This is a genomic window from Bacillus horti (assembly GCF_030813115.1).
Classification (GTDB): domain Bacteria; phylum Bacillota; class Bacilli; order Caldalkalibacillales; family JCM-10596; genus Bacillus_CH; species Bacillus_CH horti.
Window position 1 is genome coordinate 57,672 of sequence record NZ_JAUSTY010000015.1, and the last position, 57,671, is coordinate 115,342.

The following is a 57,671-nucleotide window of genomic DNA, read 5'->3' on the forward strand; positions in this document are numbered from 1 at the left end:
AGAAGATAGCTGTTTTACCACTATTCAGTTTTCATGGATAGTGGTATTTTTGTTGGATTCGATAGTCATTTCATTATTTTTTCTTCACTTTTTATTAACCAAATTAGGCGAACGGTAATATAGTGTAGGGAATCCTTAATTTGAGGTGAGGGTATGGCTGTAATCAAGTCGAACATTAATGAGAGAAGAATGTTAGCCCGTTTAATGAGAGCCGAAGCGGAGGGTGAAGGAGAGCTCGGTATGCTTCTGGTTGGTAATGTTGGTGTAAATCGGGTCAGAGTGGGCTGCTTAGACTTCACCGATATTAATTCTATAGAACGGATGGTATTTCAACGTCCAGGTGGCTTTGAGGCAACGATTAAGCCATACTTTTATCAGCGGGCAAGGGAAAGTGAGCTAAGGCTAGCTGAAAGAGCAATTAATGGAGAAAGAAGTCGTCCAGCTGAATTTGCCCTGTGGTTTTTTAGACCTGATGGTCCATGCCCCGAACAGTGGTACGGTCAATGGAATTCTGGAAGATATAAGAGCCATTGCTTTTTCATTCCTACGGAATCGGATTGTCCGGATGTTTACAATGTATATTAAGTCGAAATCAGCAGGTATGGCAAGTCGAAAGTAAGGGCAGAGAAAGAAGAAAGTACGTTGTAAAGCAAGACGTTATTCCTAAACTAGAAATAGAATTCAGGAGGTTATAATGAATCAGCCTTATTTTAATCCATTTGTTGAACAGGAAGGTTTTTATCAAGGAGGAGAGCGAGTGAATGCTCCTCAATTCCCGCAGCAGTTACAGGTACCAACTCAAGCAGGAGCAGCCATTCCTATGCAAGGGGGATATCCATCAGGACAATTCCCTGGCTTTGGAGGAGGTACTCAAGGAAGACCACCTGTTCTTCCTCTAGAGCAGTCGTATATTGAGAACATTCTTCGTTTAAACCTAGGCAGACTAGCAACGGTTTATACAACCTATGAGTACAATTCAGAGTGGAACGCAAAAATTTATAGAGGGATTATCGATGAAGCTGGAAGAGACCACGTTATCATTAGAGACCCTGAAACAGGAAGAACATTTCTGTTACTAATGGTAAATCTAGACTATGTTGAATTTGATGAGCCTATTAATTATGTAAGTCCACAGCTTCCAGGTTTTGTTCAATCTCCCCGCTAGTAGAAGAGAGAATAAAACTTCCCTGTCCATACTATAATCCACAGTGATTTAGTATGGCAGGGAATAAAATATAGGGACAAGCCACATAGAATTTGTCCTTAATATTAGGATTGATCTTTCTGTTTATGCTCCCGGTTTAGGGTCTGAAGCTCATCAAATATTTGCTTGATCTGGAGCTTAGCGTCTGGATTATCTGCCATCCAATGCTTAGCTAGATCAGGCATTGTTTTACTTATATGAGAGTAGAGACTAAATAGCTTGACCTTACGTAAGACTTCTGTAGAAGAATCACCTGTTAACAGCTCGGCATACTTTTGCACAAATCGTTCAAATTCCTGCTCAAATTCATCCATATTATCACCCTTTCAATGACAACCTCTGATATAAGTGTAATATAAGCTGACTTCCTATTTCAATCCACAGAATCAATCTGATTGGGACTCTAGTGTAATCGTTACGAGTATAGGAAGGTATTGTTATAGAAGCTATCCTATGTATACAGAAAAATGAACAGGTCAAGGATAGGAATGGAGGTGAACTGAATGAAGCTAGGCTGTCATGTTAGTATAAAAGAGGGGTTTTTAGCGGCAGCTAAGCGCGCTTTGTCTTTCGGAGCAAAGTCTTTTCAATATTTCCCCAAAAACCCACGAAGCTTAAGTGTCAAGAACATAAATGATAGTGATGCGTTAGCCTGTGCTCATTTCTGTAAGCAGCATAATCTTGTTTCTTTCGCTCACACTCCTTATCCAACTAAGCTATGTCCAACCACTAATACGTCGAGGGAACTTATTCAGAGTTCTCTTTTAAATGATTTAGAAATAGCTGAACATTGTGGTTCAGTTGGTGTCATTGTGCATTTTGGACAATCCAAGGAAAGAGATAGACTTGCTGGATATAAGCAAATGATCAATCTGCTTAATGAAGTGTTAGAGCAGTGGAAGGGAGAGGCTTTACTATTAATTGAAAATAACGCTGGACAAGGGAGCAGAATGGGTATTACGCTGGAAGAAATGGTACAGATCCGTACCTTAACTAGCTATCCAGAAAAGATAGGCTTTTGCCTTGATACCTGTCATGCTTTTGCTAGTGGACTGTGGAATGGTCAAACAAAAGAGCCACTGATCACAGATGCTAAAAAATTAAATTATCTTGAAAACTTAAAGGTCATTCACTTAAATGACTCTGTATACCCTTTCCGATCCTATAGAGATCGACATGCCTGCCTAGGCGATGGAAAGATAGAGCTAAACGGATTTATTGATCTTCTTTCCTGTTCAGAGCTACAAAACACGCCTTTCGTCCTTGAGACTCCTTATACCTCTACATATACCTATAAGGATCAAATAGAGTACATAACGGGTTTAGTTGAGAACTAAATCTTCAAAGCGTTGATATGGTTCGTTATAGCAAAAAAAATTCTTGAACGGTCATAAATAAGGCTCTATTTCGAATAATTATATAATTGGCGTATAAAAGGCGTTCTGCCAATGTAGTATTTGTTTGGATATTGAGAAAGAAAGGGATGATCAAAGGTGACAAATAAATGGGAGAATAAGAGAGAAGAGAATAAGTTTTTTACAGTTGATCAAGCGAATGAGCTAACACCCCTCTTTCAACAAGAAATTATCTTACTCCAAGAGCTTAAAAATAAATATGACATCAAGACGGCCCAGCTTTATGACTTTAAAAGAGTTAAGGCAAAAACGGGTAATGGTATAGAGGAGCATAAAGACACATTCTTTATCTTAGAAACAGAGATCGAATTTATTCAGATTGAAATGCAAAGCATCGTCTACAATATCGAGTCTAAAGGTGCGATACTAAAGGATATTGATATGGGTCTGATTGACTTTCCGACCATTATTGATGGAAGTGAGATGGAGCTTTGCTGGAAATACGGTGAAGATAAAATTAAATACTATCATGGTAAAAATGAGGGTTACTATCACAGAAAACCTCTTGAAGATGATATTCAACCTGAAAAGGAATAAGGTATTCTACTAAGGGCCTAGGCTAGTTTTAGCGTTTAATAACTGTAAGAAGCATGTTTTCAAATCGCTGCTGATCTTCATTAGAGAATGCCCTAGGTCCTTTTACTCTTCCTCCTCCACGTCTATGCTTCGCTGAAAGATACCTTCTCAACATAAGCTCATCAAGATTGTCCTGAGTGTATTCAAAGCCAGTGTGATGAATAGCGTAGCTCTTTTTAGCTAATACCATTGCTGCTAATCCATAGTCTTGTGTGATAACTACGTCCCCAGCTTTAATATGATTAACAATATAAAGATCTGTAGACTGCTCGGAAGCATCTACCATAACATGCTCAACATTTACTTGTGTAGCAGTAGAGGGACTATAGTGGGCATAGCTGTAGACTAACACAACGTGTACATCTTCCTTTTTAGCGATTGTAATGATGTTTTTTTTCACAGGACATGCGTCAGCATCTACGTAGATCTTCACCAAATTATCCTCCTTCCTTTAACTCCTTTGAGTACAATACCATTCTTATTATAATCTATTCTATTGACAAAAGTCTGTTTGAAATGAGGCAGCTACTGAATTTTCATTGCGTAAGCTAATGGTTTCAAGTAATATTAGAGTGTTCCTCATGTAGGGGTTATGAAAAAATGGTGTGAGTTTAGTAAAAAGAGGGAATAATGTAGGAATCATTGATCTACATGGAGGTTATCTGTGATGCCCAAAATTCTTTCAGTTGCTACTCAGAATCCAACTTACGAATACGAGCAGGAAGAAACGTTAGCTTTAGCCAAAGAGCTATTTCAAGATGCTTTTGAAGATTTAGATCGACTTTTGAAGGTTTTTCATAATGGTCAAATAGAGCGAAGGTATTTATCTGTTCCATTAGAGTGGTTTTCAGGTTCAGAGAAGGGCATGAAGGATAAGAATGATCGATACGTCAAGTTAGCGACCGATTTAGGGGTCGCATGTATTGAGGATTGCTTACAAAGTACGGAGTATTTGAAGGAAAAAATCCAATATGATGAGATAGACGCCATTTTTTTTATTTCTAGCTCTGGACTCTCAACGCCAAGTATTGAGGCAAGAATTATGAACCGACTCTCTTTTCAGCCTCAAACTAAGAGAATCCCTATGTGGGGCTTAGGCTGTGCTGGAGGAGCATCAGGTCTTGCTAGAGCATACGACTATTGTCTTGCCTATCCTAACGCTAAGGTGCTTGTGCTTTGTGTTGAGTTATGTAGCTTAACATTTCTACATAATGATTTTAGTAAAAGTAACCTGATTGGAAGCTCATTATTTGCTGACGGGGTTGGCTGTGTTTTATTGGTAGGAGATAAGGTTCAAACTGAGGCCCTACAGAATAAGGATAAGCTCCCGCACATTTTAGGAACCCAATCTAATCTGATGCCTAACTCAGAGGACGTCATGGGCTGGAATGTTGTCGATGAAGGGATGCAGGTGGTTTTCTCAAAGGATATCCCGAGTATCGTTTCTACATGGCTAAAGCCGGTTGTGGATGAGTTTTTGTTAAAGTATAAGCTCTCTCCTTCAGCTATAAAGCACTTTATTGCCCATCCTGGAGGGAAGAAGGTGCTAGAAGCGTATAAAAAAGCCCTTTATTTTGATGATGAAATGATCTATGATTCCTTGGAGGTTTTAAAGCATTTCGGTAATATGTCGGCAGCTACAGTGTTATTCGTTTTAGATCGATTTATGAAAAAGGATATCCAGCAGACCGAAAAGGGCTTAATCACCGCACTTGGACCAGGATTTAGCTCAGAGCTACTTCTAGTCGAGTGGAAGGGTAGGGAGCAAGCTATATGATCTTTTGGATAATCATTGCTCTTATTGTTCTGCAGCGGCTTATGGAGCTTAGAATTGCCAAGGGTAATGAGGTATGGATTAAAGAGCAGGGAGGCTATGAGGTTGGTCAAAAGCACTATCCTTTTATCGTTGCTCTGCATGTTCTATTCTTCATTAGCTTAATCATTGAAGCGAGTATATCGTCCTTTTCATTAGGCTCAGGCTGGCCGCTTTTACTGGTTATTTTCATTGTGACACAGGCTCTTAGAGTATGGAGCATCGTTTCCTTAGGAAGGTTTTGGAACACAAAGATTATGATATTACCCCAAGCCCATGTTCAAAGGAGAGGACCATATCGCTGGCTTAAGCATCCGAACTATGTGATCGTGGCGATTGAGCTCCTAGTGATTCCGTTACTATTTGGAGCTTTTGTAACGGCTGTTGTGTTCACTATACTTAACGCTATATTAATAGGGCTAGTTCGCATTCCTGCAGAGGAAAAGGCGCTTAGAGAAGCTACTGATTATAGTGAGGTTTTTACAAAATAAGCTCTGTAAAATGTATATTTGTTAAGGAAGGAGAACGTTAAATGGGAAGAAATAGGGGAGGATTTAAGGAGTTCGGATTAAAAGAAAACATTCTAAAGGCTGTTGACGATTTATACTTTGAGACGCCTACTCCAATTCAGCAGGAAACGATTCCGCTTGCTCTAGAGGGCAAGGATGTGATTGGACAAGCTCAAACAGGAACGGGAAAAACGGCGGCTTTTGTACTTCCAATGCTACAAAAGATTAACACTGATCTAAAGGATGTCCAGGGGTTAATTCTCACTCCCACAAGAGAGCTTGCGATTCAGATTACGTCCGATATTGAAGAGCTAGCTAAGTATATGGATATCCATGCGGTTTGCTTACATGGTGGTAGAGATATCCAAGCACAGATGAATAAGCTTGCAGGAAAGGTACACATTGTTGTAGGTACACCTGGACGAGTACTGGATCATTTACATAGAGAGACGATTCATTTTGGAAGAACACGGGTCCTAGTATTAGATGAAGCAGATAAAATGCTTGAAATGGGCTTTCAGGAGGATGTTGAAACAATCATTGCAACTACTCCGAGGAAGAAGCAAACGTTACTCTTTTCAGCGACGATGCCTGATCGAGTAAAGCAGCTAGCCCATCGTTTTATGCATCAGCCGCCACATATTCGCATCGGATTAAAGCAGCTTACATCAGAGAAGATTAAACAGGTTTACTATGTTGTGAACCAGAGTGATAAGACGGAGGAGCTAGTTAAGCTTGTTCAGAATCTAAGCCCGTATTTGTGTATTATTTTTGTGAACACACAAAAGAAAGTGGATTTTATTACGGACCAATTACTACAAGAGGGCTTAGATGCAAAGGCTTTGCATGGTGGACTTTCACAGAACAAGCGCGAGCGCTTAATGAATGAATTTAGACAGATAAAGTTTCAATACTTAGTTTGTACAGATATTGCAGCTAGAGGATTGGACGTTGAAGGAGTAACTCATGTCATCAATTATGATCTTCCTTCTGACGCTGAAAGCTATGTTCACCGAGTTGGTCGTACAGGACGAGCTGGTGAGGAGGGCTTAGCCATATCCTTTGTCTCACCAAGGCAAAAGCCTATGATGAGGAAAATTGAATCAGTTATCAAGCAAAGCATTGAAGAAGGTATCTTATCACAGAGCACTAAATCGGGGACAAAGCCTATAACAAATGTGACTCAGAATAGGAAACCTTCAGTCAAAACGATAGCAAAATCTACAGAAAAAGGTGCTCAAAGCTCAGCATCTTCCTCCTCCACAAAGGAGCGGAAAGAGAGCTCAGGTGTATCCAATAAGAAAGTGAAACCAGGATACAAGAAAAAGCTAGCAGCAGCCAAGCAAAGAGAAGAGCAGAAAGAGAAGAGAAAAAAAATACAGAAAAAGATTAATCAACAGCTGAAGAATAATAGAAGAAAAGGTTAGTTATCTGGTAAGAATCGGTCTTTATGCCGATTCTTTTCGTTTTTTGTTGTGATATAATGTCTACTATGGGCCTAATGATGGTTTTTTGTTTAAAATCTACCAATTCTGATAGAAGGAATCAGTAGATAAAGAGAATGAAGTCGAAAAAAATGTAAGATATTTTTGGCTAAACACACATTTTTGTGAAACTAAAGGGGTCAGGATTTCGTTATTATAGTAGGAGGTGGATTAGATTAAGGTGAGAAACATAGCCAGTGCAATATATATAGAGAGGAGCATGGTGGGTGGAAGACGACCTAAAGGCACAGGAGCAGATTAAGGCAAAAGACCAAACAGTTCTTAGAGCCGTACATATTGAAAGAGAATTTGTAACAGGGAATACGACCTTAAAAGCCTTAAAGGGAGTTGACCTTTCTATAGATGCTGGACAATTAGTTGCTTTAAAAGGGAGATCGGGATCTGGTAAAACAACGCTCTTAAATATTATGGGCGGATTAGATCAGCCAACGAGCGGGCAGATGTTTTTTCAGCAGCAGGAGATCAGTGCTCTTCCCGAACGAGAAAGAACGCTACTAAGGCGAGCTCAATACGGTTTTATTTTTCAATCCTTTGCTCTTATGCCTCTGCTTTCAGCAGAGGAAAATGTAGAGCTGAGCCTAAGAATGGCTGGCGTTGAGCGTCGTTTTTGGTCCGATCGAGTGGCAGAGTGCTTGGATTTTGTTGGTTTGACGGGGAGAAAGAAGCACCGTCCCTTTGAACTGAGTGGTGGAGAGCAGCAGCGTGTGGCAATTGCTAGAGCTATAGCCCATAAACCAACTCTTATTCTAGCGGATGAACCGACAGCAGAATTAGATACTAGAATGGGATTTCAAGTCATGCAGTTATTTAGAGAGTTGGTAGAATCAGAAGGAATAACCATATGTATGACCACCCATGACCCAGCAATTATGGAGGTGGTAGATCGTGTATATGCCATGGTCGACGGAAAGCTCATCGAAGAAGCAGTCAAAAAAGAAGAGTAATACGATAAAAGGGCTTACAGGAGCAATGTTCCTCTCCCTAATGTTATCAGGATGTTCTTTGTTTCCAGTAGAAGAAGTGGATGAAATTGTTCCTATTGTTGCCCCGCCGACGTCTACTCAAAAACCAGAGTATGAGGTTAAGAGAGAGACGATGGAAATTAGTGTACGTGGAAATGGTCGTCTAATGGCTGCAAGGGAGGAAGCTCTGTATTTCTCCGAATCAACTCTACCTATATCAGAGATTAACGTAGAGGTTGGTCAAGAGGTTAATGCGGGTGACGTCCTAGTCCGGTTAGATACACGAGACTTAGAGTATCAAATCCAAAATAGCGAATTTGATATGAAGCTTGCTGAGCTGCAAATGATAGAAATGCTTAGAGCCGAAGAAGCAAATGATAACAGTATAGAGCTAGAAAGAGCTACCATGGAGTTTGAAAAGCAGAAGCTAGCTCATCAGCAGCTTTTAGAGCAGGTTCAAGGTTCTACCATTGTAGCTCCATTCTCTGGAGAAGTCATTGCTGTAAGGAAAAAGGTTGGAGACCCTGTGGAGGCTTTTCAGCCAGTTATTGTTTTAGCAGACTCTGGAGATTTAAAGGTTACTATTTCTTCCTTTAGCCGGAATGACTTAGCTGAAATTGCCATTGGCATGCCGGCAACAGTTAGAATCTCTGGAACGAATGAAGATTTAATTGGGGAAATTATTTCTCTACCTCAGGAAGAGGATGAGGATGAGGAAAATAACGTTAATCGAGAAACGTACGTTACCATTGGAGTTGACCAGCTCCCAGAAGGTCTAAGGAGAGGGATGTCTTTAGATGCTAGAGTGGTGACATTAAGAAAGGAAAATGTATTAACTATTCAAGGTGGTGCCTTAAGAACGTATAACAATAGACATTACGTTCAGGTAAGAGATGAAAATGGAAGACGTGACGTAGACATTGAGATTGGCCTGCAAACCCCAACTCAGATAGAGGTAATATCTGGATTGGAAGAAGGTCAAATCGTGATAGGGAGATAGTAAGCCATGCAAATTTTAAAACTTCTGTATCGTAAGATGTGGAACAACAAATGGCTTACTCTCAGCTTACTAACTGGATTAATCATTTCTGTTGCTTTATCTACGAGTATACCCATCTATACAGATGGTGCACTAAAAAGACTTTTAGATAGAGAAATAAGAGATGAAACAACTGGTCTTTCCGCCGGGGCCATAGTAAGCCGTTATCAAGCTGTTTCAGGTGCTCCGACGAATCTTGAGCAATATGAAGCAGTCAATGAATTTTATCGCGAGGAAATTAAGGATTATTTTAATTTAGGTATTCGAGAAAGTGTCCAAATGGCTGGTTTGCGACCTAGCCAATTACAGCCAGTAGATACGGAACGGATTAATCCGAATATACGGAGACAGGTTTCCTTAGATTCGTATACAAACTTTGCCGATCATATAACTATGGTAGATGGGGAAGTGTTTAGTTCAACCGTCAATGGTGGAGTGATTGAAGCGATCATTACACAGCAAGGCTTGTATGATCTTGAAATGAGGGTGGGAGATGAATTCCTTATCCAAAATCATGGGGGATCGGCACAGCCTTTAACTGTTAGAATTGTTGGAGCTTACGAGCCAAATCTCGAACAGACAAATTACTGGTATATGGGCTTAAGTACATTAAACACAGCCCTTATTGTTCACGAAGATGTTATTCAGGATTACGTTCTGAGGGAGCGTCAAATTCCATTAGGTCATGCCTCCTGGTATCTTGACTTTAATGTTGCTGAGCTAACGATGAGTAAAGCCTCTGATGCCATGAATAAATTAGAGAGCCTAGAAGTACGAAGCAACCAGCTTCTACCTTACACACAGGTCGTAGTCACGTTCTCTAATTTGTTAAAGGAATATCGTAATCAGGGTACACAGCTACAGCTGCTTTTATTTACATTAGCTGCTCCAATTATTGTTTTAGTTCTTTATTATGTTGTTATGACATCGAAACAAGCTTTGGATCGCCAAAAAGGTGAGATTGCCTTATTGCGGAGTCGTGGTGGAAGTGCAAATCAAATTTTTTGGATCTACTTACTTGAAGGATTATTGCTTGGCGGAATAGCCATGCTTATTGGACCGTTCTTAGGCCTAACAATGGCTAGAGTGATTGGTGCATCAGACGGGTTTCTGCTATTTGTGAACAGACAGCCATTAGAATTAAACTTAACTTTGACAATCTACATATATGGTCTAATTGCTGTGTTTATTGCTTTACTAGCAACAATCATTCCTGCCTTATCTGCCGCACGTAGCTCAATAGTAAGCTTCAAGCAGCAGTCGGCCCGTTCGACTAAAAAGCCCATTTGGCAACGCTTTTTCTTAGACTTTGCTTTATTGGGAGTTGCCGGGTATGGCTGGTACATGTTTAATGAAAGGCAAATTACTCTGGTTAGTACGGGCTTAAGCTCAGATCAATTAGCTGTTCATCCACTATTGTTTTTTGTACCTTCCATTTTCCTATTTGCTTGTGGGATGATCCTAATACGTGTATTTCCTTTATTGATGGCCCTATTTTCCAAAGTAGGGAAGAGATTTGGAAGTGTTCCTTTGCATATTACTCTTATGCAGGTATCACGTTCCTCAACTCAATACAATGCGATCATGCTTCTATTGATATTAACGATTGGGCTAGGGATTTATAGCTCTTCTGCTGCAAGAACAATAGATGCAAATAATAAGGATCAGATGCTCTATCAGTATGGAACAGACGTTGTAATGCAGGGAATTTGGGAGCAGCACATTGAGCGCCCTACTACGCCACCAACCGGCCCACCATCTCCACCTGGACCCGGAGGACCGCCTGGAGGTGGGGGAGGTAATCCCGGAGGATCTGGTGGTGGTGAACAGAATGTGAATGCAACGTATGTTGAACCTCCCTTTCAAATCTTTAATGAACTTCCTGGAGTCAAACATGCTGCTCGAGTTTACACACAAAGAGGAGCTGCTTCTGTAGGAAGTAAAAATTTAGGGAATTCCATGATTATGGGTATTGATGTGCAGGATTTTGCCGAGGTGGGGTGGTTTAAACGAACAACGCTTCCAGCTCATCAAAATGTTTACCTAAACGCTTTGGGGCAGGAAGAGTCAGCGGTCATTGTATCTCAGCAAGCGGCAGAGAGGCATGGTTTATCTCCAGGAGATAGTGTAAGGCTGACGATTAATCGGACATCCGTAGATTTTGTTATCGTAGCGGTGATTCCCTATTGGCCTAGCTTATACCCGCAGGAAATGCCGTTTTTCATTGGAAATCTGAATTACTTCCAAGATATGGCGCCATTGGCTCCCTATGAGGTTTGGATGAGCGTAGAAGAAGGAACAAGAACGTCTGACCTTATTGAAATTCTTGCTGAGAATAACATTTATCTTGCGTATGCTGAGGATGTCAACAACGAGATTATTATTCAAGGACAGCATCCAAGCAATGCGGGTCTCTCAGGTATATTAAGCTTAGGATTTTTGGTTGCTTCAGCCGTATCATTGGCCGGCTTTGTTCTTTATTGGTTCTTCGCTTTACAGAATCGTATTGTGCAATTTGGGGTTTTACGAGCCATGGGTATTTCTAAAAAGCAATTACTTTCCATGCTATTCGCCGAACAGATCATGACAGCTGGATTCGCCGTTGTGATTGGGGTCGCTTTTGGGCAAATCACTAGTAAGCTGTTTTTACCGTTTCTTCAAATCGGTCAGGATGTGTCTAGGCAAGCTCCTCCATTCCAGGTTGTTGTTGAACAGAGTGACTTAAATCGTCTATACGTCGTGATTTTATGTATGATTTTAATTGGCTTAGGCTTACTCGTCTTCAGAATTAGTCAGCTGAAGGTTCATCAGGCTGTAAAACTCGGAGAGGAGAGGTAAACATGATTCAATGTGAAAGCTTAGTGAAAATCTACAAGGTTGCTGATTTAGAGGTTGTAGCGTTACAGGGCTTAAACTTCAACGTTGAACAAGGTGAGATGATGGCGATCATAGGGAATAGTGGAAGTGGTAAATCTACTCTTCTAAATATCCTTGGAGGACTAGATCAGCCTTCAGCCGGTCAGGTACGAGTTGGAGAATGGGACCTGCTAAAAATGTCTGAGAAGGATTTAGTTGAATATAAGCGTAAAACAGTAGGCTTCGTATGGCAAAACAACGCTAGAAACCTGATCCCATATTTAACAGCTCTAGAAAACGTAGAAATTCCGATGATGCTTTATGGCAAATCGGATCGCAAAAAAGCAATGGAGTTATTGGAAGCGGTAGGCTTAAAGGATCGTATGCATAATAAGCTGCATCAGCTTTCAGGAGGGGAGCAGCAGCGTGTAGCGATATCAATCGCTCTCGTAAATGAGCCTCAAATTCTTTTGGCTGATGAGCCTACTGGATCAGTTGATACGAAAACAGCAGATACGATTTTAGATATATTCCGTAGGTTTAATAAAGAGTTTGGTTTAACGGTCGTTATTGTTACCCATGATCCTTCTTTAGCGAAAAAAGTTGATCGAGTCATAGCGATACGTGATGGAATGACGGTTTCTGAGTTTTTACGGAGGAAGGAAGCTGGAGATTTCGATCAAAATCCAGATGAGAGTCATGAGGAATATGTAGTTCTAGATAAGGTTGGGAGATTACAGGTTCCGAGAGACTATCTCGAACAACTAAAGGTTGGTAATCGCGTTAAAATGGAGTTTGATGGTGAAAAAATTACGATACGTGCTCCAAAAGAATAATGCTTTCTATGTATTTCTGCATAGATTCATGATAGAAATGTTAAGTAAAACGTTGAAAAGGGGAGAGTAGCTTGAAAAAGACAAAAAGGTTAATTAGTTTAGTTTTAGTGGCCACTTTTATGCTAACTTTGCTAGCAGGTTGTTTTTCAAATGAAAGTGATGCCGATGCAGGACCACAGGTTCTTCGGATTTTAGGAGGATGGGGAGAAGATAACTATATAAGACAGCAGTGGACCGATCATTTTGAGATCGCTAATCCTAATATTGAAATTGATTTTACTCCTTTGTATGAGCCTCATAACCCAAATCAAGGGGAAGAGGTGGAGCAAGAGGATCCACGTGAAAGAATTAAGCGTCTCCTAACAGAAGGAACTCCACCAGATGTTATCATGCTAGACTCGGATATTTCCATGCTTTCTTATCTAGTTGATGAAGGTCTTGTACAGCCTTTGGACACTTTTATGGATAATAGTGATTTTGATGTAAATAGCCTGGTTCCAGCTATTAGGGAAGGGATTCGTGCAGCAGGGGATGGAACAAGTCTTTATGCTTTAGCTCCAATGTTTCAATCAACAGCCCTGTTCTACAATAAAGATTTATTTCAGCAGTACAATGTACCATTCCCGACGGATAATATGACCTGGCCACAAATTATTGATCTTGCGAAGCAGTTTCCTTTAGGGGATAGCGAAGATCAAGTGTATGGACTTTGGAGTAACTATGGTGACGCTAGTATTTATGAGTTTATAACCAGTTATGCTGCACCACTAGGGCTTTCTCTTATTGATGATACTGGTGAAAATGTAGTAGTGAACACACCAGATTGGGAGCAGGCTTTATCTGAGTATACAGGTATGTATATAGATGGTGTTATGTCACGGCCACCACAGTCTGAAAGTGGCGAGTGGAACGACGATATGATGAATTATTATGAGGCCTTTTATCGTGGAAAAGCAGCCATGTCTATCTCTCAAAGCTATGAGCTATCTAACTTGTCTAACAGAAGAATGTATGACACAGAAGCAGAGCATTTTGATTGGGATGTGGTAACCGTTCCTACACATGCATCAGCTCCTGGGGTTGGTGGCGGAGTTAGCTTTAATGGATTAATGGCCATTAACAGAAATTCTTCGAATGCTAACTTGGCTTGGAGTTTTATTGAATTTAACAATAGTGAATCAATGCTAAAGATTAGATCACGTAATGATTATAGTTTTGTTTCTGTTGCGGAATACAATCAGAACTCCACGGATGGACCAGCAAATATTGAAGCGTTTTTCGCTTTAACACCAGCTCCGGATACGTATCAGTCTATGATGAGATCAAATTCCGAAAGAGTTTGGCAGGTATTTAACGTTGCTGATCAAGAGATGAGAGCTGTGATTAACGGTGATAAGACAGTACAAGAAGCTATAGAGGAAATACAAACAAAAGGTCAGGAAGCCCTTGACTCAGAAGAACCACTAGAACCACCAACGATAGGCTTTTAAACTTTCACATAAGGGAGGCTTGCCAACAAATGACTAACTACAAAGAAAAAGCAGTTGCTGCCCTTTTAGTTACAACTATGCTGGGAAGTGCTACGGCACTTCCAGCACCAGCATGGGCCAACACAACTGCTTCAGCAGATCTTAAAGCAGCTAAAGAAGCTTTCGATTTAAGGGATCTAGGAAAGGAAATCAAGTTTCTTGGAGAAAATACGATCTCTCTGAAAAATGTTCAATTGATTCCAACTAAAGGTGGACAGGTTCTTTATACAACGTTTGAAGTCAAAAATAAGTCTGCTCAAGCGTTAGATTTTTACCCGTATTGGATTCAAATGCAGTCTACAAATAATGCTAGATTCCCTGTTAGTTTTGTCGACGAGGGACAAGGAAATAAGGTTTTGCCTTCTAGCTCTAAGACCTTTTCATACTACACTTTAGTCCCTAATCAAATTACAGCAGAAGATTTAGTCGTTCGTTTGATCAAGTGGGATTTTACTACGGCTAACTATCAAAGGCAGATATATACCTTTAAATTGCCAGAAAAATTTGTTCTCTCTCCGATTGAGAAGGGCAAACGACATGCCGTTGATGTAGATGGTGTTAAGGTTGGGATGGCTTTAACTAGCTCACAGATGGTTACGGGAAGTAGCAGTAAGCAAGTAAGGCTTAGAGTGTCTCAAATCAACCAAGGTCTAAGACCTGTACAAGTCCCTAATTATGAATATGTACTTAGAAGTGGGGATGGATATACCTACCCTGTAACATACACACCAACGGATGAACCGCAGAATTTATTACCAAAGCTTGAGAAAAGTATTAACTTAACAGCGGAGCTTCCCGTAGATGCAGATATTGAATCCTTTGAACTAATTGTTTCTGAGCCTAAAGAGGAGCTAACCTATGAATTTTCTGTACCTCTAGCTAGCTTTGACTTAGGTCTTGCTGATCAGGATCAATCTGAAAGCACTGGTAAAGGAGAAACTCATGCATTAGAGGTTGATGGTGAGCCTATTGGAACAACGATAACGGATGTACTCTTAATTAATGATGGAAATAACAGAGATCAAAGCAAGATCGTTCGAGTGAGCTTAAATTTTGAGAATCAAGGGGTAAAAGCTGTAGATTTACCAGCCTACCGCTACTCAATGACAGGTAGCAATGGATATACCTATCCAGTTACTGCGAGAGGAAATGGTGCTGATACAGAGCTTCGTCCTAAATTCAAGAAGAGCATCGATCTCATCGTAGAGCTTCCAGCAGATGAGCAAATTGAAGATTTTGAGCTTGTTATCTCTGAGCCACAGGAAGAAGGCAGCTCACAGCAATCCTTCCCGTTAGCTAGCTTTGAACTAGATGTGGAACAGCTATATCTGAATTTCACTGAAATTGGAAGGACAACAAACGTTAAGATTGATGGCTATGAGTACGAGCTAAGCATGGAGAATATCCATGCGTATCCAGCAGCTTCATCATTTGATAATATCCTGTCTTATGAAATTAAGCTAAAGAATCCTAATAACTATACAGTACCGTTCCCTCAGCTAGGAGGACGATTAAACTTTATTGGTCAACAAACGGTTCCAGCAAAAGCGTTAGAGCCTACAGAATCCTCTTTATATGCTAACCAAGAGGTTAGTGTGCATATGTGGGGTAAAGTGCCTGATGACGTAAATATTCGTCAGCTCATTATCCATTTACAGGATATGCAAACTACTGAGGAAGGGCAGACTATTGATTCTGGAGATCTTGCTGTATTTAACGTTTTAAGTCGAAATATTCGTCTGCCTCAGGTTGCACATAATGATGCTCATCAGTCAAGCTACATTGGTCGCGAAAGTACAATGAAGCTGCATAGTACTGGACGTTATAGTGTATCTGGCTCAAATATCATTACAACATCGTTCCTAGTTGAAAATAAAGATAACCGTCCAATTAAGGTTCCTTCCTTCCAAGGTTACTTTGAAACTAGAGACGGAGATATCTTCCCAGCTTATCTGAAGAATAAAGATCAGCTAATTAGTCCACGTGGCTCAGCTATTGTAACCTATTGGACAGAGCTGTCTACGGATATGGAGCTTAGAGATCTAAGCTTAGTGCTTGGTCAGCCGCTTCAGGAAGATAGTGAGATCATGACAAATGCTGTCAGCTTCAAGGTGACAAGGGATAACCAAGGAATTCCTAATCCTGGTGCTCCAACTTACCATAGTGATGGAACCTTTAGTCATAGATTGGGTGGAGTGAGTATTACGATTGGTAGAATGATGCCTAATTATGAACAAGGCAATATACAATATCAGTTTAGTAAATCTCGTACTTCCGTAATAGATGACGGTTCAGAGAAGTCTCTGACATTTGAAGTTGTTAAGAGTAATGGCGATGTGGTGCATACTCAGACGCTTAATGTTGAAGCAGATGGTAATTCAAAGAGTGGAACAGAGTATATTAATTTCTCTCCTGATGATGTTCAGTATATTAGAGTATATGAGAATTTTGAAAATGGTCGAAGACAAATCGCAAACTTTTCTATGTATCAATAATTTTTGTGAATGAATTAAGAAATTTATAGCTTTGAAAGCCTCTTTCTCAAAAAGAAAGGGGCTTTTTTTCGAGAAATTTTATAGTTTTTATAGAGTTCTAAGCTAGATATAGGGCAAGGTTCGAAAAAGTTGCGCTACTTATCAAAAGTTTTTCTATCAGCTAAACGGTAATAAAACGGGCATTTTACCGAATAGTAATTATATGCTAGAATGTAAAAATGATTGTTGATTAACTCAGCATCATAAGTATCAAAGGGAGGGAAACATGAAAAAGTATATCAGTATAGCTTTTGCTATCACCTTAGCACTGTGTGTATTTGCCACAGAGGGGAAGGCACTTACTGAAGAAATCCATGGTTCAAGTGTACAGCTAGATCAGGAGCAAGTACCCTTGAAGGATCCTTTGTATATGAAGGATGGAAGAATCTTTGTACCTCTAAGATTACTATCAGAGGCCTTAGATATCGAAGTTAATTGGCATAAGAACACACAGCAGGTAGAAGTGAAGACAGCGTTTAACGATCAAATATGGTTTAATGTAGGGAGTAAGCTCGTAGCTATGAATGGTACAGAATATCTAATGGATACGCAACCATTTATGGAGGACGGGAGAGTATATCTACCCCTAAAGCATATCTCTGAAATCCTACATACTAGATTAATGTGGGAGGGCACAACAAAAACAGCACATTTAACAACAGTTGCACCATATATCGTTGAAAAAGGAGACTCTTTAGAGTCTATCAGTAAAGAATTTTCTCTTTCAGTTGGAGAATTAAAGAGAGTGAATGATACAGACGATGGATTTTTAGCCGTCGGTCAAGAGCTCCGTGTACTGGCTCCTGAGTATCTAAGCACACCACTGTCTGCTGAGGATGTCAATTTACTAGCCAAAATTATTTTTATTGAGGCTGGATATGAAGCGTATGAAGGCCAGATTGCTGTAGGTAATGTCATTATGAATCGAGTAGCACATTCTAGCTTTCCAGACACGATTCGTGACGTTATTTATCATCCTGGACAATTTCCACCTGCTCATAACGGAACCTTTGAACAAACGGTTCCAAGTGATACGGCCGTTAATGCGGCTAGAGAAGTATTGGGTGGAAAGGAATATGCCAGAGGTGCTTTATACTTCTTCAACCCCAATGTAACTAGACATTCTTTCTTTACAAGTAAGGAAGTTATAGCTACCTTTGGGAACCATCGATTTGTCAGATAGGCAAGCATTGGTTAAATAAGGATGTCCCAAAAGAGAATCAGAGGATAATTAGTTTATGTACAGAAGGCGCCTTCTACTCCAAAGTTGAGTAGAGGGCGTCTTTCCACATTTTAATGTAGGATTAGTTTTAACGGTCAAAATTGTACCTTAGGTGGAAGAATTTAAACTCTTTCAATTCTAACGGTCAAAATTGCATCTTAGAGCCTAATTAATGTATCAAAACATATGAATTTTCATTGTAAGGGTAGCTTATGACCGTTAGAGATTTAATTAGCCCAAAAATGGTTCTAAGAGTCAAATATGTCCGTTACAGATGGGGATTTGTTTAACAGTTCATTTCTTAAATTATATAATAAGCTAACAATATGATATAATGAACTATTAGAGATGCAATAAACAGTGCGAAGGCACAGAGAGTGTAAGTTGCGTAAAATATATACATTCGGGCTAGGAAATGAGTGTTCTATGTTCGGAATGTATGCATACATGCTAGGAAATGAGTGTTCTATGTTCGGGAGGAGATTACTATGAATGAGCAAAAATCAGTCATGCTAGTTGATGGTATGGCCTTATTGTTTCGCGGTTTTTTTGCCAATTCTCACCATGGCTACATAAGAAAAACATCTGCTGGCTTACCTACAAATGCTGTTTTTGGCTTTGTTAAATATTTTTGGGATGCCATTGTTACGTTTCAGCCTACTCATGTTATTTGCTGTTGGGATATGGGAAGCAGAACGTTTAGGAATGAGCTTTTTACAGAATATAAAGCGAACCGGGGAGCTCCACCTGAGGAACTCATTCCCCAATTTGATTTGGTGAAAGAGGTCGTTTCAAGCTTTGATGTGCCTAATGTTGGTTTAGTTGGATATGAAGCAGATGATTGTATCGGGACCTTAGCCAAGCTGCACAGTAGAGAGTCGAAGGTGCAAATCTTAACTGGAGATCATGATAGCTTGCAGCTACTAGATGATAATATCGAGGTTATCATTATGAAAAAAGGCGCATCCAATTATGCGGTGTATACTAGTGATTTGCTGCTAGAGGAAAAAGGAATTACACCAGCACAAATGATAGATGTAAAAGGCTTAATGGGTGATACAAGTGATAATTATCCTGGTGTCAAAGGAATAGGAGAGAAGACAGCCATTAAACTTATTCAAGAATATGGTTCTATTAATGGCATCTTAGAGAATCTGGACAAGCTGAAGCCTAGTGTTCAGAAGAAGATTAACGAGGATATCGACATGCTGCACCTGTCTAGGAAGCTAGCAGAGATTCGTTGTGATGTCCCTGTTTCCTGCGTCCTTGAGGATTGTGTGTGGAGCATGAATCCAGCCAAGGTCATAGATCAGTTTGAGGTTTTAGAGTTTAATAGTTTAAAGAAATTGATTAGCTAAGCAACAAATAGGAAATCAGTTAATTATAGATTTAATCTAATAGCATCACGAGCTAATTGATCAGCCACTTGATTTTCTTTACTCGGGATCCATTTAATAAAAAACAGATCAAAATGCGATATCAGCTCTAAAGCTTCTTCTAGATAGGGCTGATATTTTTTATTTTTAACGAAGCGTTTTTCAACTGCTTGCTCGACCAGCTGTGAATCAGTATGAAAAGAAACGATAGCCCATTTCCTTTCTTCTCCATGCTTTAGCGCGATCAATAAAGCTTCGAATTCTGCCTCATGGTTAGTAAGAAGACCAAGTGGTCTTGAAATATGCTCTACATTTCCCCCACCATGATTGATGTATATTCCTGCTCCTGATTGTCCTGGATCCCCGGCACTTGCTCCATCTATATAAACTTTTATCATCATATGACTCCTTTCATCTTTTTTGCAAGAACCACGAAAAGAATCTCGCAATGTGATAGAAACAGCTAAGCTAGATGAACTAACCTATAAATTCAGATCATAAAATGAACGAGTAGCTCGATAGTACAATAAGCCTAAATTAAGTCTGACTATCGATAATCATTCTTATTTTCGGACTTTATTTTAACATAAAAGATCGATAAGTTCAGCAAGTAAGAGAGGTTAATCTTACCCTTAAAAATATTTCCTAAAAATCAAAAGTTAAAAAAATATAAAAAATATTGCTGAATTTAGTATTAAATTGTAAAAATAGAGTGAATTGTAGCCGATATCTATTATAAATAGATTAAAAACACGCAAAATGTAAAAAAATCTGACAAATAATTTTGTTTTTTCTATTGAAAATTGTCGAAAAAATATGATATATTATGTTCAACAATTTAAGGACTATTTAAGGAAAATAACCGTAATGATTTCAGGACATCTAGGACTGGAGCATGATTTTATGAAAAAATGGACACGTTATGAGTCAAGGTTTGAGCAATTTATAACAAAATACTCAGAGGAGCTTGTAAGGTGGAGAAGGGATTTTCACCAACATCCAGAGCTTGGCTGGATGGAGTATAGGACAACATTTAAAATTGCGCAAATTTTAGAAAAGTTAAGTTATGATGTGATCATCGGGAGAGAGGTATTATCTAGTTCTTTCCGATTAGGACTCCCTGATCGTCAGCAATCTTATGCGGCTGTTGTAAGAGCTAAAGAGGAAGGAGTTCCAGAAGAGTATTTAGAGCAAATGGTGGATGGTCATACTGGACTTGTTGCCAAGCTTGATACAGGAAAAGAAGGACCTCATATCGCTTTAAGGTTCGATATCGATGCCCTACCAATTCAAGAGTTTGAGGATGCCAAGCATGACCCATACAGATTGAAGTTTCATTCTAAGCATCCAGGAGTCATGCACGCATGCGGTCATGATGGACACATGACAATTGGTCTAGGACTAGCTCATTTTATCCATGAATGCAGAGAAGAGCTAACAGGGACCTTTACCCTGCTTTTCCAGCCTGCAGAGGAAGGAAGCAGGGGAGCAAAAGCTATGGTTGAGAAAGGCTGGCTAGAAGGTGTTGATTATTTTTTAGCGGGACATATTGGGTTTTCAGTATTTGAGCTTGGTGAGGTAGCTGCAAGTACTTCCAACTTTTTAGCTACAACAAAGCTTAACGTTGAGTTCAAAGGAAAGTCTGCTCATGCTGGACAGGAGCCACAAAATGGGAGAAATGCATTACAAGCTGGTGCAGCAGCAGCCTTACAGATCCACAGTATACCCCGACACGGTGAAGGCATTACTCGGGTTAACGTGGGGAAAATGAATGCAGGAGAGGGAAGAAATATAATTCCAGAATATAGTTTATTGGAACTAGAAACACGTGGTCAAACTACTGATTTGAATCAATATATGGTTAAAGAGGTTAAACGTATCATCACAGCAGCAGCAATGGCTTATGATGTACAAGCCGGAGTTGAGATTGTGGGGGAAGGGATTAGCAGTTCATGTGATCAGGAGCTTACATATCTAATACAAAAGTTGTGGCAAGGAAGCTCAAGGATCAAACAAATTAAAGAATCAGCAGAATTAGGAGCGTCTGAGGATGTCTGTTATATGCTTCAGAGGGTCAAGGAGCAAGGCGGTCAAGCAACATATATGTTATTCGGTAGTCCGTTAGAGGCTGGACATCATCACCCACTTTTTGATTACAGAGAGGAGGTACTAGAAGTAGCGATTGAAGCGTTCTCTAGAATCGTCTATCATCTATCAACAGGTGACGAACAAGGTAATGATCACAATAAAGGTTAGGGGGAAGATCAACTTGGACAAGGTGTATCAATATATTGAAGAGAACAAGGACATGTACATTAAGTGGTTGCAGGAGCTTTGTAGACAGCCTAGTGTAGCTGCACAAAATCGAGGGATGAAAGAAACGGCAGACATGGTTCAAAAGATGATTAGTGAGCATACCCACGCAAAGGTTGAATTGCTGGAAACGTCAGGTTATCCTGTCGTTTACGGAGAAATAAATACTGGCAAGGAAAAGACCTTGTCCTTTTATAACCATTATGATGTTCAGCCAGAGGATCCGTTAGATTTATGGAATAGTGATCCATTTGGAGCGGAAATCAGAGACGGTAAGATTTATGCCAGAGGAGTGGCCGATAATAAAGGAAATCTGGTGGCTAGATTGGCTGCTGTACACGCGTATTTAAACGTATATGGTGAGATGCCGATAAACGTCAAATTTATTTTCGAAGGCGAAGAGGAAATTGGAAGTGTTCATTTAGACGAGTTTAAAGAAAAGTATCCTGAAAAGCTTAAAGCAGACGGATGTATATGGGAGTTCGGCTACAAAAATCCTGATGGTCGACTGCAGGTTAGCTTGGGCGTTAAGGGAATGCAGTACGTAGAGCTGCGCTGCAAGGGAGCAAACATTGATTTACATTCGGCTAACGCTGCTGTGATTGAGAACCCTGCTTGGCGGCTGGTTTGGGCTCTACAAACATTAAAGAACGATAAAGAAGAGATCCTTATTGAAGGGTTTTATGACCGTGTTTTAAAGCCTGATGAAGCAGAGTTAGAGCTTCTAGAGGAAATGATTTATGAAGAAGAAGCGACACTAAAGCGTCTTGATTTAGATAACTTTCTACTGAATCTTACAGGAGTTCCATTAAAGGAAAAGCTCATTTTCCAACCTACTTGTACCATTTGTGGGATTGAATCAGGATATACAGGGGAGGGAGCGAAAACAGTATTACCTTCAGAGGCTAGGGTAAAGCTTGATTTTCGTCTAGTTCCCAACCAAGATCCTGCTGAAATTAGCAAGCTATTGCGCAACCATTTAGATAAGCATGGGTTTGAGGACATAGAAATCATTACATTTACAGGTGAGCATCCGGCAAAGACAGATATACATGACCCTCTAGTACAGACTGTTCTTCAGAACGTAGAAAAAGTATACGGTAGACCACCAACGATCAATCGCATGTCACCAGGAACTGGTCCTATGTATATCCTTTGCCAGGAGCTTGGCATACCTGCAGTTTCATTGGGAGTTGGAAATGATAGCTCTCAAAATCATGCTCCTAATGAAAATATTAAAGTAGAGGATTACATCCAAGGAATTAAAATGATGGCTACGATTGTCCATGAGTTTGCTCATACTGGGAAAGACTGAGAGGGGGCTAAGTGATGAACGAGACCAAACAAGAGAGTCAGCTGCTTGCTGACGCAAAAAACATCCATCAAGAGTTAATTGCCTGGAGAAGGCATTTGCATCAGCATCCAGAGCTAGGCTTTGAAGAGAATGATACCTCTTTGTTTGTTCAAGAGAGGCTTCGTCAATTGGGGATTGAGTTTCAAAGCGGAATTGGGAGAACCGGTGTTGTTGGGTTGATCAAAGGGGATGAGCCTGGTCCAACTGTAGCGTTGCGTGCTGATATGGATGCTTTGCCGATCCAGGACGCAAAGAACGTTCCTTACGCTTCAAAGATAGAGGGAAAAGCTCATTTATGTGGTCATGATGCACATACGACGATCCTACTAGGGGCTGCGACTCTTTTAACAAAGAATAAACCTAAGAAAGGTCAAGTTAAGCTTATCTTTCAGCCAGCAGAGGAAGGTTTTGGTGGAGCAAATGAGATGATTAAGGATGGAGTTCTAAAAAATCCAGATGTAGAAATCATCTCTGGCTTACATGTTCATCACACAGCAGAAACAGGCTTTACTACCGTATGTCCTGGTCTAAGTAGTGCTGCAACGGATATGTTCAATTTAACGATTCATGGTAAGGGAGGGCATGCAGCTCATCCACACCTATCTGTTGATTCAATCGCTGTTACCTCTGAGGTCGTCTCGGCGTTACAGCAAATTGTGAGTAGACAGGTTGATCCTATCGCCCCCTTAGTCATAACTATAGGAAAAATTGAAGGTGGATATGCTCGGAATGTAATAGCCCCGAGTGTGCGTTTAGAGGGAACAGTTCGAACTTTGGATTTGCAGCTCCGATCTGAAATAGAAGAGAAGATGAACAGAGTTGTGAAGGGAATATGTGATGCGTTTGGTGCAACACATGAGCTGGAATATGAATATGGATATCCTTCCGTCATTAATGATGAGACTCTTATTCCGATATTACAGGAAGCATCTGATACTATTCTGGGAACAGGTAAGCTTTCACTTGCTAAGCCCTCGATGGGTGGAGAGGATTTCTCCTATTATGCTCAGCAGGTACCAGGTATTTTCTTTCGACTAGGTATTCGAAATGAATCGAAAGGAACGACTTTTCCGTTACATCATCCGATGTTTGATATTGATGAGGATGCGCTACCACTAGGCTCCGCTATGCTTACACAATTTGCCTTATCTGCACTTCGGAGATTAGAAAATAGCTAGATGTACATCGTATCGTAGTGTCTCTTCATACCACATCATCTAAATTCTATACACTATGATCAATTAATCATCTGTCATTTTCTTTCTTAATACATGCAAGACACAAAAAAGGGGGAGTATTTGTGAGACGATTTTGGAAGCTAGGGTTCATTAGTATGTTAGCGATATTGTTTATACTGGCTGGTTGTGGTGGTGGAAGTACAGACAGTTCATCTTCTTCAGAAGGTGGCAGTGACTCTTCAACTGGTGGAAGTGAAGCAGGCACAGACACTGAAGAGAATAGAACTTTAACTGTTGCTATGGGTACAGATATGGTATCTTTCGATATCCACGATCACAATAATACATCAACAGAAGCCATTCATATTAATGTTTTTAACTATCTTTTTAAAGGGGACGAAAACAAGGTCCTTAGTGGAGATTTAGTAGAGTACTATGACTTGGTTGACAATACAACTTGGGAATTTCGCTTAAAGCCTGATGTTACGTTCCATAACGGTGATCCGTTAACAGCTGAGGATGTTAAGTTTACTCTTGAAAGGGTAGCTACAGACAGCTCATTAAGGGAGTATCCAAACTATAGGCAAATTTTAGAGGTTAATGTTATAGATGAATTAAATTTCCAAATTATAACGGATGGACCTCAGCCAGCTTTACTTAACCGTTTATCTCGGATCGGTTCAGGTATCCTACCTAAAAATTATATCGAAGAGAACGGATGGGATCATTTCTTATCAAATCCAATCGGTTCTGGTCCATACAAATTTGTAGAGTGGATGCGAGATGATCGCGTAGTCTTCGAAGCACATGAAGATTACTGGGAGGGAGACAATCAGGAATGGGATAGACTTGTCTTCCGTGTTATCCCTGAGGCATCAACTAGGGTTGCGGAGCTTTTAACAGGTGGAGTAGATATTGCCATGAACGTACCTCCTAATGAGTGGGATCGTATTAATGGAAATGATGGAACAAACGTAATTGTTGGTGACGCTAACCGTGTTATCATGCTTACTATAAGACAGACAGAAGGTCTACCTACTTCTGATCCACGTGTCGTTGAGGCGATTGATCTTGCTATTAACAATGAAGCGATTACTGAACATATTTTAGGAGGAGCTGGGACTCCAACACGTACTCGTGTTACTCCTGGTAACTTTGGTGCTAACGAATCATTATTTAATACGTACTTGTATGATCTTGAAAGAGCGAAGGAGCTTATGGCAGAAGCAGGTTACGCGGATGGTTTCGATATTACCTTCCAATCTCCACATGGGCGTTACCTACAAGATCGTGAAGTGGCTGAAATTATCGTGAGTATGCTATCAGAGATTAATATTAATGCAAGCCTAGAGTTTATGGAATGGAGTAACTTTGTTGAAATGCGTAACTCCAAAACGAATAAAGAAATTTACATGATTGGCTTTGGTAACTCTATGTTTGATGCTGATTTAGCCGTTGACCTATACCAGTCTGATCGTGCAGCTGGAGAGACGGATTACAATGATTCAGAAGTGGACGAGCTTATTGCAGCAGCTAGAGTTAACATGGATCCAATAGAGCGTGCTGAGCAATATGAACGCATTCAAGAAATTATTGCTGAGGGTAGACCACACATCTATCTACACCAAGAAAAGAGTAACTATGGCGTAGGCGATAGAATTGACTTTACTCCTCGTATTGATGAGATGTTAATCGTTGATGATATTACACGAAAGTAAGAATTCTGAAACGAAAGTAAATAAGATTAAAGATTCTATCTCAGTAGAGAAGTTTCAGTAAGCAAAACTATGAAAGACTACCTTTAGGCTAAGGAGAGTAAATCCTTCTTAGCCTTCTATACTTTTTTTGACGAGGTGAAAACATGACGAAATACATCATAAGAAGACTTCTGCAAATTATCCCTGTGTTATTTATTATTTCTTTTTTTGTTTTTGCCTTGGTCCATTTAGCAGGTGATCCAGTTTCTTTGATGCTGCCAGAGGATGCAACAGAAGAGGATCGTGCAGCGTTGCGGGCAGCCTTGAATTTAGACAGACCTTTCCTTGTTCAGTATGGAACGTACGTGGGGAATATGCTGGTTGGGGATTTTGGAAATTCATTTAGATATAATCAGCCTGCCCTGCCTATCGTATTAGAAAGACTGCCGGCAACGCTTGAATTAGCTATTGCCTCTATGATTGTTGCTACGATCCTAGCTATTCCTCTAGGGATATGGTCGGCTACCAAGCAAAATTCGTATGTTGATTTACTAGCTACAGGTGGGTCTGTTTTAGGAAAAGCAATGCCTAACTTTTGGCTTGGGATCATGTTAATTTTGCTACTAGCAGTGACCTATCAGATTTTTCCGGTATCTGGTCGAGGAACAATTAATCATTTAGTGTTACCTGCTATTACTTTAGGAACGGGTATTGCTGCTGAAATGACTAGACTGATTCGCTCTAGCATGATTGAAATTTTACATCAGGATTATGTTCGTACGGCAAGGAGCAAAGGGTTAAGAGAATCTCTTGTTGTCTACCGACACGCATTCAGAAACTCACTTATTCCAGTTGTTACGATTATGGCTTTACAGACTTCTACGTTAGTTGGTGGAACACTGATTACAGAGACAGTCTTTTCTTGGCCAGGGCTTGGTCAGCTATTAGTACAGGCTGTAAATGCTAGAGATATGGCTATTGTGCAAGCAGCGGTGTTTGTTATAGCATTTATGGTTATTGCTATTAATCTATTATCAGACATTATTTATCGATTCTTAGATCCAAGAATTAATTATAATTAAGGGGGAGCAGCCATGTCAGCTAATACTCACAATCATCTTGCCGCCGAAACGGTAGAGCCGGTTCTCCCTAAACAACCAAGTACTTTGACGCGTTGGACTCGGCTTTTGTTAAAAAGTAAAACTGGAACAGCAGGCTTATTCATTGTTATGATCACTATTTTTATTGCTTTGTTTGCACCTCTTCTTGCTCCATATGACCCTGCTTTACCAAATACGGCTAACATGCTAAAGCCTCCTGTTTGGATGGAGGGGGGAAGTTCAGAGTATATTCTAGGTACAGATAATCTTGGACGAGATATTTTAAGTAGAATCCTTTATGGTTCACGAGTGTCCCTTTTAGTTGGGGTTGCGGCTGTTATTGTTGCTGGGGCCATCGGGCTTGTGGTTGGCCTAGTGGCAGGATACTATGGGAAGTTCTTAGATAATGTATTAATGAGATTGGTCGATGCATTCCTTGCTGTACCCAATATCTTGTTGATTCTTGTTGTCATTGGAGTATTTGGGGCGAGTCTATTGAACCTTATCATCATCATAGGTTTTACAAATTGGGTGAACTACGCAAGGGTCGTTCGTGGTGAGGTGCTGAGTGTAAAAGAGCGTGAGTACGTAAAAGCATCTAAGTCTATTGGGACAAAAAATATTGTCATAATTGTCAAGCATATTCTGCCAAATGTATTTTCTTCCTTTGTTGTCATTGCTACTTTAAGTGTAGCAAGTACGATTATCTTAGAGGCCTCTTTGAGCTTCTTAGGGTTAGGAATTCAGCCTCCACACGTATCTTGGGGTGGAATGCTCAGTTCGGGTAGGAATTATTTAGCAACTAGCTGGTGGGTAGCAACCTTTCCAGGTGTAGCGATTACAATTACTGTGTTAGGTATTATCTTTTTAGGTGATTGGCTTAGAGACATATTAGATCCTAGATCTCAAGGACGTCGATAGGAGGGAATAGCAGATGAATGATCAGGCATTATTAGATATCCAAGAGCTTAAAACGTATTTTTATACTGAAAGTGGCGTTGTTCCTTCCGTTGACGGTGTAACCTTTCAGTTGAAGAGAGGAGAAACTGTTGGAATTGTTGGTGAATCAGGTAGTGGTAAAAGTGTGACTTCCCTCTCTATTATGGGGTTAGTCGGACAGCCTGGAAAAGTAACGGGTGGAAAGATCGTATTTGAAGGAAAAGATCTCAGAACAGCAAGCAAAAGAGAAATGAGACATATTCGCGGAAATGATATTGCTATGATTTTCCAGGAGCCGCTCACGTCGCTAAACCCAGTTTTTACCGTTGGTTATCAGGTGGCAGAGGTCATCCGTCTTCATCAGAATGCTTCCAAAGAGGAGGCCAAAGTAAAAGCAATCGAGCTACTGAAAATGGTAGGGATACCTAGACCTGAAAAAGTGTATTCCTCCTATCCACACTCTTTAAGTGGAGGAATGCGACAACGTGTGATGATCGCAATGGCTCTGTCTTGTAACCCAAAGCTGTTGATTGCAGATGAGCCGACTACGGCATTAGATGTAACGATACAGGCTCAAATTCTACATTTGATGAGAGAGCTTATTCGTGAAAATGATACGTCTATCATCCTAATTACTCATGATTTAGGGGTTATCGCGGAAATGGTTGATCGAGTCATCGTTATGTATGCGGGACAGGTTGTGGAGCAGACAGATGTGTTTACGTTATTTGAAGAGCCGAAGCATCCTTATACAAAAGGACTTCTAAATAGTACTCCTAGAATTCACGATTTAAAGGATGAGCTTGAGTCAATTGTAGGTACAGTACCTAACCCAAGAAGTATGCCAAAAGGCTGTCGCTTTCATCCGCGCTGCCCATACGCCATGGATAAATGTGTTGAGGAAGCGCCAGTGCTAGAGGATTTAAAACCAGGACATCAGGTGCGTTGTTGGTTGCATGAGGACGGGGAGGTGACGCTCTAATGGAAGAACAATATATTCTTGAAATAAAGGGATTAAAGAAATACTTTGAGCTATCTGAAGGCTTTCTAAAGAAGAAAAAGCAATATTTACGTGCTGTAGATGGTATTGACCTAAAGGTGAAGGCTGGAGAAACTCTTGGAATCGTTGGAGAATCTGGCTGCGGTAAATCGACTACAGGAAATGTGATTTTACGTTTGCTTGAGCCGACAGAAGGAGAAGTTTTCTTTGAAGGTGAAGATATAACTAAGCTCTCGGAAAGTGAGATGCGTAAAAAGAGAAAGGATATTCAGATGATCTTTCAGGATCCCTTCTCATCTCTGAATCCAAGGATGAGAGTCTTCGATATTATCGCAGAACCGCTTAGAACACATAAGGTTGCACGAGGTAAGGAGCTACGCAAGCAGGTTTATGATTTGCTAGAGGTTGTTGGCTTGGATGAATCTTATGCGAATCGGTTCCCACATGAATTTAGTGGGGGGCAGCGTCAAAGGATAGGAATTGCTAGAGCACTAGCCTTAAAGCCAAAGATGATCGTCTGTGATGAGCCTGTTTCAGCGTTAGACGTATCGATTCAATCCCAAATTTTAAATCTGTTAAAAAAGCTTCAAAAGGAATTTAATCTAACGTATTTTTTCATTGCACATGGTTTACCAGCTGTAAAGCATATCAGTGATCGTGTTGCTGTTATGTATCTAGGTAAAGTTGTAGAGCTGGCCAGAAAGGATCAATTGTTTAGCAAGCCGTTGCACCCCTATACAGAGGGGTTGTTATCTGCTGTACCTATCTTAGATCCTAAGCTTAGGGATAAGAAAGAGCAAATCATTTTAGAAGGAGATATGCCTAGCCCTGCTAATCCTCCTTCAGGCTGTCGCTTCCATACTCGTTGTCCTTATGCAAAGGATAGATGTAAGGAAGAGATACCTGAATTAATAGATCATGGTGATGGACATATGGTAGCCTGTCATTACCCGTTAGAAGAAGGTACTGGTGTTATTATTAATAACTAAGCTCTAAATTTAGACTATAGGTTTAAGGAGTCATTATTAATATTTTAATAGTAAATGGCTAGAGAGAGGTGTTTGAATAAATGAAGCTAAAGCAGTATTTTACAGAAAAACAAGAAGAAATGCTTTCGTTAATAGAGAAGTTAGTAAACATAGATAGCGGCTCTTATGATAAGCAAGGCATTGATCAAGTCGGAGCTATTCTTCAGAAGGAGTACGAGCAGATAGGATTTCATGTAACGGTTCACGAGAGCGATCAGTATGGCAACACTTTATCGATTAAGCATAAGGATGCCGGGGAAACGAATATTATTATTGTAGCTCATATGGATACGGTATTTCCGGATGGAACAGCGAAGCAAAGGCCTTTTTCTAGAGATGAGAAAAGAGCGTATGGACCAGGAGTTATAGATATGAAAGCAAGTCAGGTTCAGGTGCTTTATATCATGAAGGGATTAATTGAAATGGGTAGCGATGCTTACAAAAATGTCCAAATTGTCTTGAATAGTGATGAGGAGATAGGATCTGTCTCCTCTAGACCAATTATTGAAAAACTGGCCGCAGATAAAAAATATGCACTGATTGTAGAGCCTGGTAGAGCGGATCATTCCATCGTTTCTCAACGGAAAGGAGGAGGGCGATTTACTCTAACGGTACATGGAAAAGCTGCACATTCTGGTATCGAACCAGAAAAGGGACGTAGTGCAGTTGAAGAGCTGGCACATAAGATCATTAAGATCCATGCTCTTACCAATTATGAGGAGGGCTTGACCTTAAACGCTGGATTAATAGAAGGAGGAACATCAGTCAACACTGTTGCTCCTTTCGCTACGGCTCACATTGATGTACGTGTAGTAACTCAAGAGCAGGCTGAATATGTGACAAAAGCTGTTGAGGAAATATGCTCAAAGCCTGATGTGGAAGGAACTAGAGTAGAATTGACAGGTAGTGTAGGCCGCCCACCTATGTTTCTAAATGAACAAAGCGAAAGTCTACTCAAGGTCATTAAGCAAGCAGCCCTAGAGTATGGTGTAACTTTAAAGGATACTAAAACTGGTGGCGGATCAGATGGGAACTTCACATCCGCCCTAGGAGTTGCTACAATAGATGGGTTAGGACCTGTAGGCGGAAGTGCCCATAGTGAGCATGAGTATTTAGAACTAGAAACTTTAGTGGAGCGTTCCTTGGTACTAGCAGAGACCATTAAAAAGCTTTCTTAAGGAGAATGCTTAATGAAGTTAGTCGTAGGAATAGTGGGACCAGAGGATTCTGTTAAACGAATGATTAACATTGGTAGTAAATATTATGCTAATCAACTGGAGTTTACACCAATCATTTATGGTGTGGTTAATGAAATTGAGACATTAATTCCAGAATATCAAGCTCAGGATATTGATTTTTGGCTTTTTTCTGGAATGGTTCCATACACATATGCTGTAGACAAATCTTTGGTGGAGAAGGAGGAGGCTTTTTATCCTCCTTTAGCTGGCTCTAGTCTTTATAGAACCTTTATTAAGGTGATTCTGAATCATGAACAGCGCTGGAATCGACTAAGCTTCGATACTTTAGATCATGATGATGTTGAAAATGCGTTAGAGGATGCTGGCTTGGATGTCCAATTCAACACTCTTCCCTTCGATAGCTATGTAGAGGAAGAGGAAGTCTACCAATATCATAAAGAGTTATATTTTTCTGGGCAGGTGGATCTGTGTCTGACTTGTATTAATCGAGTACATGAAAGATTAATAGAGGATCAAATACCTGCTTATCGCCTTGTCCCAACTCAAAATATTATCAAAAGGACTTTTCCTGATATATTGAATCAGGCTAAATCTATTGCTTATCAGCGTTCACAGGTTAGTGTTATAGCGATCGAGGTAGATAGTAAGGAATGGATTTCTTTAAGAAGGAAACAGACCTATGAAATGAAAAGAAGAGAGCAGAAGCTTGAGCAATTTCTCATTGATTTCTCAGAAAAAACGAGAGGTTCATCTGTAAGGATTGGGGATGGCTTGTACTTTATTTTTGCTACATGGGGAGAATTAGAGGAAGTCGAACAAAATCAGGAGCTTCAATCCCTACCTTCGCGGTTGCAGGAGCTGACTAAATTCCATATTCATGTTGGTATAGGAAACGGGTATACTGTTCACGAGGCAGAAGCAAACGCTAGAAAGGCTCTTCAATTTGCCCAAGAAAAGAAGGAGCCCTGTGTGATGAAGGTACTTCAGGATGGGACAGTAATGGGACCATTAAATCTAGATCAAAATATTATGTACTCTACCCGTCATACGCTAGCCTCTATCCAGAAAAAAACACTCGAAAATAAGGATGATGCAACGATAAGCTTTAGCACCATATCGAAAATCTATGCTCTTTCTCAGCATTACAAAAAAGATCAGGTGACTGCTCAAGAGCTTTCGCACTGGCTACATGTTACAGATCGAAGTGCCAGGAGGATATTAAAGGAGCTGCATACGCTAAAGCTAGTCATAGAAGTGGGAGAGGAACAGCCGGGAGTTAGAGGTCGCCCACGAAAGGTGTATCATTTCAAATGGACGGATACAGACCAAGTACAGATCAATAATTGATTCAACTAAAAAAGCAAACCCTCTAAGTGGATGTAGATATCCTAAAGAGGGTTTTGTTAGTATTTGTGAATATTGATAGTCGAGTTGTTTATTTATTTTTCTGTTTAATAAAATGTTAAAATAGAAACAGTTACAATTAGATATATAGAATGTAAAAAATAGACTGAGGGATTGTGTAAAGGGAGAAAGTGATATGCGCATTAGAGAAATTGAAATAAGGGACAATACTAGGATTAAAGAAATTATCCAAGAATCTTTGGAATCAGTTGGATTAAACATAGAAGGAACGGCTTATTATGATCCTCATTTAGGAGAACTCTATCATTTTTATCATCGTCATCCTCATTCTATGTATTGGGTTATTGTAGATAAAGAGAATAGAGTACAGGGAGGAGTAGGAATCGCAGAATTTAATGCAGCTAAAAGGATCTGTGAGCTACAAAAGCTATATCTCTCTTCAGAAGCCCAAGGTAAGGGATATTCTAGGCTTTTAATGGACAAAGCATTACACTTTGCGGAGAAGCACTATGATTATTGCTATTTGGAAACTAGGCATGAGCTAGTGGCTGCCAGTGCCCTGTATGTTAAATATGGATTTATGCTTTTAACAGAACCGATTGAAGGATCAGAGCATTCAGCTATGGATGCGTGGTATTTAAAGAAATTGAAGTCACACTATCAAAACAAATTAACGAGATGAGAAGATAGAGGATGAAACGAATTTTAGCGATAAGCGATATACATGGAAAATTTGAAGAATTTATGGACCTACTCGAAATAGTAGAGTATTCTGCAAAACAAGATCAGTTGATCCTCCTAGGAGATTACACAGACCGAGGAGCTGATAGCAAAGAAGTGGTTGAACATGTAATGGATCTGGTTAAAAATGGTGCCATTGCCCTACGAGGTAATCATGACCAGATGCTTTTGGATTGGCTTGAAACTGGAGAGGCAGACCGTTTTATAAGGAACGGAGGTCTAATGACTGTTAAGAGCTATTGTGGATCAAATTATGAGCAGGAGCAGCTTGAAGAGGCCAGAAATATGATTTTAAAGAAGTTTGCCGTTCATGTTGACTTCATGAGCAAGTTACCCTATTATCATGAAACGGAGAAGTATATTTTTGTTCACGCAGGGATAAACCCTGCCTATGCGGATTGGAAGGAAACTCCCGAGCATGAGATGATCTGGATTAGAGAGGTATTTTTTAATTATCCAACGAATGTAAGCAAAAAAATTGTGTTTGGACATACGTCGACGATACATTTACATGAGTCTAAAGAGGTTTGGTTTGCGCAAGACAAAATTGGCATAGATGGGGGCTGTGTGTATGGCCATCAGCTGAATTGCCTGGAAATCAGTGAGCTAGGCTACAAGACATATGCTGTCTCATCTAAGATAACCGGTTGATTTGCTGGGATAAATTTGTATGGCGAAGTATGATATGATGGGCAACAGAGGAAGTGTCATAATGACAGTACAAGCAAAGTTCAAAAGAGTACCAGACTTTCATATACGTGCTACTTTGTTTGAAGTGACATATGAAGCACAAGGCTTAATCGTAAAAGGATATCTTTGTATTCCACAGGGAACTGGTCCCTTTCCTGTATTAATTTATTGTCGTGGTGGCATTAAAAGTGTGGGTATGACGAGACTAGCTTGGGTCAGTAAGTTTGTGGATCAAGGGTGCGCAGTGTTTGCTCCTTTTTATCGAGGTAACCGAGGCGGACAAGGTCGGGAGGATTTTGCCGGAGAGGATCGCTTTGATGTCATCGATGCACTCCCGTGGATTAAGGATCATCCTTTACTAGAGGCTGATCGAATTCATCTATTCGGCTTTTCTAGAGGGTCACTCATGGCTCTTTTTACAGCTATGGCAGATCCAACGATTTGTTCCGTGGTGGTGTGGGGAGGAGTATCAGATTTGGCTCTGACCTATGAGGAACGGGTCGACCTACGCCGAATGCTCAAAAGGGTTTTAGGAGGTACGCCTTTAAGAAAGCCAGAGGAGTACCGCATACGATCCCCCATTTATGATGTACAGCGCTTAAAGTGTCCAGTGCTTATTATTCATGGAACAGAGGATATACAGGTAGGAGTGGAGCATTCGTACATTCTTGCTGAAGCGCTACGTGAAACGAACAAGTGCTACACATTAAGGATCTATGAAAACCAAGGCCATTTCTTTCAACCAGATGTTTATAAAAAGGCAATAGACGATATGTTTACATGGATGCAGAAACAGGAGGGAAGAAAGCATGGATGAGTTTTTTAGACGCCGTAGTAAAAACAAAGGGTTTTACTACTTTATGATTTTTGTCTTAATTTTAGGCATAGGAATGTTCGGAGCAGGCATATGGTTTATTATGAACGTTAATTTCTAGCCTAGCGGCTCCTCTATGGGTGCAGAAATGAGGTGTCTATTTTGTTTGTATTACAAATTGATGAAGACCTCTATCTCCAGATAGTAGATCAGCTCCATCAGGAAGAGTTGTTCATGTTAGTTGATCGAAACCGAGTGTACTTACGACAATGGCTTCCTTGGGTAGATGGAATCACTTCGGTAAAGGACTATGATTCCATTATGATCGAATGGATGAATCAGTTATCTTCACAGCTTGGTTTTCAGACGGGTATCCGGTACAAGAATGAGCTTGTGGGGATGATAGGCTTTCACCCCATTGATTGGAGTAATAGAAAGGCGGCAATTGGTTATTGGTTAGCACAAGGTTTTCAAGGGAGAGGAATTATGACGCGAGCTTGCCAAGCTATGGTTCACTATGCTTTTCAAACGTATCATCTAAATAGAGTGGAGATTCAGGCCAGTATTCAGAATGTGAAAAGCCGAGCTATTCCTGAGCGACTTGGATTTGTTTTTGAGGGCTATACGAGGGATGGAGAATTTCTGTACGACCGATATGTTGATTTAGTAAACTATGGGCTGCTGAAGAGAGAGTGGGAGCGGCATGGATGACTATTGTTGACTTCTTAGCCAATGGATTATATGATTAGTATAACTTTAAATGAATGAAACAAGAGGGTGAACTGTAGGACAATGAAGTACTAATCCTATTTATTCTAGAACAGATGAACAAGCATGGCAGATATCCTTCAACATGAAGGTTTTTATGCTTGCATGTTATTCATCATAGTTCAGATAGGATTGGTCACCCAAATATACCCTTAGTGTATAGATACGGCCCCTATTCTGGACAAACGTTCTGAATAGGGGTCTATTTGCGTGTTTGATTCCTCAGATAGAGTTGTGTAGACAGAAAGGTGTGAGACACATGATTCCGGTAAATGATAAAGCCTCCTAAAATCAGATTTTAAATTTTAGGAGGCTGGAACAACTTGAAAGCTGTCAATCATGTCACGAAATACGAACGTCTAGAACATTTTTTAAGATCTTTAAATGAACCAAACTTCAGGTTTAAACAAATCACGGAAGCGATTTTTAAACATCGCAACGGTGAATTTAATAAAATGACTGTATTACCAAAGGTATTAAGAGAAGCATTAGCAAAAGAGTTTGGTCCTTCCATTCTTACGGTGGTGCCAGTAGTAGAAACGACTTCACAACAAGTCAATAAAGTATTGTTAAAAATGCCAGACAACAACCAAGTAGAAGCAGTAAGATTAAAATATGAAGCCGGCTGGGAATCCTTTTGCATTTCTTCTCAATCTGGCTGTGGGTTGGGTTGTACGTTTTGCTCGACAGGTGCGATAGGTTTAAAAAGAAGCTTATCAGTAGATGAAATTACTGACCAGTTGCTCTATTTTTATCTGAAAGGCCACTCCTTAGATAGTATCTCCTTTATGGGAATGGGTGAGGCTCTAGCAAATGTGAACATATTTGAGGCCTTAAAGGTACTCACAAATCCACAACTATTCGCATTAAGTCCTAGAAGAATTACAGTCTCTACGGTTGGGATCATACCTAACATCCAAGAAATGACGAGAAGGTTTCCGCAGATAAATCTAACGTTCTCACTGCATTCTCCTTTTCATGACCAGCGCAGCAGATTGATGCCAATTAACAACAGATATCCATTAGATAAAGTGCTAGAGGTATTGGATGAGCATATTCAGGAGACAGGTAGAAAAGTCTATATTGCTTACGTCATGCTTCGTGGAGTAAATGATTCAACGGATCATGCAGATGCGCTTGTTAAACTGATTCAAGAAAAAAGTAACAATACAAACCTCTATCATGTCAATTTGATCCGGTATAACCCAACTGTTGGAACTCCACAAAAATATGGACAAACAGATGAAAAAAAGCTGCAGGCTTTTTATCAAATTGTTAAATCAGCAGGAATACATGTGACGGTCAGGCGTCAATTTGGGAGAGATATAGATGCCGCCTGTGGCCAATTATATGGTCAGTATGAAGCACAAAACGATGCAAGGAAATAATAAATTATTTGTAAAAAAAGTACTAGGGCTTCATGCCTAGTACTTTTTTAATTAGATATATAAGATATTAGTCGAGATACTTATTAAAAAATACAGCTTTCCTTCTTTAGCCATTCTTTCAGAGCTAAATTTAGTAATTGGATAATTTATTTCAATACTATTGAATCTCCAATTCAAAAAATATTGAATTTATAATTCGAATAATATAGAATGATATATAAGAAATGAAATCTTATCTTTTTTATGGGGTGATCATGTGGAGGTTTTACAGGCAACAAGTAGAAAGAGAGAGTCGTATAGAGTGAGAATCAAATATTCCTTGTTATGGGAATGTGCTCTTGGGATAGCTGCTGTGACAAATGCTAATCTTATACAAACCTTAGAAAAATCAGAAGAATACTGGACGAAAAAGAGAAAGTCCTTCCCTGAATCTTTAGTTGAGAATTTACGTTATGTACAGGAAAAAAATACATGGAAAGCGTTACTACAGCTTTTACATCAGAAAGACTTTATAGATTTAGATTCATTTTTTACGTACATAGAAGCTTTGTCTGAAGAAGAGTTTATTTTTCAATCCATTCCGTTTTTAGGATTTAGCTATCAGGATCTGAGGAAAAGAGCAGCAAATGGTGAGGAAGAAGCGATTTTGAAGTTAAAGGAGCATACAAGGGATAACCCATATGTACCAGGATACATTGAATTTATTTGTACGGAAAAGACGGAAAGGGTTAAGCAGCATTTAATCCGAGTTATGTCTACTTGGTATGAAGTGATTATTAAACCGGAGGCTGACCAATTAAGTGAAATATTGAAAAGAGATTATGACAGCAAGCTAAAAAAAGTAGAAACGATGGGCTCAGAAAAGTTCGTGGAGTGGGCGACGTCAGGAATTACGTATATCCCTGAGCCTAGTGTCCACGACGTATTATTGATTCCGCAGTATGTGTATCGTCCTTGGAATATAGAGGCAGATATAGAAGGGGCTAAGGTTTTTTACTATCCCGTTGCTAATGAAAGCATCAATCCTACTGATTCGTACGTACCTGATTTCTTTTTAACACAAAAGCTGAAGGCTCTAGGAGATGAGGTTCGTCTTAAAATTCTTAAGATTTTATCTGATCAGGATTACACGCTTCAAGATTTAACAAGTATGTTGGAGCTAGGAAAGTCCACGACTCATCATCATCTTAAATTATTGCGTTCTGCTAGATTAGTAGAAATCAGAGATTCAAAGTATGGCTTAAAAAAGAATACTCTAGAAACACTTCCAATTGAATTAAATGAATTTATCAATGGGACATAAGAGAAAGGGAACGGAATGGAACAGAAGCTGCCTCAATTTAAGAAGAATTACCCTGCTTTTCGATTTATGGGAGGAAATCTAGTTTCCTTTTTCGGTGATCAGATTTATTTAATTGCTATTCCACTTATTGTTCTTAGTATTACAGGCTCTCCATTAAGTATGGGGATCATCGTTGCTCTTCAAAGAATCCCTGTATGGGTAGCACCCCTGACAGGTATCATAGCGGATCGATTTAATCGTAGAAGGCTATTACTATTATGTGATTTAGTAAGATGCATCTTATTGGGATTAATTGGTGCATTGTTTATCTTTGGACGTTTGGAAATGTGGCTACTATACAGTGTTGTATTAGTGATAGGTGCAATGGGTCAGATCTATCAGACAGGGCAATTTGCGGCGATTCCTCACCTTGTACGGAAGGATGATTTACAAGCCATTAATTCACTGAGTACAGGAATATTTAATTTATCTGTTCTGATAGCTCCTAGTGTGGGTGGGCTTATCATAAGTTTATATAATCCAGGGTACGCCTTGATCATCAATAGTGTATGTTTTTTTCTTTCTTTTCTCGCGGTGTCCAGTATAAAGCTCCCGTTTAATGGACCTAAGTCAAAGGAAGTTCATTCAATTGCTGCAGATCTTAAGGAAGGCTTTGTATTTGTCCTGAGGACGAAAGAGATTCTGTATACAAATTTAGCCTTAATTGTCTCTGTTTTTGGTAGCACACTATTTATAACGATCATGATCTTTCATTTACGGGATACCATACAATTGACTGCTGTAGAGATTGGCTGGCTACTTTCATTTGGGGGACTAGGAGCAATAGGTGGTGCATGGCTTACTAACGTGATAAGCAAACGTGTACCCTTTCAGAAAATATTGTTTTGTGCGGCCCTTTTAGGTGGAATATCTATTATTCTTTTCAGCGTTTCAAAAGCTTTTATTTTTCTGGTTATTAGTAATGCTTTAGGTACTATCGCAGTTTCAGCCGTTAATCCTTGTATTGTAACAATTCGTCAAACCCTTACCCCACAACATCTACTTGGACGAGTACAGGCTACTAGTAGATTTATGACGTGGATATTAGTTCCTTTCTCTGCTTTTCTAGCTGGAGTCATAGCTGACTTTAGCGGAACACATACAACCATATTAATCGGGGGAATCATCTCTACATTTGGTTCGTTCATTTATTTACACCCTATCTTAAAGAAAACAATCAAATTTCAGTAGGAGCGATTATCTAGTAGGTCAATATTGATAGATAACCTGAGTTCGCTTGAAAGAGATTTGCTAGAAGGAAAGTTTGAGTAGAATACAGCATCCTATGTGAGTGATATTGGTGATTATTTAATTATTACAGCTATAAAATAAAAGTATAGCGTCCCAAGAAACCGGCTTTCCTTGGGACGCTTTAAATTTGTATTTATGTTTCTTTTATGTTGTATTAATAGTGAATAGGGTATAGACTGAAGCCTCACTAATTAGTCAAACCAAACAATATTACTCAGCTCGCGGCCAGGACGATATACATATTGGTTATTCACATATAGCCCACTTGAAGCACCACCATCTAGATTGATGGCTTGATATGCTCCTAGCTGCTTCATAATCTCAGCCCAGTTTTGTATAGTTGCTCCTGATGTTGTGGTTAGGATGATGGTGCCATCCTTTTTAACCCCAATGGCGCTTCTTGTAGAAGCCTGAGTTAGGATCTTATCTTCAACGAAGCCCTCTGCTTTTGGATTCACACGAACTTGACCATCCTTTATTAGCATAGGACCAGCCCCAACTGCAGAGTATACATCCTGCCAATGAGTAAGCTCTTTGTTGGTCTGTTGATCAAAGTATTTCACTTGATAGTCGACCTTGGCTCCAACTTTAAAACGGTTTGCTAATTGTTGCTCAACACCTGTGAAGTGAATGACGTAGCCCGTTGAAGGGATTTGCACATTAGCGTCTTTTTTTATGGCTGTGACAGCGCCATTATTCACCACTACAGAAGTACCATAGCTAATTCCTATATCCTTTCCTCTTGTCGGGGTAAAAATAATGACAGCTGAGCCTTCTTTACTAGGAGTACGATTAAAGTTATACGCATACCAGCCGTGAGAGCCCTCTGCTGTACCTTCAACTTTAAGTCTTATGTTATCAATGAATGCTTTCCCATCTCGGGTTAGACCTAATGTTGCCCCAATACTGCCAATATGTTGAACCTGACCATCACTAACTAGAGTACCCCAAGGCTCAGGAATACCGCCGTACGCTTCAAAATACGTTCCATTAATAGCTGCACTAGCTTGATAGGTTTTGGCTATCTGTTCTAAATGAGCTGTTTGGCCAAATCTTTTATTAGCAAATCCGATGTGCATGTTTGAGCCATTTTGTAATTCAATTGTTTGAATGGTATACGTTTTTCCTCCTACGTTAACCGATTTTGTTTGAGCAACAGGAGGGGCTGGAGGGAAGACAAAGGGAAGCTTACCTTGGTTAATATGTACACTTTGAGTAGCACTTCTCCAAGTAACCTGGGCACCTAGTGACTCTCCAATAAATCTTAATGGTACATAGGTTGTACTATTAATAATTGTGGCAGGAGCATCAAGTTTAATCGTTTTACCGTTTCTTATCGCCTGTGTAGCTCCTACTTTTAATTCAATTTTCTTATCCTCGTATGTTCCTTCGATTGTTTCAGTTTTGGCATCCCATTTCACTTTAGCGCCTAGCTTCTCGAAAACTCCACGCATAGGTACATACACTCTCTCATTGATAAGTAAGCCTGAACCGTGTGAGAATTGCACACGCTCATTGTTAAGATAAACTCTAACCTCACTAGTATTTGAAGCCAAAGATGTTGGCTGAAAGAAAGGGGAGAGCAAGGAAAGAAATAAAACTGTCATGAGTGAAATTGTCAATCTTTTCAAATGGTAAACGTCCTTTCTGCATTCGAATAAATAAAATGATGCGATCACACTATAGCACAGGCGATAGTGAAAATATGTAACTTAGTATTATTTGACACGGATCGACAAAAATCCTTTTTGAAATTTTAATTGAAGATGTTTTAAGAACTTAGAAGGCGTAAAAACTGGAGATATGTATGGGGTATGTTAAGATAAAGAGGGAATATATCTAGCTGAATGAGTAATTAACTAAGGAGGAAGCCATAGATGAAAATTTTATCTATTGAACCCACACCAAGCCCAAACTCAATGAAATTAAATTTAGATACAAGCTTAGAGGCTGGTAAAGCATTAAATTTTAATAAAAAAAACCAAAAGGAAGCCCCGGCTTACATTCAAGATATTATGGAGATTGAAGGTGTTACAGGAGTATACCAGGTTAATGACTTTATTGCCTTAGAGCGTCATCCTAAGGCTGATTGGAAAGAAATACTGGCTCAGGTTCGAGATACCGTAGAAAAGCATTCAGATTCAGTTGAAAGCCACACGGATCAAGAAGCCGCGGAAATGGAACAGGCACTTGAAAGCTTCGGAGAGGTGCAGGTTTTCATTCAGATGTTCAAGGGGATTCCGATGCAAATCAAGCTTTTGAAGGATGGAGAGGAGCATAGAGTTGGTCTACCTGATTTTATGACTGGTGCGGCAATGAAGGCTCAGCCTGCTGCTGATAATTTAGTCACGGAAAGACAGTGGGTGGATCAAGGAATTAGATACGGGGAGATCGACGAAGTTGGAGCACAGCTTGTGGAGGAGCTATCTGCTGCTTATGATGAGGAACGCTTAGATCGTTTAGTAGCTAGAGCATTTCAACAGGACGCAAAGGCAGAGGAGGAATATAGTGCTGAGCATGTGTTGAAGGCGTTAGAGGACGAGGATTGGAAGGTAAGGTATGGAGCACTAGAGCGTATGCAGCTTACGCTTGAGGAAATCCCGGTATTGAAAAAGGCTTTAACCGACTCCAAAATGTCCATTCGTAGACTAGCTACGGCATATCTTGGTGAAGTTGGTGGAGAACATGGCTCTGAGCATGTTCTTGATTTACTCGTTCAAGCGTTGCAGGATGATTCACCAGTTATTCGAAGAACGGCAGGGGATGCTATTTCTGATGTTGGCGATCCTGGAGCTATGGGTGCCATGACTGTTGCGTTAAAGGATAAGAACAAGCTTGTACGCTGGAGAGCAGCACGATATATGTATGAGGTTGGGACTGAGGAAGCTATTCCTGCGCTTGAGGACGTGCAGGATGATCCGGAATTTGAGGTGAGCTTACAGGCTAAAATAGCTTTGGAGCGAATAAAAGGTGGGGAAAAAGCAGAAGGTACCGTTTGGCAGCAAATGACGCGTAGAAATGAATAGATAATTGAAATTGAGTAAGGGATAGTGAGACTTGTGGTGCGTGATGCTATGCCTTACTGCTTTTTCTATCTTTAAAAATAAGAGCCATCAGGGGTAGTCCAATACTAAATAAGATTACGCTCAGTAGGCCATCAAGCCAAGCTATATTCATTTCAACCACATTCCTTTCAAGCTCTTGCCCATTTAGGACAACCATTTACTTAACCATATGCACATAAGAAAGAATCTATGCTACGTTTGAAAGGGAATTTTAATGAAGGGGGAAATGTAATGAGTAATCATTTAGAGCCAGGCGCTAAAGTACAGGCCTTGTATAAGTCAGGGCTGTACGCTGGGGAGCTTATAGAGGTCAGAGCAAATAAAGCTGTTGTACAAATATTAGCTGTACTTAAGCATCCTACTCAAGGGGATTTACATCAGCCTTTTGAGGCGGATGTTGCTATGTTTCATCAAAGAAGAGCATTGGCTTATAAGGAAAAAGCATTAGTGCCATTTGTTCATTTAAGTGGGTATGATCAGGAAATTCCAGAGTATAAAGCATCTCTGAAGGAAGCTCTTCAAGCAGAAATGAACGTTGTTTTAGAAAGAAGGGATCAGTGGGGAGAGCAGGCGTATGTCCTACTAAAGGAGCTTGAAAAAGAGTACTTTTAGGATAAAAAAGCTCATAAAATGGAGCTCATTGTTCATACTAGTGGTAATCCCTATTTGTGGATTTTTTTAGACATATTTATAAAACAGATTGACTATTTCTACGGATTTGTTATGATATCTAAATGTAATAAAATAACTTTCTCTGACTGCAACAGGGGGTAGTGAAAATGAATTTAAAACAAGGTTGGATGGAAAAAGAAACCGTAGAAAAAACAGGATCAGTTGAAGGGGACAATCAGTACCGTATCCTACTATACTATAAATTTGTTCACATTGATGATCCAGAAACGTTTGCTGCACAGCACCTAAAATTCTGTAAGGAGCTAGAGTTAAAGGGTAGGATATTAGTGGCTCCAGAAGGATTAAATGGTACTGTTTCAGGTACAATTGAGCAAACAAATCGTTATATGGAAGAAGTTAAAAAGGATCCGCGTTTTGCTGATATGGTCTTTAAGATCGATGAAGCAGACGGTCATGCGTTCAAAAAAATGTTCGTTCGACCTCGTAAAGAAATTGTAACTTTCCGTGTGGATGGTGTGGATTCAACAAAAACAGGGAAGTATTATTCTCCAAAGGAATTTTACGAGCTTCTACAGCAGGATGATGTAATCGTTCTTGATGGAAGAAATGACTATGAGTATGATATCGGTCGCTTCCGTAATGCCATTCGTCCAGATGTAAAATCCTTCAGAGAGTTTCCAGAATGGATAAAAGAAAATTTAGGACAATACAAGGATAAGAAAGTTATTACGTATTGTACGGGTGGAATTCGCTGTGAAAAGCTTACTGCATGGATGATGGATGAAGGCTTCCAGGACGTTGGCCAGCTTCACGGCGGTATTGTATCGTATGGAAAAGACGAAGAAGTAAAGGGTCGTCTATGGGACGGTAAATGCTACGTGTTTGATGAGCGCATCTCTGTTCCGATCAATCGGACTGAGGAAGATGTGGTGGTAGGAAGCTGTCATCATTGTGGCAAAAAAGAGGATCGTTACATTAACTGTGCGAATCCGGGCTGTAATCTTCAGCATGTGTGCTGTGAGGAATGTGAGGCTAAGCATAATCACTCCTGTAGCAAGGCTTGTGAGGAGCATCCAGATAACCGTTATTTAGCAAAGAAGAGAGCGGAAGAGGCTATTACTCACGCTTAAATTAATCAATTAATTTCACTATATAGATAAGAGTAGAGCCTGTTCACGTGGACAGGCTCTACTTTTTATACTTTTTACAGACTAATTGTGTGTAATGTAGAAGTATTGAGAGAGATATGTCTGTGCAGGTTTAGGCTAGTCTAACATTTTAAAATCATAGATGTGCACTCTCTCGTTACGAATGAGCTCCTGGAGCTCAGTAGAAATTTCAATTTGCTTCGTTCGTTCTCCATCAAGCTGATATTCCTCTAAGATATGTCTGTTTTCTTGCTCATCATATCTGAAGAAGTAGAAAAGATCATCTTTTATATAGACCATTTCATCGTTTTCATATTCTTCCCTAGCATAGTCTAAGAATGAGAATTCATGGCTTATTTCTTTGGATGATAGATGGAAGCTATACATATCTCCAAAGCCATCAGGGAAATAGAGCTTTCCTTGAATAGGTTGAACGGCATTTTTATTAAAAATAAAGTAGATAGGATCATCCTCAAGAGAATATTCTTTTAGCACATACTCACCGATTATAGAAGGCTGATTTAAATCAATGTGCATTAGCTTAAGGTATATAACAGAATCTTCATAGTCGCTTAGAAGAACATATAGTTGATCATTTTGATCAGTGATTAGCTTGGAGAAAACAAGTAAATCCTCGGTTAATTCTTCATTCAGGGGATATGCTTGAACATTCAATTGATCTGTCTGGAAATCAACTTCAATTAAGCTTAGGCCGCGATGCTCTATTATATCAGTGGTAAGTAAATAAAGCTTATCACCAACTACTCCATCGGTCAGCACGTATTCCTCGATCGTTTCACAATAGAAAGAATCTCCAATACTCCACCTGATCGTAGAAATATAATAACTTTGATCCTCAGAGTAGCTCTGATTAAACATACTATAGCTCAAATCTTTCTCTATTATGCTTCCCGTTGATTGACCATAACCTGAATATACACTACACGCTTCAAATGGATGATGCTGGGGCTGTCCCTCATCAGTGAAGGCTGTTACTTGATCTTTCTCATGCAGCAGAAGCTCATTATCCAGTTTGACAATTGCATTAGATTCAAGGCCCGTTGTTTCATATGAGCTAATTTCACCGGATTCGTGGATAAAAGCTAGTATACTTTTACCGTCGTTATCGTATTCTGCTGTTAAGCTTGTTGAGTATAAAACGGCGGCCATCGACTCACTTATATCAATAGGCTGTTCAGGAACAGGATTAGCCGAATCGGTTGAAGAGAAGTAAATGGTGACTCCTGCAATAAGACAAAGCAATAAAAGAAAAAATAAAAGAAGCCTTCCTTTCTTTGAAAAACTCATTTCTTTCCCCTTTCATTTTAAATGGTATGTAGAAAAAGACATAGGGCTAAACGATACAAAGCAACTGTTTTTTCAACCCTATGTCAAAGGTTCATTAAGATTAAAACAATAGCTTAGTAAGTTTTTAAGGTTTGGACCATGCTGGAGTCTCGAATATCCTTAGGATATACACCAAGTCCTTTATTATGATCTAAATCAATGCCAGCTTTATCTTTAAACGCACACCATACCAGCTTCGAACAGTTTTTTGCTCCAACACATGAGGTCTGTCTATTTGTAGCGAAGTTGTAGGAATAGCTTTCACCTCTACGACCATACGCCCAGTTGGCGGCATTTGTTTTTTGTGTGGATGTTGCATATGAGGATTTAACGGATTGAATTCTGGCTCCGTTATCTACTTTTTTATTTGTGCGACTGAGTGAACGAACTCCTGCGCTTGGTACGGATTCGATAAGGGTAGCTGTTGAATAATACATCCCTATATGACCATGACTGATACCGATTGTACTGGCCGTTTCATAGAATAGGTTTCCTTTGCTGCTAGAGCCAAGCGTGTACTTGCCGTTTCCTTTTCCATCAGACTGTGTACCAAACTGAGCTTCCTCAAGCTGAGTAAGCAGCTGTTGCTGACGTAGCTCGGCGTAGATCTGTTTGGTTATTTCCTCCTCTGATGTGCCTAGTGCCTCAGCTGCATCTGCAATTTGCTGCTGTAGCTCCTCTAGTGTTACTCCTTCATAAATAGCTAGGACGTCTTGAGCCGTGATTCCAAGATCAGATTTGGCGAGAATGGATGATGAAGGGAAAATCAACAAGAAAGTCACCACAAATGTTAAAGCTTTTTTCATTGCATCTTCCTCCTACACGGTTTTTTAATTTCACTCACAAGTAAAAAAATAACACTGATACAATTTAATTGAAATAGTAGTCTGGAGCTATTTTAAAAGGTGAGGGAATTAAGCTAATATGCCTATTCCCATTGGTGTTCTGATTATTCAGCTTGTACGATTGCATAAACGTAGTCAGCGATGATAGAAAAAGTTACAATATAAGCATGTAGCTTTGGACAAGCTATTATTTGAATGCACAGATGATGTACATAAGAGGAGAGATTAAATTGACAGCTATAGTAAAAATGGGAGTCATAGGTCTTGGAGCGATTGGAGATCGGATTTTAAAATCGATTCAAGCCGAAGATGGAATTCAGATAACAGCTGTATGTGATGTTAACGAGCAGCTTGTCAAAAGCATGACTGAGGAATATAAGGTGAAGGGCTATTTGGATTATCGCGAAATGCTAGAGCAGGCAGCTCTTGATATCGTTTATGTAGCCGTTCCTCCAAAGTATCATGAGAAGATTGTTCTTGACGTGATTGAAGCAAATAAACATGTGCTGTGTGAGAAGCCATTGGCTAATTCAGTGGATGAAGGGAAACGAATGCTTGCGGCTGCAGAGCAAAAGGGTTTAGTTCATGCGATGCATTTTCCTTTAAACTATCAGGCACCATTAAACGAGTTTGAGAGAAGAATTAAAGAGGGATACATTGGGGAGCTACGAAGAATAAGATTAGTCATGCATTTCCCGCATTGGCCTCGTCTTTGGCAGCAAAACGATTGGGTTGGTGGGAAGGAGCAGGGTGGCTATGTTCTAGAGGTAGGAGTACATTGGATTCAAGCTCTCCAAAGGATTTTTGGGTCAGTTGCACAGGTTAAGAGTCAGCTTCAATTTCCCAATGATCCACAGCGCTGTGAGAATAGTATAGTAGCCGAGCTCAGTCTAACAGATGGCACTCCAGTTATGATTGACGGATTAAGCGATATCTCAGGTGACGAACTGATTGAGTTTGCCGCTTACGGTTCAGAGGGCACTATTATGCTGCGTAATTGGAGAAGCCTTTGGCTTGGGAAAAATGGTCAGCCTCTAGAAGAGGTAACAGTTGATAGTGAGTCAGCTACACGAATGATGAAAGAAATTGCAAAGGCTGTGAACAGGGTACCAGCAAATATCTATGATTTCAGAGCAGGACTGCATGCACAATATGTACTAGATGCTTTAAGACATCCACCTCATTCAAACTGGCAGCAGCTTGATACAGAATAAGGGAAGGATTAAATAAATATAATGACTTTAATCCCTTGTGTGGCTTGGTTTTTCCACCGTGGGATTTTTTTCTATGTTTATGAAATTGGGCATGGTGGTAAACAATAGTCAAGAACATAAGCATAACAATTTCTTAGAGAAAAGGAGATGATTGACATGCTATGGACTGTATTAACGGTACTGTTAGTGTTGTGGTTAATCGGTTTTATCGGTGAAATCGGTGGTTCACTTGTCCACTTACTATTAGTTGTAGCTCTTGTAGTCTTGCTTCTGCAGATATTCACCGGTCGAAGAGCTCGATAGATACGAAGCAATAGCTGATGCAAAGTAATCTCTGAAGCTAATGTTCTTATTTTACAGACTAACTATTGCTTTACATCTATTTACATCTGAAAGATGCTAGTAAACATGGTTGAAATAGAGATGGAGAGCGAGGGGACTCGCTCTCTTTTCTAGTTTCATTCTTACTTTAACGTAGTTCACTCTAATTTAACTAGGAAGAAGTCTTAAAAACGAAAAGGTGTGAGATGAATGTGAAAGGTTTAAAGAAGGATGGGAAGTTAAAGGGTTTACAGCGGATCAAGCTAATCAGCTGGAAAATGTGGGCACTCCTTTTTGCTCTTATTTATTGCATCGTCATGATATATGGAGTCTATAAGCCTTTTCCTACGGGATTATCCTACAAGAGTGAAACGTACTATACAGATCATGTTGAGTTTTTAGCGGATCTTACATATACCACTGAGCAAGGGCAAGTTATTATGGAACAGCAGATATTTGAGCGCGCTTTGGCAATGATTGATGCAGCTCAGGATTTTGTACTTGTGGATATGTTTTTATTTAATGATATCTATGACAAAGAAGAAGAATACCCTGAATTAAGCTATGCTTTTACAGAAGCCTTGATTAGGAAGAAGCAAAGTCATCCTGAGCTAGAGATTATTTTTATCACGGATCCTTTAAATACCACTTACTATTCTCATACTTCCCCACATCTAGAGCGTATGCAGCAGAATGATATCGAAACGATTATTACCAGCCTAACGCCACTAAGAGACTCAAACCCTATCTTCTCGAGTGTGTGGAGAACTTACTTACAATGGTTTGGGCAAGGAGGATTTGGCTGGCTACCTAACCCTAGTGGATCTAGTGGTCCAAACGTGACGGCTCGTTCATACCTTAAGCTATTTAATGTGAAGGCGAACCATCGGAAGGTCATTGTTACGGAGCAGGAGGCACTAATTACGTCTGCCAACGCTCATGATGCAAGCAGCTATCATTCAAACATTGCTTTTGTTGTTCAAGGGGAGATTATTCGGGATATTGTTCGTACAGAAGAGGCAGTCATTCGTTATTCAACAGACTCTATGTACCAAGAATTAATGTTACCACTTATGACTGATGGAGTAGCCGTTCAAGATGACCTATCTGATCAAGGAATCATTGAGCTACAGCTAATCACAGAAGGGAAGATTTATGAAGCTATCCTTACCCATTTGCAGCAAACGGATCAAGGAGACAGGATTTGGATGGGAATGTTTTACCTAGCTGAAAGAGAGATTGTTAAGGAGCTTTTGGCAGCAGCAGATAGAGGGGTGGAAGTCCACCTCATTCTTGATCAAAATGTTGAAGCCTTTGGTCATGAGAAGATTGGCTTACCTAATAAACCAGTGGCTGCTGGATTAGTCCAGCAATCTGAAGGCGACATTCAGGTTAGATGGTATGAAACCAATGGAGAGCAGTATCATACGAAGCTGATGCTCATAGAGGAAGAGGATCGTGGAGTCATTATTGGAGGATCTGCCAACTTTACTCGGAGAAACCTAAAGGACTTAAATCTTGAAACAAATTTGCTTATTCAAGCTCCTAGGCAGGAGCAGATTGTGCAAGAAGTTGCGGCTTATTTTAAGAGACTTTGGCATAATGAGGGTGGTTTGTATACGGCCCCATATGAAGAGTACAAGGATGAGTCCTGGTATTTGCGATTTATCTACCATTTTCAAAAGCTGACGAATCTTTCTACTTACTAGTATACAAATTATGGATTTCACTAGAATTTAATGCTATAGTAATGTCAGAGAAGCAACACAATTAAAAAAGAAAAGTTTCTCGAGGTAGCTATAAGTTCAATGAAGGAGAAATTTAATGGATATAGTAAAATATAATTTTAGGCTGGCAAAGATGTCAGCCTTATTTGTACAAAAAAATAGAACAAATATTCCCAACATCTAATCAAAATGATTTTCGTGTGTTATGATGAAAGGAACATGGATGGAGCGGTGAAGGAGGACAAGCTGTGAGACTTTTACATACGGCTGATTGGCATTTGGGCAAGACGTTAGAGGGGAGAAGTCGTTTACCTGAGCAGGAGCAGTTTTTAGAGGAGTTGTATCAAATTGTTGTAGATCAGAATGTTGATGCCGTATTGATGTCGGGTGATGTGTTTGATACGGTAAACCCACCTGCTTTAGCGGAGCAGCTTTTCTATGATACGGTAGCTCGCCTTGCTGATAAGGGAAAAAGAAAGGTCATTGTGATAGCAGGTAATCATGATCATCCTGATCGCTTGGCAGCATCAAACCAGCTTGCTAAGGAGTATGGGATTACGTTGATTGGTCGACCTGTACAGCAATCCTATATTTATACTATTGCTAGCTGCGATCAGGAGCTTCATATTGCTGCGTTGCCCTACCCTTCTGAGTCGAGGCTTAATGAGGTTTTGGCTGAGGGATTAGATGAGGCTGTGTTGCAGCAGCATTACCATGAAAGAGTATCAGCTTTATTTGGAGAGCTTGTCCGGGATATGTCACCCAAACGAGTAAATATTGGAATGAGTCACTTATTTGTTGCAGGAGGTCACATGACAGATAGTGAGAGACCCATTCAGGTTGGTGGAGCGTATACGGTTAGACCTGATGCATTTCCTAGCTGTTTGGATTATGTGGCATTAGGGCATTTACATCGACCACAGGTGATGAAGCATCCTCATTCTATCGTCAGGTATTCTGGTTCGCCATTATCGTACAGCTTTTCGGAGGCGGGACAGGCTAAATCAGTTTCGATCATAGATGTAAATCCAGGGGAGCAGGCTCAGGTTCAGGAGCTCTTCTTATCCAGTGGTAAGCCTCTTGTTAAGTGGAAAGCAATGGATGGATTAAGTCAGGTGTATAGTTGGCTTGCCGAAGGAAAGGATCAGAATGCGTGGGTTGATCTAGAGCTGCATGTACAGAATAGCCTTTCAGTAGAGGAAATTCACCGTTTACGTAAAGAGCATAATGGACTTATACATATACGACCTGTGTTTGAACTAGAGCAAGAAGCAATGAGACAGGTACGAACAACCAATATCCCAGTTGAGGAATTATTTACTCGCTTTTATGCGCGACAAACAGGTGGAAGTCAGCCTGAGGGTGAGTTGGTGCAACTGTTTTTGGAGCTTTTGCAGAATGAGACAGATGAAGAGGATGAAATGGATACTAAATCTGTCGTGTGACGTGAAGAGGGTAAGGAAGATTTTCAGAGATAAAGAATGGCTAATGGTTTAAGAATTGGATACATGTAAAATAGTGAGTGGATAATGATCAGACGGGGAGCAGGATGGGTATACAGAAAGTGAAGGAGAATGAAAAATGAGACCTATTCACTTAAGTGTAGCAGGTTTACATAGTTTTAGAGAAAAGCAAATAGTAGATTTTCAGGTTTTATGCGAAGGTGGTGTGTTTGGCATTTTTGGTCCAACTGGAAGTGGGAAATCTTCCTTGCTAGACGCGATGACTCTCGCCTTATATGGAAAAGTGGAAAGAGCTAGTAACCAGATTCAAGGTATTATTAATCATGCCGAGAAGGAGGTTCATGTATCCTTTACCTTTGAATTGGGTCAAGGAAAGCTGACAGAAAGATACTGTGTAGAGCGTAGCTATAAAAAGGCGGGAGAGCTTTCCGTTCGATCAGCCGCAACTCGTTTGCTTCAAGTTAATCTTGATTCGAATGAGACGGTTGTTCTAGCTGATAAAGTGAACGATATACAAGAAAAGCTACATGAGCTTATTGGACTTACGTTTGATGATTTTTCTCGTGCTGTTGTGTTGCCTCAGGGAAAGTTTGCTGAATTTTTATCGCTTAAGGGTGTTGAGCGCAGACAAATGCTACAGCGCTTGTTTCATTTAGAGCAATACGGAGATCAGCTAAACGAGCGTTTAAAGCATAGAGTCACAAGTGCTAAAAACAGGTTAAATGAGATTCTTGCTGAGCAGCAAGGAGTAGGGGAAGCCTCAAAGGAAGCACTGGAGCAGGCAGAGAAGCACGTTCAAGACGTGTTAAAGAGAATTAAGCAGTTAAGTGAACAGAGAAACACCTTTTTACAGGAGTTTGAGCGGTTAAAAAGCTTTCGAGATTGGCAGGAGCAGCTAGAAAAAGTGGAGAAAGGCTTAGAGCAGCTCTATCAAGATGAGGAAGAAATACATAGAGTTGAAGAGCAATTAAATAGAGGATTAGCTGCTCAGCAGTTGAAGCCTTATATCGAAGAGTACGAGATAGCTGGGCAGACGGTTGAAAAGTGGAAAGCTAAAAAGCAAGTGGCTCAATCAGATCAAGACCATGCAGCAAGGGAAGAAGCAAAGCATACGGAGCTATATGAAAAGCTGAGTAAAGCAAAGGAGGAACAGCAGCCTCTTTTGTTAGAGCGGCGTCAGTTGCTTCGACAAGGACAGGAGCTTCAGCGTGAGCTAGGGGTTAAGGAGAAGGAGAAGCAAGAGCTTGTTCAAGATGAATTGAGGGTGCAGGAGAAAAGGAAGGCAGTGCAGGGAGAGTATGAGAAGCAAAGTAAGCTGCTTCAGCTAGCCAAGGAGAAGCAGAAGGTTATTAAGGAGCAGATGGCAGGTAAGAACCTACCCTTTGAAGAGAAGCAGGCTATTCAGGCTGGATATCAGGAATTTCTGAAGATTGCTCAGGTTCAACAGCAGCTCGATGGTATTCAGGAGGAATGGGCTGTTGGGCAAAAGGCTATAGAGGAGCTTGAAGCTGAGCATGCTCAGTCAATTCTTGAGCAGGAACAGCATTTGAAAAAGGTAGGAGTAGCTATAAAGGAAATTGGTGAGTTTGAGGGTCGCTTAAAGCAGTTGGTAGCTATCGGAGAGATGGCGCTTGGGGGCAAGCAGCAGCAGATGAAACAGATGGAACAGAAGATCGAGCATGTCCTAGCCAAGGAATGGATGGAGCAATTAGTGTCTGGCTTACAGAACGGAGAGGCTTGTCCTATTTGTGGTTCGCATACTCATCCACATCCAGCAGAATTTGGCAAGGAAGATATTCAAGTGCTTAGGGACAGACTGGCTTATGAAGTAAGTCAGCAGAATCAAATAAGAGATTATACACAGCAAGCTCGCCTAGTACATCATCAATTCATAGAGTTAGAGGAGCAATTGAGCTCGATTAGTTTCGTTAAATTGGAAGATGTAGATGATAGAGCTAATGCTTCAAATGATGTGAAGGGTTGGAATGATGAGCATGGAGCTAATGATTTAGGTGGAGTTAAAAAGATTAATCTAGAGATTGCGGCAACGGCAACATCTTTAAAGGAAAACGTTGAGGATGAAACGGTAGATCTTGAGTTGTTTTCTACAGAGCTAGCCAAGTCTGAACGCTTTCTAAGGGCGACTAAGGAATTGGTAAGGCTAGGTAGAGAGAAAGCTCCTTCATGGAATGACGCTAAGATGAAGTCTGAAGCAGCCAAGACGGGATTGAAAGGGTTAGAGGCTAAACAGAAAAGCCTAATGGACAAAGTTCAAACCATGGAGCAGAGCTGGTCTAGCACTTTTGCTAAGCTCGAGCTAGATAAGGTAGAAGAGCAGGCTAATAGAGCGCGAGAGTTAGAGGGAGAGCTTTATGAGCTACAGCAAAGATTAGATAAGAGTGTTCCTTTCATAGAGAATACGGAGAACGGCATTTCAGAGCTACAGCAGGAATTGAATCAAATCGAGCTTAGAGCGGGAGAGCAAGCGAGCTTACATAAGCAGTTGGATCAGCAGATTACCCAAATGAAGCAGAAGCTTCAAGAGCTAGTGGGAGAACAATCGATTGAAAGTCTACTAGTGCAAGCTGAAAAACAGCTTGAGGAGCTCTCTGAGAGTGAAGGACAAGCTCGTAGGCAGCTGGAGGAAGCGAGAAAAGCTCGTTCTAAGGCAGAGAATGAATTTAGTGTGGCGCAAGCTTCTCTAGAGCAAGGAGAGCAGAGGCTGGAAAAGGCAGAGAAGCAGTTAGTTGAGCAGCTTGGTGAATCTAGCTTTGATAAGTGGCAGGAAGCTAAGGAAGCGTTAGTAGAGAAGGAAACACTTGGTGAATGGAAGAAGCGTGTCGATCAGTATAATGAGCAGGTAAAAGAACTGGTGAAGGAAAAGCAGAGCTACTTAAAGAAGCTAGGTACAAATCGAATTAGTGAGGAAGAATGGCAAGATGTATTGGCTAAAAAGCAACAGCTCGAACAGGAATATGTTCAGCTGGTGGGACAGCGTGGAGCTGCTCAGAAGGAATATGAAGCGATTAAGGAGAAGCATATGCGCTTTATGCAGCTAGAGGAGGAACGTGCTCTGGTTCAGCATCGGGTTGAGCAATATGGCAAGCTTCAGAGTGTGTTTCGTGGAAATAGCTTTGTGGAATATCTAGCTGAAGAGCAGCTTGTTTATGTATGTCAGGATGCCTCCAGCCATTTAGGTCGGCTTACTAGACAGCGCTATGCTTTAGAAGTGGATTCTCAGGGTGGCTTTGTCATTCGAGACGATGCAAACGGTGGGGTTCGTCGGCCGGTTTCCACGCTTTCTGGAGGAGAAACCTTCCTAACATCTCTGTCTTTAGCGTTAGCGCTTTCGGCACAAATTCAGCTGCGGGGTCAGTATCCGCTTCAATTTTTCTTTCTTGATGAAGGCTTTGGTACGTTAGATCCTGAGCTTTTAGATGGAGTGGTTGGGGCTCTTGAGAGCTTACATTTGCAGCAGCTTGCAGTAGGTGTTATTAGTCACGTGCCTGAATTGAAGGAACGTCTTCCTAGAAAATTAGTGGTTACACCAGCCGAGTTCTCTGGAAAAGGAAGTAGCATTCATTTGGAAACACTCTAGACTGCAAATGCACTTTAATATAGTTCTTTAATATAATGTTCGATTATGTTAGGTGCTTGACTAAGTTAAAGGGAGGGAGCCCTTGTGTCCATTCAATTTGTTTTGGGACGTGCTGGTAGTGGAAAAACAACATATTGTGTGCAGGAGATCAAGCAGAAGCTACTTAAGGATCCTCTAGGAAAGCCTATTATTTATATTGTACCTGAACAGATGAGTTATCAGGCTGAGATTCCACTTGTAAAGGACCCTGAGCTTAACGGAATGATCCGAGCTCAGGTCTATAGCATATCTCGGCTAGCGTTTCGCGTGCTAAGTGAAGTAGGTGGGGTAACTCGCACCCATTTAGATCAAGTTGGTATTACGATGATCCTGCGTAAAATTATAGAAAAGCGCAAAGATGAGTTATACATTTATAAACGTTCTGCAGAACAGCAGGGATTTTACACTCAGCTTGAACAAATGATTACGGAGTTTAAACGCTATTGTATTGCTCCTGAGGAGCTTTTTCAACAAAAGCATTCCACTGAGCACGAACAAATGCTTAAAGATAAGCTTCATGATCTGCAGTTGATTTATCAGGATTATGAGCAGGCTGTTCTAACAAAATATATGGATTCAGAGGATTTTTTAAAGCTATTTCAGGAGAGGATGATTCAATCTAGCTATCTAAGAGAAGCTGAGCTTTACATGGATGGATTTTATCAATTCACGCCTCAGGAGCAGCTTGTTTTAGAGGGATTATTTAAGCTAGCAAAAAAGGTGACAATTACTCTACCTTTGGATCAAATCTATGATGAACAGCTGCCGAATGAAATGGATTTATTTTATAGCACGGCTAAAACGTATCAGGATATAAAGGTGCTTGCTCGTCAAGCGGCTGTGAAAGTAGAACAGCCAATCATGCAGGAAGTGCCGTCAAGACTCATGCAAAGACCATCATTAATGCATCTAGAAGCTCAATTTGATCAAAGACCAGTTTTGGAATTTGAGGGTCATCATCTAGACGTACAGCTCTCTGCTGCTGTTAATCGTCGTGCGGAGATAGAAGGAATAGCTAGACAAATGATTCAGCTCGTCCGAGAGGATAACTATCGCTGGAGAGATTTAGCTATGTTTACTAGGAATTTGTCCATCTATCAGGATGTCATTGCTACCGTTTTTCATGACTACGATATTCCAGTGTTTATAGACCAAAAAAAATCAATGCTGAATCACCCCCTTATTGAATTGCTTCGCTCGGTGCTAGAGGTACTGCTGCAAAACTGGCGATATGAAGCGATATTCCGCTGTATAAAAACGGATTTGCTTTCTCCCATCCTGTCTTCAGAGGAAGCAGCAGATTGGAAGGAAAGCTGTGATAGGCTGGAAAACTTTGTTTTGGCAAACGGGATTAACGGAACACAGTGGACACAAGATGAACCGTGGAAGGTCTACGAGTCTTTCTCCTTGGATGAAGAGGTTACAGAGACGAACAGAAGGCTTGAAGCTGAACAGGAGCTTCAGCGTCTAAGACAGATGATTGTTCAGCCTATTATTCGACTAAAGCAGGGGCTGAAAGAGTCAAAGAATGTTCGACAAAGCTGTGAGCATATCTATTTCTTTATGGAAGAGCTGGGGGTTTATGAAAAGCTTGAGCAATGGAGAGTAGATGCAGAGCAAGAGGGAAGATTGCAGGATGCAAGGGAGCATGATCAGGTTTGGAAGGGGTTTATTCACCTACTGGAGCAAATGGTTGAAATCTCAGGAGATGAGCCTATTTCGCTTGAGCTATTAAGTAAGATGATAGAAACGGGCTGTGAACAGCTTAAGTTTTCTACTATACCTCCATCCTTAGATCAAGTGATGGTTGGTAGCCTAGAGGTAAGCCGTTTATCTGGAGTAAAGCAGGGCTTTGTATTAGGAATGAATGACGGAATGATCCCTGCTCGATTTAAGGAAGAAACCTTAATGACGGAAGAGGAACGAGCACAGCTATATGAAGTAGGACTAAGCTTAGCACCAGGACTTCATATTCAGCTTTCAGAGGAATACTTTTATCTCTATATGGCGATGTGCAGCGCTTCGGATGGACTACATTTGAGCTATTCATTAGCAGATGAGGAAGGTAAAGCTCTAACCGCTTCAAGTGTTCTTCAGCGAATTAAGCAGATGTTCCCACAGCTTACAGAAAAGCTTATAGCTATAGAAGCGCATGAGGTCAGTCCAATGGAACAAAAGGAATTTGTCGTGCTTCCTAAGAAGTCTCTTTCTATTTTAATTACACAATTGAGACAATGGAAGAAAGGCTATCCGATCGTTGATTTTTGGTGGGATGTATACAATTGGTTTGTCCAAAGCTCTGAATGGAGTAAGGAGGCCAGGACACCACTTGCAAGTTTATTCTATCGAAACATAGCTCATTCATTATCGCTAGATGCTAGTAGAAGCTTATATGGTGAGCATATCCAGTCGAGTGTGTCACGAATGGAGCTCTATCGCTCCTGTCCATTCTCTCACTTTGCTTCCTACGGATTAAAGCTGAAGGAAAGAAAAATTTTTCGTCTGGAGGCTCCAGATATAGGGCAGCTCTTTCACTCTGCTCTAAAGGAGGTTGATGATGAGCTTCGAAAAAGAAGGCAGAGCTGGTCAGATCTTTCCTTAACAGAATGTCAGCTCCTAGCTAAGCAGGCTGTAGATAAGATAGCCAATAGATTACGTGGAAATATTCTGGCGAGCAATCATCGTAACCACTATATTAAATATAAGCTTCAGCAGGTTGTGGAAAGAG

Annotated in this window: 47 protein-coding genes (1 of these 47 only partly in view); 41 read left to right on the plus strand and 6 right to left on the minus strand. The window is 40.3% G+C overall.

What is annotated here, in order from left to right; all coding sequences use genetic code 11:
• Positions 1 to 153: 153 nt before the first annotated feature.
• Both J2S11_RS16100 and gerQ read left to right on the plus strand, forming a co-directional pair.
• On the plus strand, positions 154 to 585 hold the full coding sequence (locus J2S11_RS16100) for a cell wall hydrolase (protein WP_307396242.1): 432 nt from the start codon (positions 154 to 156) through the stop codon (positions 583 to 585).
• A gap of 109 nt (positions 586 to 694) precedes the next feature.
• Complete coding sequence (gene gerQ / locus J2S11_RS16105) at positions 695 to 1,165, plus strand: spore coat protein GerQ (RefSeq protein ID WP_307396244.1); 471 nt, start codon at positions 695 to 697, stop codon at positions 1,163 to 1,165.
• A gap of 104 nt (positions 1,166 to 1,269) precedes the next feature.
• On the opposite strand, the gene J2S11_RS16110 is transcribed toward gerQ, so the two are convergent.
• Positions 1,270 to 1,518, minus strand: coding sequence for a DUF2573 family protein (locus J2S11_RS16110; protein WP_307396246.1), 249 nt, complete (start codon positions 1,516 to 1,518; stop codon positions 1,270 to 1,272).
• 189 nt (positions 1,519 to 1,707) lie between these two features.
• On the opposite strand from J2S11_RS16110, the gene J2S11_RS16115 reads away from it, so the two are divergent.
• Entirely contained in the window at positions 1,708 to 2,541 is an 834-nt protein-coding gene (locus tag J2S11_RS16115) for a deoxyribonuclease IV (RefSeq protein WP_307396248.1), read from the plus strand.
• Positions 2,542 to 2,697: 156 nt separating this feature from the next.
• Complete coding sequence (locus J2S11_RS16120; RefSeq protein ID WP_307396249.1) at positions 2,698 to 3,156, plus strand: DUF2203 domain-containing protein; 459 nt, start codon at positions 2,698 to 2,700, stop codon at positions 3,154 to 3,156.
• Between the two features lie 28 nt (positions 3,157 to 3,184).
• Here the strand turns inward: J2S11_RS16120 and J2S11_RS16125 are convergent, their stop codons facing one another.
• Positions 3,185 to 3,628, minus strand: coding sequence for a YaiI/YqxD family protein (locus J2S11_RS16125; protein ID WP_307396250.1), 444 nt, complete (start codon positions 3,626 to 3,628; stop codon positions 3,185 to 3,187).
• Positions 3,629 to 3,862: 234 nt separating this feature from the next.
• Here J2S11_RS16125 and J2S11_RS16130 point away from each other — a divergent pair, with 234 nt between their 5' ends.
• The 11 genes from J2S11_RS16130 to J2S11_RS16180 all read left to right on the plus strand — a co-directional run bounded on the left by J2S11_RS16130 (position 3,863) and on the right by J2S11_RS16180 (position 19,358).
• Entirely contained in the window at positions 3,863 to 4,972 is a 1,110-nt protein-coding gene (locus tag J2S11_RS16130) for a type III polyketide synthase (protein ID WP_307396251.1), read from the plus strand.
• Positions 4,969 to 5,499 carry an isoprenylcysteine carboxyl methyltransferase family protein gene (locus J2S11_RS16135; protein ID WP_307396252.1) on the plus strand — a complete coding sequence of 177 codons (531 nt, stop codon included), beginning with the start codon at positions 4,969 to 4,971 and terminating at the stop codon, positions 5,497 to 5,499. Before J2S11_RS16130 ends, J2S11_RS16135 begins: the two co-directional genes overlap by 4 nt.
• Positions 5,500 to 5,540: 41 nt before the next feature.
• The gene (locus J2S11_RS16140) at positions 5,541 to 6,944 is read left to right on the plus strand and encodes a DEAD/DEAH box helicase (protein WP_307396254.1); all 1,404 of its coding nucleotides are present in this window, start codon (positions 5,541 to 5,543) and stop codon (positions 6,942 to 6,944) included.
• A gap of 284 nt (positions 6,945 to 7,228) precedes the next feature.
• Complete coding sequence (locus J2S11_RS16145) at positions 7,229 to 7,966, plus strand: ABC transporter ATP-binding protein (RefSeq protein ID WP_370875547.1); 738 nt, start codon at positions 7,229 to 7,231, stop codon at positions 7,964 to 7,966.
• On the plus strand, positions 7,914 to 8,984 hold the full coding sequence (locus tag J2S11_RS16150) for an efflux RND transporter periplasmic adaptor subunit (RefSeq protein ID WP_307396327.1): 1,071 nt from the start codon (positions 7,914 to 7,916) through the stop codon (positions 8,982 to 8,984). Before J2S11_RS16145 ends, J2S11_RS16150 begins: the two co-directional genes overlap by 53 nt.
• Before the next feature lie 6 nt (positions 8,985 to 8,990).
• Positions 8,991 to 11,861, plus strand: coding sequence for an ABC transporter permease (locus J2S11_RS16155; RefSeq protein ID WP_307396256.1), 2,871 nt, complete (start codon positions 8,991 to 8,993; stop codon positions 11,859 to 11,861).
• 2 nt (positions 11,862 to 11,863) lie between these two features.
• A complete protein-coding gene (locus J2S11_RS16160) occupies positions 11,864 to 12,715 on the plus strand; it encodes an ABC transporter ATP-binding protein (protein WP_307396257.1) in 852 nt (283 codons plus the stop codon).
• Positions 12,716 to 12,786: 71 nt separating this feature from the next.
• A complete protein-coding gene (locus J2S11_RS16165; RefSeq protein ID WP_307396259.1) occupies positions 12,787 to 14,205 on the plus strand; it encodes an ABC transporter substrate-binding protein in 1,419 nt (472 codons plus the stop codon).
• A 29-nt stretch (positions 14,206 to 14,234) separates the two neighbouring features.
• Positions 14,235 to 16,739 carry a hypothetical protein gene (locus J2S11_RS16170; protein WP_307396261.1) on the plus strand — a complete coding sequence of 835 codons (2,505 nt, stop codon included), beginning with the start codon at positions 14,235 to 14,237 and terminating at the stop codon, positions 16,737 to 16,739.
• 265 nt (positions 16,740 to 17,004) lie between these two features.
• Positions 17,005 to 17,961 (plus strand): cell wall hydrolase, encoded by a 957-nt coding sequence (locus J2S11_RS16175; RefSeq protein ID WP_307396263.1) that lies wholly within the window; start codon positions 17,005 to 17,007, stop codon positions 17,959 to 17,961.
• Between the two features lie 521 nt (positions 17,962 to 18,482).
• Positions 18,483 to 19,358: a 5'-3' exonuclease gene (locus tag J2S11_RS16180; protein ID WP_307396328.1), complete on the plus strand. Its 876-nt coding sequence runs from the start codon at positions 18,483 to 18,485 to the stop codon at positions 19,356 to 19,358.
• A 23-nt stretch (positions 19,359 to 19,381) separates the two neighbouring features.
• On the opposite strand, the gene J2S11_RS16185 is transcribed toward J2S11_RS16180, so the two are convergent.
• Positions 19,382 to 19,774 (minus strand): reverse transcriptase-like protein, encoded by a 393-nt coding sequence (locus J2S11_RS16185; protein WP_307396265.1) that lies wholly within the window; start codon positions 19,772 to 19,774, stop codon positions 19,382 to 19,384.
• A 505-nt stretch (positions 19,775 to 20,279) separates the two neighbouring features.
• Here J2S11_RS16185 and J2S11_RS16190 point away from each other — a divergent pair.
• The 17 genes from J2S11_RS16190 to J2S11_RS16270 all read left to right on the plus strand — a co-directional run bounded on the left by J2S11_RS16190 (position 20,280) and on the right by J2S11_RS16270 (position 39,483).
• On the plus strand, positions 20,280 to 21,632 hold the full coding sequence (locus tag J2S11_RS16190) for an amidohydrolase (protein WP_307396266.1): 1,353 nt from the start codon (positions 20,280 to 20,282) through the stop codon (positions 21,630 to 21,632).
• Between the two features lie 22 nt (positions 21,633 to 21,654).
• A complete protein-coding gene (locus tag J2S11_RS16195; protein ID WP_307396330.1) occupies positions 21,655 to 23,004 on the plus strand; it encodes a M20/M25/M40 family metallo-hydrolase in 1,350 nt (449 codons plus the stop codon).
• A 14-nt stretch (positions 23,005 to 23,018) separates the two neighbouring features.
• Complete coding sequence (locus J2S11_RS16200; protein ID WP_307396268.1) at positions 23,019 to 24,221, plus strand: M20 metallopeptidase family protein; 1,203 nt, start codon at positions 23,019 to 23,021, stop codon at positions 24,219 to 24,221.
• A gap of 122 nt (positions 24,222 to 24,343) precedes the next feature.
• The gene (locus J2S11_RS16205; protein ID WP_307396270.1) at positions 24,344 to 25,939 is read left to right on the plus strand and encodes an ABC transporter substrate-binding protein; all 1,596 of its coding nucleotides are present in this window, start codon (positions 24,344 to 24,346) and stop codon (positions 25,937 to 25,939) included.
• A gap of 143 nt (positions 25,940 to 26,082) precedes the next feature.
• Entirely contained in the window at positions 26,083 to 27,000 is a 918-nt protein-coding gene (locus J2S11_RS16210; RefSeq protein ID WP_307396272.1) for an ABC transporter permease, read from the plus strand.
• A 12-nt stretch (positions 27,001 to 27,012) separates the two neighbouring features.
• Positions 27,013 to 27,939, plus strand: coding sequence for an ABC transporter permease (locus J2S11_RS16215; RefSeq protein ID WP_307396274.1), 927 nt, complete (start codon positions 27,013 to 27,015; stop codon positions 27,937 to 27,939).
• A 13-nt stretch (positions 27,940 to 27,952) separates the two neighbouring features.
• Positions 27,953 to 28,939 (plus strand): ABC transporter ATP-binding protein, encoded by a 987-nt coding sequence (locus tag J2S11_RS16220; protein WP_307396276.1) that lies wholly within the window; start codon positions 27,953 to 27,955, stop codon positions 28,937 to 28,939.
• Positions 28,939 to 29,946 carry an ABC transporter ATP-binding protein gene (locus tag J2S11_RS16225; protein WP_307396278.1) on the plus strand — a complete coding sequence of 336 codons (1,008 nt, stop codon included), beginning with the start codon at positions 28,939 to 28,941 and terminating at the stop codon, positions 29,944 to 29,946. Before J2S11_RS16220 ends, J2S11_RS16225 begins: the two co-directional genes overlap by 1 nt.
• Positions 29,947 to 30,026: 80 nt before the next feature.
• Positions 30,027 to 31,163 (plus strand): M20 family metallopeptidase, encoded by a 1,137-nt coding sequence (locus J2S11_RS16230; protein WP_307396279.1) that lies wholly within the window; start codon positions 30,027 to 30,029, stop codon positions 31,161 to 31,163.
• Between the two features lie 12 nt (positions 31,164 to 31,175).
• The gene (locus J2S11_RS16235; RefSeq protein ID WP_307396281.1) at positions 31,176 to 32,531 is read left to right on the plus strand and encodes a helix-turn-helix domain-containing protein; all 1,356 of its coding nucleotides are present in this window, start codon (positions 31,176 to 31,178) and stop codon (positions 32,529 to 32,531) included.
• A 193-nt stretch (positions 32,532 to 32,724) separates the two neighbouring features.
• The gene (locus tag J2S11_RS16240) at positions 32,725 to 33,231 is read left to right on the plus strand and encodes a GNAT family N-acetyltransferase (protein WP_307396283.1); all 507 of its coding nucleotides are present in this window, start codon (positions 32,725 to 32,727) and stop codon (positions 33,229 to 33,231) included.
• 11 nt (positions 33,232 to 33,242) lie between these two features.
• Complete coding sequence (locus tag J2S11_RS16245) at positions 33,243 to 33,941, plus strand: metallophosphoesterase family protein (protein ID WP_307396285.1); 699 nt, start codon at positions 33,243 to 33,245, stop codon at positions 33,939 to 33,941.
• Positions 33,942 to 34,002: 61 nt separating this feature from the next.
• Entirely contained in the window at positions 34,003 to 34,797 is a 795-nt protein-coding gene (locus tag J2S11_RS16250; protein ID WP_307396286.1) for an alpha/beta hydrolase family protein, read from the plus strand.
• Positions 34,798 to 34,956: 159 nt separating this feature from the next.
• Positions 34,957 to 35,505, plus strand: a complete 549-nt coding sequence (locus J2S11_RS16255; RefSeq protein ID WP_307396288.1) for a GNAT family N-acetyltransferase — start codon at positions 34,957 to 34,959, stop codon at positions 35,503 to 35,505.
• Between the two features lie 380 nt (positions 35,506 to 35,885).
• Positions 35,886 to 36,950 carry a Cfr family 23S rRNA (adenine(2503)-C(8))-methyltransferase gene (locus tag J2S11_RS16260; protein WP_307396289.1) on the plus strand — a complete coding sequence of 355 codons (1,065 nt, stop codon included), beginning with the start codon at positions 35,886 to 35,888 and terminating at the stop codon, positions 36,948 to 36,950.
• Between the two features lie 256 nt (positions 36,951 to 37,206).
• Positions 37,207 to 38,253 carry an ArsR/SmtB family transcription factor gene (locus J2S11_RS16265; protein WP_307396292.1) on the plus strand — a complete coding sequence of 349 codons (1,047 nt, stop codon included), beginning with the start codon at positions 37,207 to 37,209 and terminating at the stop codon, positions 38,251 to 38,253.
• Between the two features lie 15 nt (positions 38,254 to 38,268).
• A complete protein-coding gene (locus tag J2S11_RS16270; protein ID WP_307396293.1) occupies positions 38,269 to 39,483 on the plus strand; it encodes an MFS transporter in 1,215 nt (404 codons plus the stop codon).
• Positions 39,484 to 39,734: 251 nt separating this feature from the next.
• Here J2S11_RS16270 and J2S11_RS16275 read toward each other — a convergent pair whose 3' ends face one another.
• Entirely contained in the window at positions 39,735 to 41,174 is a 1,440-nt protein-coding gene (locus tag J2S11_RS16275) for a phosphodiester glycosidase family protein (protein WP_307396294.1), read from the minus strand.
• A 246-nt stretch (positions 41,175 to 41,420) separates the two neighbouring features.
• Here J2S11_RS16275 and J2S11_RS16280 point away from each other — a divergent pair, with 246 nt between their 5' ends.
• The 3 genes from J2S11_RS16280 (at position 41,421) to trhO (ending at position 44,371) form a co-directional block, all read left to right on the plus strand.
• The gene (locus J2S11_RS16280; protein WP_307396295.1) at positions 41,421 to 42,569 is read left to right on the plus strand and encodes a conserved virulence factor C family protein; all 1,149 of its coding nucleotides are present in this window, start codon (positions 41,421 to 41,423) and stop codon (positions 42,567 to 42,569) included.
• Positions 42,570 to 42,839: 270 nt separating this feature from the next.
• On the plus strand, positions 42,840 to 43,220 hold the full coding sequence (gene kapB, locus J2S11_RS16285) for a kinase-associated lipoprotein KapB (RefSeq protein ID WP_307396298.1): 381 nt from the start codon (positions 42,840 to 42,842) through the stop codon (positions 43,218 to 43,220).
• Between the two features lie 188 nt (positions 43,221 to 43,408).
• Positions 43,409 to 44,371, plus strand: a complete 963-nt coding sequence (gene trhO / locus J2S11_RS16290) for an oxygen-dependent tRNA uridine(34) hydroxylase TrhO (RefSeq protein WP_307396332.1) — start codon at positions 43,409 to 43,411, stop codon at positions 44,369 to 44,371.
• A gap of 135 nt (positions 44,372 to 44,506) precedes the next feature.
• Here trhO and J2S11_RS16295 read toward each other — a convergent pair whose 3' ends face one another.
• The gene (locus J2S11_RS16295) at positions 44,507 to 45,697 is read right to left on the minus strand and encodes a hypothetical protein (RefSeq protein ID WP_307396299.1); all 1,191 of its coding nucleotides are present in this window, start codon (positions 45,695 to 45,697) and stop codon (positions 44,507 to 44,509) included.
• Positions 45,698 to 45,810: 113 nt separating this feature from the next.
• Complete coding sequence (locus J2S11_RS16300) at positions 45,811 to 46,542, minus strand: hypothetical protein (protein ID WP_307396302.1); 732 nt, start codon at positions 46,540 to 46,542, stop codon at positions 45,811 to 45,813.
• Positions 46,543 to 46,811: 269 nt separating this feature from the next.
• Here J2S11_RS16300 and J2S11_RS16305 point away from each other — a divergent pair, with 269 nt between their 5' ends.
• From J2S11_RS16305 to addB, 6 genes are all read left to right on the plus strand, one after another.
• Positions 46,812 to 47,795 (plus strand): Gfo/Idh/MocA family protein, encoded by a 984-nt coding sequence (locus tag J2S11_RS16305; protein ID WP_307396304.1) that lies wholly within the window; start codon positions 46,812 to 46,814, stop codon positions 47,793 to 47,795.
• A 156-nt stretch (positions 47,796 to 47,951) separates the two neighbouring features.
• Positions 47,952 to 48,098 carry a lmo0937 family membrane protein gene (locus J2S11_RS16310; RefSeq protein ID WP_307396305.1) on the plus strand — a complete coding sequence of 49 codons (147 nt, stop codon included), beginning with the start codon at positions 47,952 to 47,954 and terminating at the stop codon, positions 48,096 to 48,098.
• 230 nt (positions 48,099 to 48,328) lie between these two features.
• Positions 48,329 to 49,825 carry a phospholipase D family protein gene (locus tag J2S11_RS16315; protein WP_307396307.1) on the plus strand — a complete coding sequence of 499 codons (1,497 nt, stop codon included), beginning with the start codon at positions 48,329 to 48,331 and terminating at the stop codon, positions 49,823 to 49,825.
• 266 nt (positions 49,826 to 50,091) lie between these two features.
• Complete coding sequence (locus J2S11_RS16320) at positions 50,092 to 51,288, plus strand: exonuclease SbcCD subunit D (protein ID WP_307396309.1); 1,197 nt, start codon at positions 50,092 to 50,094, stop codon at positions 51,286 to 51,288.
• Between the two features lie 136 nt (positions 51,289 to 51,424).
• Positions 51,425 to 54,904 (plus strand): SbcC/MukB-like Walker B domain-containing protein, encoded by a 3,480-nt coding sequence (locus tag J2S11_RS16325; protein WP_307396310.1) that lies wholly within the window; start codon positions 51,425 to 51,427, stop codon positions 54,902 to 54,904.
• Positions 54,905 to 54,988: 84 nt separating this feature from the next.
• Positions 54,989 to 57,671: the 5' portion of a helicase-exonuclease AddAB subunit AddB gene (gene addB / locus J2S11_RS16330; RefSeq protein WP_307396312.1), read on the plus strand. Its footprint extends 839 nt past the window's final position; 2,683 of the gene's 3,522 nt are visible here — the first part of the coding sequence; it begins with the start codon at positions 54,989 to 54,991; the stop codon falls past the right edge of the window.

Coding starts and splice junctions, on each gene's coding strand:
- J2S11_RS16100 (WP_307396242.1), top strand. CDS start 154: ATGGCTGTAATCAAGTCGAACATTAATGAGAGAAGAATGTTAGCCCGT.
- gerQ (WP_307396244.1), top strand. CDS start 695: ATGAATCAGCCTTATTTTAATCCATTTGTTGAACAGGAAGGTTTTTAT.
- J2S11_RS16110 (WP_307396246.1), bottom strand. CDS start 1,518: ATGGATGAATTTGAGCAGGAATTTGAACGATTTGTGCAAAAGTATGCC.
- J2S11_RS16115 (WP_307396248.1), top strand. CDS start 1,708: ATGAAGCTAGGCTGTCATGTTAGTATAAAAGAGGGGTTTTTAGCGGCA.
- J2S11_RS16130 (WP_307396251.1), top strand. CDS start 3,863: ATGCCCAAAATTCTTTCAGTTGCTACTCAGAATCCAACTTACGAATAC.
- J2S11_RS16135 (WP_307396252.1), top strand. CDS start 4,969: ATGATCTTTTGGATAATCATTGCTCTTATTGTTCTGCAGCGGCTTATG.
- J2S11_RS16140 (WP_307396254.1), top strand. CDS start 5,541: ATGGGAAGAAATAGGGGAGGATTTAAGGAGTTCGGATTAAAAGAAAAC.
- J2S11_RS16150 (WP_307396327.1), top strand. CDS start 7,914: ATGCCATGGTCGACGGAAAGCTCATCGAAGAAGCAGTCAAAAAAGAAG.
- J2S11_RS16155 (WP_307396256.1), top strand. CDS start 8,991: ATGCAAATTTTAAAACTTCTGTATCGTAAGATGTGGAACAACAAATGG.
- J2S11_RS16160 (WP_307396257.1), top strand. CDS start 11,864: ATGATTCAATGTGAAAGCTTAGTGAAAATCTACAAGGTTGCTGATTTA.
- J2S11_RS16170 (WP_307396261.1), top strand. CDS start 14,235: ATGACTAACTACAAAGAAAAAGCAGTTGCTGCCCTTTTAGTTACAACT.
- J2S11_RS16175 (WP_307396263.1), top strand. CDS start 17,005: ATGAAAAAGTATATCAGTATAGCTTTTGCTATCACCTTAGCACTGTGT.
- J2S11_RS16185 (WP_307396265.1), bottom strand. CDS start 19,774: ATGATAAAAGTTTATATAGATGGAGCAAGTGCCGGGGATCCAGGACAA.
- J2S11_RS16190 (WP_307396266.1), top strand. CDS start 20,280: ATGAAAAAATGGACACGTTATGAGTCAAGGTTTGAGCAATTTATAACA.
- J2S11_RS16200 (WP_307396268.1), top strand. CDS start 23,019: ATGAACGAGACCAAACAAGAGAGTCAGCTGCTTGCTGACGCAAAAAAC.
- J2S11_RS16210 (WP_307396272.1), top strand. CDS start 26,083: ATGACGAAATACATCATAAGAAGACTTCTGCAAATTATCCCTGTGTTA.
- J2S11_RS16215 (WP_307396274.1), top strand. CDS start 27,013: ATGTCAGCTAATACTCACAATCATCTTGCCGCCGAAACGGTAGAGCCG.
- J2S11_RS16220 (WP_307396276.1), top strand. CDS start 27,953: ATGAATGATCAGGCATTATTAGATATCCAAGAGCTTAAAACGTATTTT.
- J2S11_RS16225 (WP_307396278.1), top strand. CDS start 28,939: ATGGAAGAACAATATATTCTTGAAATAAAGGGATTAAAGAAATACTTT.
- J2S11_RS16230 (WP_307396279.1), top strand. CDS start 30,027: ATGAAGCTAAAGCAGTATTTTACAGAAAAACAAGAAGAAATGCTTTCG.
- J2S11_RS16235 (WP_307396281.1), top strand. CDS start 31,176: ATGAAGTTAGTCGTAGGAATAGTGGGACCAGAGGATTCTGTTAAACGA.
- J2S11_RS16240 (WP_307396283.1), top strand. CDS start 32,725: ATGCGCATTAGAGAAATTGAAATAAGGGACAATACTAGGATTAAAGAA.
- J2S11_RS16245 (WP_307396285.1), top strand. CDS start 33,243: ATGAAACGAATTTTAGCGATAAGCGATATACATGGAAAATTTGAAGAA.
- J2S11_RS16250 (WP_307396286.1), top strand. CDS start 34,003: ATGACAGTACAAGCAAAGTTCAAAAGAGTACCAGACTTTCATATACGT.
- J2S11_RS16270 (WP_307396293.1), top strand. CDS start 38,269: ATGGAACAGAAGCTGCCTCAATTTAAGAAGAATTACCCTGCTTTTCGA.
- J2S11_RS16280 (WP_307396295.1), top strand. CDS start 41,421: ATGAAAATTTTATCTATTGAACCCACACCAAGCCCAAACTCAATGAAA.
- kapB (WP_307396298.1), top strand. CDS start 42,840: ATGAGTAATCATTTAGAGCCAGGCGCTAAAGTACAGGCCTTGTATAAG.
- trhO (WP_307396332.1), top strand. CDS start 43,409: ATGGAAAAAGAAACCGTAGAAAAAACAGGATCAGTTGAAGGGGACAAT.
- J2S11_RS16295 (WP_307396299.1), bottom strand. CDS start 45,697: ATGAGTTTTTCAAAGAAAGGAAGGCTTCTTTTATTTTTTCTTTTATTG.
- J2S11_RS16300 (WP_307396302.1), bottom strand. CDS start 46,542: ATGAAAAAAGCTTTAACATTTGTGGTGACTTTCTTGTTGATTTTCCCT.
- J2S11_RS16310 (WP_307396305.1), top strand. CDS start 47,952: ATGCTATGGACTGTATTAACGGTACTGTTAGTGTTGTGGTTAATCGGT.
- J2S11_RS16325 (WP_307396310.1), top strand. CDS start 51,425: ATGAGACCTATTCACTTAAGTGTAGCAGGTTTACATAGTTTTAGAGAA.